The following is a 57671-nucleotide window of genomic DNA, read 5'->3' as shown; positions in this document are numbered from 1 at the left end:
CTATATTCGTTCGGTGCTTCTACTTTTATTGTCCAATTGTTGTCCTTATCAATATTTGTGTTGCCGTTATTGCCGTTATTGCCGTTATTGCCGCCAGATCCGGGTTCAGTTCCAGGCTCAGGGGCCTTATTAACAGCATTCTTGAATTTCGATAGCTCTGTACGAAGCGTCTCAACCGCAAGATTAATGGCTTCCTGGGCAGCGCTGTTATCATTAACAACAATCTTTGCCGCTGCAATCGCTTGTCTCAATGCTGCCATTGCTGCAGCTGGATATTGCCCGGGAAGTAATCCTTCCATTGCAGAATCGTATGCGAGCTGTGCTATTGCTATTTCTTCTATAAGCGCTGTTTTATCCGTTTGAGCTTCATCGCTTACGCGGTTCACCGTTAAGGTATGATATTTGTAATCCCCGTTGCCCGCAGTTACTCTAACCTTAATTTTATTCTCGCCCATAGCAAGAGGAATCGCTTGCGATTCTGCTTTACTTACTACAGCCGATCCATTAACGTCTATGGTCTGCTGAGCAGAGTTGCCTGTTGCCGTAACTGTAATGGATTCTGTATCCTCCGATACATCCATAGAGTAAGTAATTGTGCCCTTCTGATAGTCTATATCTCCTTCACTTGTAGAAAGAGCGGCCAAATTCATATCAGCAGCAGGATCATCCTTCTTATACACACGGAAGTAATCAATGAACCAGTCCTTCGGATATACGCCATTATCTTGGCCTGTCCAATAGCCCGGGCCTCCTGCATACATACTGAAGAAAGTCATCATCCGATAATTAGGAGAGGTGTTGCCCTCAGCTACCAGCTTATTGTCATAATAAAATTTCAAGGATGTTGGAGTCCAATCCATAGCAAAGATATGATACTCGCTGTCGCTGTTAGGAGACATTGCATAAGAGTTGAAATTCACCTTCTGAACATTCGGATCATTCCATTTATGAATGACAGGATACGTTGACGGGTTGGAGCTTGATGCCGTCCAATATGGGATTTCGACGATATCTATCTCGGCATTCTGCTTAGTCGATTCGCCTTTAATATCATTATCAGGAGCATCATCCTGTGCGCCAGTCATCCACCATGCCAGATGTCCGCCTGTGCCAATACTAGGAAGCTTCGTCCGAATCTCATAATAGCCATATTTAGTTGCATAGCCATCGAAGTCAGCAACATCCTGTCTTGGAATAACGTGAGAGCCCCACTTATGCAAGCCATTCTTCTCAAAGGTTTGCATACCTGTCGCCTTGTTCCCATTATCCTCTTTGGACCACTCCACGCTATTCTCATCAATATACATGATGAACTTGCCATCTTTAATCATATATTTGGTCGCGCTCGAATCCATTGTATTCGCCCAGTGGGTCAAATAGCCCTCATACCATACATCTGTATTAAGCTTAGGCTGATCGAACTCATCATGGAAATCAAGAATCCATCCATCCTTCTCAAGCGGATTGGCAGGGAAGTCTTGTACGCCTGCTTTTTTATTAATCGTCACAGTTACAGAAGCGCTCTTCGATGAATCTGAAAGAGAGGTTGCTGTAATTGTGAGCTGATCCGATTGCGCTGTAGAATCAACAGTCAACATACCGCTGTCATCGAAGGTTACGCCCTGCGGCTTGGATGAAATGCTCCATTTCACTTTTTCCTGTGTCATTATATTTCCTGCGCTGCTCTTTACTTCGGAGATGAACTTTCTTCTTACGAAATCAGAAGCCGGTACTTTAACCGTCTGATTGCCCGGAAGAATCTTCACACTGTCTAATAGGTCTGCTTTAACGTTCACATTGGCTTCCACTGTAAGGTCAATGCCGAGCTCATTGTTTACGCCATGAGGAAGAGCTACATCTGCTGCGAACGTATATTTACCAGCAGTGTAAGCATTGTAGGCCGGAGTTGCCTCCTCCTTCCAGGTAATCTGGGCTTCAATCATCTTCCCATTATCAAGGGTTAGCTGAGCAGTCTTCGGAAGCTGGGCAAGCACCTGCGCCAGCGTTGTTCCATTCTCAACTTGCTTATCTCCGAGCGTTGCCACTGAAGCGACATTTGCTGCCGCTGGAACTGTGACTTGAATCGTTTTTTCAGCAGATTCTGCAGTGTTCTGATCCGTTACTTCGATTGTAATATCAATAACCTGCTCTGTTGCAGGAAATGACACATTGCCATTAGCAGCAATAATACTCGTATCAGAGCTGCTTTTAATTGCAATGCTATAGCCATCAGGCACACTTGGCAGCAGCAATTGAGACTGTCCATAGTGGAGGGTCATAGAATTAATGACATCCAAGAGCATCTCTATGCTAAAGCTGACACCATATACTTCTATTTCGGCAATACCGCTGTAGCCTATTGCTTTAGTAGAGGAGAACATCACGTAGCGAGCTGTAGTTGGGGAGAAATTATAGGCTTTATCCTCGCCCTTTACATTGCCGTCCGAAACAACGTTAGTCCATGTCGTACCGTCTACAGAGGTTTTGAACGAATAATCATACGGATATTGTCCTTTGAACGGGTAGTAGTCGATTCGATCAATAATGAAGCTGCCTTGCAGATCGATTTTCACTTGCCATGGAGTATTCTGGCTCAGATTCGGCTGTGCAAAATCACCCTTATTATTATTATTCACATTTCTCAAAGGGTTCCAGAAGCTTGTCAGGCTGGAATTGTCCGCTCTAAGAGCAGTTACATTCTTATTAATTGCGATATTGGCATATTGCTCACCGTTGAACTTGTATTCCTTCCTATGCACATTTATGGTATATACCATTTTGTTCTCTGCATTATTAGGATCTGCTGTAACCACTTGAATAGGGTTCAGCCCCACATTCAGCGGAATTAGCTCCGATACCGTTCCGCTGGCTACTGGCTTACCGTTAACGGAAGCCATGGCAGAGCCTCCAGCAAGAACTGGCGTTAGCGTGATTTCTGTCGTCTCGTTGCCTACATTGACATCAAACGTCGTTTGGTCAGCGTCAAATCCTCCAATGATGTTGGATACGCTGGGAATAATGTTACTCATCATCTGATCGGCTGGAAGCACTCTGCGCTTATGTACCTCCATCTCAAAAATGCTAATAAACGAGGACGAGCCAAATTCGCTATTGACCAGCTTAACATAGCGGGCTGCCGTCAGATTAAACTTATGCTTCTTCAAGCCGCCAGACGTATTGGCTATCGTGGCCACTGTCTGCCAGTCCGTTTTATCAGTAGAAACCTGCAAGGTATAGTTCTTCCCGTAAGCCCCTTCCCAATTAATCGAGATTTCGTTGAAATCATAGGTACCAGCAAGGTCAATCACTACCGTCCCCTTATCTTGGTCATTGGATTTCCAACGTGTATTGGCATTGCCATCCGTAATGTTACCCGCTACTAGCGACGGTTCATTGCCTGACGTACTCGACACTTCAACCGCCTTTCCCAGTGCAAGATTCATATCGTATTCGTTCTGTTCTTCGGCAAAAATAGCAGCAGGCATCATACTTAGAAGCATAGTGATAATGATACTTAGCGAAATAAAGCGCTTTCCTTTTTTCAAAGCAGCAACCCCCTAATAATAATTTCTATACGATGACTAACTGATTACGCTTACATTCCTGTATATAAACAATAAACAAGATGTCTGCATCGTATAGAATTAGAATACGGAAAAATCAGGGGCGTAACAATGTACTATGTATGGATTTTATATGACTTTATTACTGCTGCTGCTTAGGATTATATTATTATTTCCATATTATGGTTGAACTGTTCATTTATCATTGCAAATTTACATTCCTCTATAAGAAGCTAGGCTGCAAATGCAGTATTTGCTCGTTGTTCATCATTCATGACATAGGAAAAGCCCCCATTATGCCAAATGGGGGCTTTGCTCACTAACCTGATAAGGACAGCTTATGCTCTTACTATCAATAGCAATTAATTCCGAATGAGATAATCGAAGGCGCCTAGAGCTGCAGTAGCACCAGATCCCATCGAAATGATGATCTGTTTGTAAGGGCTATTCGTACAGTCTCCCGCAGCGAATACTCCCGGCAGGTTGGTAGCACCATGGCTATTCACAACGATCTCACCCATACGAGTGCGTTCAACTGTGTCGCCTAACCAATCGGTATTTGGGACAAGACCGATCTGTACAAACACACCTTGCAATTCGATATGCTTCGTCTCCTCTGTCTCACGTTCTACATAAGAGATTCCGTTAACCTTGTCCGTTCCCGTAATTTCCTTTGTTTGAACGTTCTTGAGAACCGTAACATTAGGCAGACTGTTAAGACGCTCTTGCAGAACCGCATCGGCTTTGAGCTCTGCCGAGAACTCAAGCACCGTTACATGCTTCACAATACCTGCGAGATCAATTGCTGCCTCAACACCCGAATTGCCACCGCCAACAACCGCGACATCTTTTCCAGCAAATAAAGGACCATCACAATGCGGGCAGTAAGCCACGCCTTTGTTCTTGAACTCGGCTTCACCAGGCACACCCATATTACGCCAGCGTGCGCCAGTCGATACGATTACCGTCTTACTTTTGAGGACGGCACCGTTCTCGAGTTCAATCTCGATAAGATCCTTTTTCTCTAGACGTTTGGCACGCTGCAAATTCATCACATCAATACCATACTCTTTGACTTGCTGTTCAATATTAGCCACGAGCTGAGGACCTTCAATATATTTGACGCTGATAAAGTTCTCAATGCCCAAGGTGTCATTGACCTGACCGCCTAGTCGTTCAGCGAGAATTCCTGTTCGAATCCCTTTGCGTGCCGCATAGATCGCTGCGCTTGCACCTGCAGGGCCTCCGCCAACGACAAGCACATCATAGGGCTCTTTATTGTCAAATTCAGATGGATCTGGAGCATTGCCCAATTTGGCAAGAATCTCTTCCACCGTCATACGACCGCTTCCGAAAAATTCACCGTTCAGATAGACGCTCGGCACAGACATAATGTCCTTGCTTTCCACTTCTTCTTTGAATACGGCACCGTCAATCATCGTATGGGTAATGCCAGGATTGTTGATGCTCATCAAGTTCAAGGCTTGGACAACATCAGGGCAATTATGGCAGCTCAAGCTGATATAAGTCTCGAAATGGTATTCGCCGTGAATGCTCTTGATTTGATCAATAACACTCTGCTCCACCTTCGGAGGTCTTCCGCTTACTTGCAGCAGAGCCAATACTAATGAAGTAAATTCATGCCCCAGTGGAGTTCCGGCAAAGGTTACACCCGTATCCTCACCTACACGATTGACGCTAAAGCTTGGCGTTCTGGGTAATTGCGTTTTTTCTACAGTTATCCGTGCAGACATGCTGACAATCTCATCAACTAGAGCCAGCATCTCTGTAGATGCATCATCAGAGCCTGCACTGACTTTCAGCACTACATCGCCTTCTAATAGCTCGAGGTATTGTGCTAGTTGAGCTTTTATTTCATGATCTAATGTCATTTCGACACCTTAAATCTTGCCTACGAGATCAAGGCTTGGCTTAAGCGTTTTTCCGCCTTCTTGCCATTTTGCTGGGCAAACTTCACCTGGATTGTTGCGTACATACTGTGCAGCCTTGATTTTGTTAACAAGCGCGCTTGCATCACGGCCAATGCCGCCTGCATTAATCTCAACCGTTTGGATAATTCCATCTGGATCAATGATGAATGTACCGCGGTCAGCAAGGCCATCTGCTTCAATTAGTACATCAAAGTTGCGGGAGATCACATGTGAAGGATCACCGATCATAATATATTTAACTTTACCGATAGCTTCAGAGCTTCCGTGCCATGCTTTATGCGTGAAGTGAGTATCTGTTGATACCGAGTACACTTCAACACCAAGACCCTTCAGCGTCTCGTATTGGTTCTGCAGATCTTCGAGCTCTGTTGGACATACGAATGTAAAGTCAGCTGGATAAAAGCAAACGACGCTCCATTTACCTTTAAAATTAGCTTCTGTAACTTCTATAAACTCACCATTTTGAAATGCGGATGCTTTGAAAGGCAATACTTCTGTTCCGATTAATGACATAGTAAAGTCTCCTCTTGGTTGATTTTTATTTTCATAGAGCATGTCCATGTGCTGCTTTGGAACATACTTTATAATCATTATAATTAACTAAATCATGATCTATGTCAAGATTATTTAGAATAATTATAATTAAAGATTTGATGAAGCTGTTGAAATTCTCATAAAAGGCATTAGGCTCCTCATTTAGTATGCTGCTAATTTGATAATATTATGTATTTAATTTTTGAGCTTACTACTCCTGCAAGAAGTTATGACTCCAGAGCGGGCGTCTATTTATGCTTCTATTGCTTTAAGTTTAAACCGCCGTTGCTTAGATCATAATGGAATTATAGAAAAGGGGTTAAGGCTGATGGATAGGAACCAGAGCAGGTGATTAAAACTTGGCAAATAATGATTTCCTACCTTCCCAACTGGAACGTTTTTGTGCAGGGTTTTATCGTATTTTTGATTCCTTATATAATCTCAAAGCTTTATAAATGGATTTATACATCACAAGAAATTGAGAACGATGAAATGGTGGACATCAAAGATGATACAAAAGCCTGATTTCAAAACTCCAAAAAGCAATGAATTAACTTCTCCTGAATCATCCATCAAGTTCACGGGTAGCTTCTCCTTCGATCTTGATCTTCTGAGGAATGAAATCGCTCATAACTCGGATGTGCACTTTAGAGAATTTCAATTAGGAGGCACATCTGTAAGTGCGGCGATCGTTTTTGTAGACAGGCTATCAGATAAAGATCTCATTGATAAACACATTATGAAATCGTTAATGAATAATTTCTCCGATGGATACAATCAAAGCCCTTCTTTTACAGAAGGAACTGTTTCAATAGAGTTTATTAAGAACCAAGTCCTCTCCATTAGCGAAGTAATAGAAACCTATGATTTAAAAGACTTAGTGTCCAACGTATTGACAGGCTCGACTGCGCTCTTTGTTGATGGGTTAACAAGCGTCCTCATTCTTGGTACCACCAGAGAGAACACGCGCAATATTGAAGAGCCGCTATCAGAAGCATTAGTTAGGGGTCCGCGCATAGGGTTCACCGAATCGCTATGTGATAATACGGCCCTTCTGCGCCAGCATGGCGATAATGCCAACTTATCCATTGTTAGCTTTCAGGTCGGACAGCGCACCAAAAAAGAACTGGTCATCGCCTATATCAAAGATCTTGCTGACCCTGATTTGATCACAGAAGTTAAAAAAAGAATCCATACCATAAATATTGATGATGTACCGGAATCAGGCTATGTTGAGCAGCTAATCGAAGATAATTACCTCAGCCCTTTTGCACAAGTACAGAATACAGAACGACCCGACCGCGTTTTCAGTGCCTTGATGGAGGGACGAGTAGCGATCTTGTTAGATGGGACACCCTTCGCTCTGATCGTTCCCATCACGCTCGGTATGCTGCTGCATTCGCCAGAAGATTATTATGAGCGCTGGCTGCCTAGTTTTCTAATCCGGCTATTACGATATTTTGCGGCCACTATTTCACTTTTTGGTCCTTCCTTGTATATTTCGTTTGTCTCGTTTCATCAGGGGCTGATTCCTACCAAACTAGCCTTGTCTATCATGGCTACTAGAGAAGGTGTACCGTTCCCTGCAATCATAGAAGCACTGATCATGGAAGTAACCATCGAGATTTTGCGAGAAGCTGGGCTGCGCTTGCCTAAGCCTATTGGTCCGGCAATGGGCATTGTCGGTGGACTTGTCATTGGGGAAGCTGCGGTACAAGCAGGGATTGTCAGCCCTTTCATGGTGATTGTAGTCGCATTAACTGCCATTTCTTCATTCGCCATCCCTCATTATAGCGCTGGAATTACATTCCGCATTCTTCGATTTGCAGCCATGTTTTCTGCTGCTGTATTCGGTTTATACGGGGTCGTTCTTTTTTCCCTTCTGCTTGGCAGCCACTTGGTGAGGCTGAAGAGCTTTGGCGTACCCTACATCAGTCCGATCATTCCATATCGAGCAAGTGATTGGAAAAACCTTTTGATCCGAATGCCCCTTATGATGAAACGTCGTCCAAAAATAAGGCATGCGACCGCCCGCAAAAGATAGCTACTAGCTTATTGGGAAAGGAACTATAACCGCTATGATCGGTAGTTCAAAAGATAAAATTACGAGCTCGCAAGCAGTTGTAATCCTAGTCAATTATATTCTTGCAGCGGGAATCCTCACTCTGCCCCGGGAATCAGTGGAGAAGGTACATACGCCCGATGTATGGATTAGCGTTATTATAGGCGGACTGGCTGCGATGACCGCAGGGCTGATTATCGTAAAACTAAACCAACAATTCCCTGGCAAAACCTTCTACCAATACAGCCATGAAATCGTAGGGAAATGGTTGGGCGGACTTCTAAGTTTACTTATCATCGCTTATTTTTTTACCATTTCAGCCTACGAAGTTAGAACAATGGCCGAGGTAACAGGTTTTTTTTTACTTGAGGATACGCCCACTTGGGCCATCATCATGCCTTTTATGTGGATTGGCCTCTATTTAATTATAGGCGGATTAAATCCGATCGCCCGCCTCTTTGAAATCATATTTCCTATTACAATCATCATTTTTTTGCTGGTTGCCTTTTTGAGCTTAGGCATATTCGAAATTGACAACCTCCGCCCAGTATTGGGACTAGGGATAATGCCTATGTTGAAAGGAATAAAGACAACGGCTCTCGCCTTTTTGGGCGCTGAAATTATGCTGATCCTTGTAGCATTTATGCAACAGCCGGAAAAGGCTGTAAAAGTTGTTCTAGTTGGAGTAGCTATTCCCTTGATTTTTTACGTCATAACTGTTGTTATGGTCATAGGAGCGTTATCTATCGATGGCGTAGTCACCCGAACATGGCCTACACTCGAGCTTATGCGCAGCTTCGAAATCCCGGGCTTAATCTTTGAACGGTTTGAATCCATGCTGCTTGTCATATGGATTATGCAAATCTTCACTACTTTTACCATCACCTACTATGCAGCTGCGTTAGGGCTAGCTCAACTTTTCAACAAGAACATTCAGCCATTTATATATGGCTTGCTTCCGATTATCTACCTGATTGCCATGCTTCCAAAAAATATTAATGATTTATTTAAATTTGGGGATATGGTCGGCCATGCCGCATTGTTCTTATTTGCTGTATTGCCATTGAGCCTGCTTCTCCTATCTAAATTGAAGGGCAGGATAAAAAGGCATGAGACATAGACATGTACGGCTGCTCTTAAGCTCACTGTTCATACTCCTGCTTCTTACTCTTACTGGATGCTGGAGCAGCAAAGAAATTGAGGATTTAGGCTTAATCGTAGGAACTGCTTTGGATTTAGAAAAAGAGGCGAGTTCCTTGGGTCCATCGTCAGGGCAACAAGGCTCCCCTTCTAATAGAACTCTGCTTACGATAACCAATCAATTTGTTACGTCAGAGACCATCGGTACAGCAACTAAAGAGGATACAGCCCCAAGAAAAGCCTACAAAAATGTTACCGAAACAGGAGATGCCACCCTCCCGACATTACGTAATATGATATTGAAGTTCGACAAACGTGCTTTTGCTGAGCATTCCAAAGTAATTGTCATTGGAGCAGAGCTTGCACGTGTTTTGAATATGCAACAGATATTAGACTTCTATATTAGAGAGCAAGAGATGAGACCAAGCGGTCTGGTTCTAATTGCTAAAGACCGTGCAAGTAAAACATTAGAATCAAAAGGAGCCAATGATATTCCGGCCTTTCAACTCATTGAAATGACAGGAGGCCACGATAGAACCACAAAGATTTTGCCTCCTATGACCCTTGCCAAAATAGAGGGGAAGTTACATTCTGGCTCCAGCTTCCTTTTGCAAAATGTTATCTTAACAAATGGGGAAGTAAAATTTGCAGGAGCTGCCTTAATTAAAGGAAAAACAAACAAGCTTATTGGATTTTTGAACGAGCAGGAAGTAGAGGGCTTAACCTGGATAATCGGAAAAGGAAAAGGCGGTTTGATAAGAAGCTTTGATGAAGAAACAGGTCAGCCAATCGTATACGAAGTTTTTTCAATGAAAAGCAACATTAAACCTCATGTGGACGGGGACAATATCTCATTCAATATAGAAATCGAGTCGGAAGGAAGAATTGCTGAGCATTGGGTGGTTACAGAGGATTCCTTTGAAAATGGATTTATAGAAAGAGCAGAACAAGCTTCTCAAAAAGAGGTCGAGCGTTTGGTCAAGAATGTATTAGATAAAATACAGCATAAATACCAAACAGATGTTGCTGGATTCGGAAACCGCTTGAGAATTGATTATCCTCATGTATGGAACAAGGTCAAAAAAGACTGGGATCACACATTCAGTGAGGCTTCGATCAAGTACGAGGTCAAATTAACTGTAAAAGATTACGGAACTTCAGATCAGTAAAATCTCTTGCTGGTATAGTTGAAGCTTTGAGGAAGGATCTTGTTGTTTCAACCAGATGTAAAAAAACGAAACCGCCATTTCTGGCAGTTTCGTTTTTTTTCTTCAGGGTGGTAGACGAAATTATCTGGCGCGTTCTTCTCCACCAACGTCTCCAAAAAACTTGATCGCATAGATCGCACAAATTCCGACGATGACATAAATAATGCGAGACAGCACGGAGTCCTGTCCTCCAAATAGCGAAGCGACCAAATCAAATTCAAAAAGACCAATCAATAACCAATTGATTCCTCCCACGATTAATAAAGCTAAAGCTATAACATTTAATGTCCTCATTTCATGCCAGCTCCTCGTAGATTATTTACTACTTAGTAACATTTCCATGTTGCGCTGGGATTATGCTTGGTAATGTTACCTTTAGACTAACCCAGCTCAACTTTTTAATTAATACCTATATACCCTTTCCCCACTTCCTTATAACAACGATCCTAATACAAATAAAAAAAGAGGCAGCCCAAATACGCTGCCTCACCTATTCATTCTACGATTCTTAAGTACCTTCTCCAACCGCTTCCTCCGACAACTCACCAATACCGTTCAGCGCAGCAACCCTACCGATTTCTTCCATTATGGATAGGAAGGGCTGAAGCAATTGAACAATTTCCTCCGTCTCCTGATGGACGGCTTGCCACTGCCCTTTCAGCTTCGGATCACTGCTTGACAGGCTCAGCAGCCGTTGCTGCAGCAGTACCTGCTTCATCTGCCGGTATCCAGCAACTGCTTCCTGAAAGCCAGCGTTCCGAAAATTGCCGCGCATCGTGGCCAGCCCCTCCGTTATGCGTTCCAGGTTAGCAGCTATCGTACCCGTTGAAAGCTCCATTTACATGACCGTCCCATCAGTTTTGTATTTGCTCCATGTACATCCCGTTGCGTTATTGTGATTGTTCAGCGATTTCAAAAAAACTTGGTAACGCAAGGTGCCAGTGGCACCCTCCGTATACACTTTGAACGTCTTTGCCCATAACTTAGCGAAAGATGCCGTATTGCAACCAAATACCTTGGTCAAAGTGCTCGTATCGTATGACTTATGATTGCCCATTATAAAAGGTGCCAAATCCGCCTTAATATCCGACCTCCAGACCACAGCCCCCCTATCCGAAGGCCTTACCGGCGTATGGCTGCTATCATGCTCCAACGTTAGCCACAAATCATCCTGAGCATGGCCGAAATACCAGAATCGGCTCACCGGCTTGTTCTTAAATGTACGTATTGTACTCCAGAACTCACTTCCTCCGCCAATCCATTTCAGGGTCCAGCCATATTGTGCAGCCTTTTTCTCCAACTTATCAACATAAGAATGGTAACCGGCTTTTAATAACTCGCTCGTTGAGGATGCCTTGTTTTTGAGATCGTCCGTCCAACGTTTTTCGTAAGCGGGTTTATAGATAAGCCAGACCACTTGTTCATTTGCTTTAGCGGGAAACTGCTTAAAACGGGCAATATTGAGCGGATAATGAACATAATTGGCCCAGCTCTAGTCATGTTCCTCATCTTTGGAATCCTTTAAGCCAGGACCCCCGCTTAGCATAAGAAACGTTCGATTAATCGTCATGGCCACAGCTCCCTCTCATCATCACTGCGGTACAAGCTTGCGAACCGGTTCCCCTTCTCGTTCACCGACCTGCGTCCACTCGTAGTTGCGCACATTTACGGACAACTTAATTGTAGACAGCACCGACTCCGGCAATTCGACGAGGTCCTTATACGCGAACAATGCTTTCATACGCAGCTCAGTCGAGGGTAAGGCTGCGCGCAGGGAGGTTACTTCCTCCTCATGTTGCTTTTGAACCGGCACTAACAGCTCAGCAATACGCTTTACCACTCCATCAGCCTTCACGGTAGCGAGATTGCGTTCCTCCAAAGCCTTCACGATTCGGCCTGCACACTCCAATACGTCGAATGTCTGCACCTGGACAGAGTCATCCAACGGCGCATATATAGCTAATTCTGTTGGCTCTTGAATCAGATTAAATGTCGTTTCCTCCACGATCATTCCGATCAGATCATAGTCCTTCGTGCGGGGAAATGTAAGCTCATTGCTTAGCTTTTTTTCTGGAATGGCTGTCGTGAGGGTGTTGCGGACACGGGAGCTGGTCAGCTTGACGAGATTAAGAGCGCGGTATGAAGCTTCAGAATTCTTGGTATCAGATTCACCTTGCAACACAAATTTCAAGTCAAAATCGACTTTATCAATTTCAACTCGGGGAACGGGAAAGGCACGCATGAGCGCGTCTTGCTCATACAGCACCGCAAGCTCTCGTGAAGCTCGGTCAGACAAGCTTCTTGCCTCTGCTACCGATCCGAGAATGCTCCCAATTACTGTTTTTAAATCCACTATAACTCACTCCCGGTGCCGATCAGTTGCTGCTCGGCGGTGTTGTTTTCTCCGTAATGGAGCTTTCCAAGATTTGCAGAACCTTGGCTAGCCCAGCCGGCATGTCATCTTGTACGGCGCGTACATTCACGTTCATCTGATATTCCTTGTTGAAGCTGGATGTATTGTGGGTGCTATGGTTATAGCTGAAGCTGGCCCGAAACTCGACGCGAACTGGCGACAGCCAGCTCGAATAGGCCGCCTTCGTATCAGCGCTGACGGCTGTAGACGTTTTAACGTCAGTCGTCTCGGTTTCCGTAATTTTGGCGGTAAAATTGATTTCCGTACTTTCAATGCGGATAAACGGAATAGGAACGATGGAGAGTACTGGAACTTCAAGTGATGCATCCTTCAATTGCCCGCTCTCGCTCACCTTGTTGTACTCGAACTTGACGGTCCGAGTCTTGCCCAGCTTGGTCGGATCATTGCTATCAGGGGTAAAGCCAACCCTCTCAATAAATTCAATGGTCGTCTGGGCAGCTTGGGCCTGTGCCTGAACGACAGCCGTAAGCGGTGCTCCGATTAAATGGCGAAACGGAATCGATTGCAGCTCTTGTGTTGCTCTTGACATTAGAATCCCTCCGGTACATAGTTGTCGGAGATAGGACCGGGAAGTCCGGTTTCCAGTAGCGTTACCGCTCCGCCGATTCGCATCTATCGCCTCATAAAGGTTATATCTAAAATTAACATTTATATACAGTGTATCCGGAACTACTCTGCCCGCTTTCCTTTAGTTCCATCGAAGGAGGAAGCTACGAAATTTACTGTCGTAAAATGAGATGTGGTTGCTCACGCTGGCGCAAGCGGAATTACTGCTTTGGCTTAAGCAGGCTTTTGCTATTCCTACCTCTGTGTCTGGAAGCATTAGCATAATTGCAAAGAGGAGACAGCGATGAATTGCCGCTGTCTCCTCTTTATCAGATCTGTTTGTACACTTTTCATTTTTGACGATATTCCCAAATCTTACAGAACCGCGTTCGCAATCAGCAAATCGAACCTGCGAACATCTACACCTTTTTGCAGCTTCACTTTGATATGACCGGCGCGTGTCCACAGCTCAACCTCGGCATTAAAATCAAGAAATCCACCTGCGTTCTCTGTAGACCACATATTAATCGAAGAGTAGGGAAGAGAATAGATCTCTACCTTTTTGCCTGTAAGACCCTGTGAGTCTCTCACTATCAATCTTTTATTTGTAAAAATGGCTATATCCCGAAAGGTTTTATAAGCAGCAACCCCCATTTCTCCAGCCACCAATATTGAACTAACATCTTGCGGTATGGGACATTCCGATACAAATGTCCATTCTAGAATACCTTGAGTCGCTGCCATCTACCTAGCCCCCAATGAAATTATTACGCAATATTCCACTATTCGTCATTTATTTATATAGTCCTCCAATATATTTACTTTAATAATTATTAGATGAATTTGAGTTCCTATTCAAATCCGTTTTAATATAATTATATAACTTATGATCAATGGCACTTTCCATTATCATATTCATATGCACGACAGGAACTACTTTGTTATCCTTACCTAACATGGTGGTTTGTGTTACAGATGCTCGATCTGGGATTGCTCTACCTAAATAATAAAAATCGCCGCCCTCTTCATCATCCTTTTTCACGAAAATATGAATATCAATCTGATTTTCATCAGCCATTATGATTTTCTGTACTTCTTCAGACTTTAAAGTTCTATTACTTCTTGTATACCATTTAAATATTGAGGGTGATAGAAACTCATCGCCGTAATTGATACTTGATTCAACTTCATCATGCTTGTGATAGGTTACAAAAATTGGACAAGTGCTGTACTTGGTTTTATATCCGTACATAGTGGAGCTTTCATCCTTCTCCCAATTCAAAAACTTACAAGCATCTTTACGTGTATATTTCTGATAGGGCATTAATGGGAGCATACCATCAAATTCATTAGCCTTATCATCAGCACACTTTATAATATCTTCAACCATATTTTTAAAGTATGGATTTATTCTCAAACTTCTCCTAATATCCGCGTTTAATTGTATGGTATTAAATTCACTCAACCGACAAATCGCATGATTACCATATTTCTCTTGCTGTGCTTTCACAAAGAATGATAAATCCATTATTTTTAATACTGAAGCAATCGTCTCCTCATCAATACGACAACCCTGTTGGTTAAGAGTAACGATATAATCTTCATACCCCACTTCTTCTTGATAAATCAACAAGTTCAGCAAGATAACTTCATGTTTTCGTTTGCCATCCAAAATCTCAGCCGAAAGCATGACCAATACTTTTTGTTCATATGTCGTCAAGGCAGGCACATCTTCATTAATCCTGATTAAAAATTCATGATAGCTTGAGAATGCTTTCGTAATTACAACAGGATCAATGGAATTGTTGAGCATAAAATCGTACAAATAAGGTCTACGACCAATTCTATTTTTCAGCTCTTGATATGCCTCTTTTAACTTCTTAAGAGCTGTTAAGTGGCTATCATTAATAGACTTATAAATCTGTTCTTTAGCAATCTCCTCGAAATTAATTGTAGATAAGCCGTTAATATAGCTGTTATCCTTCATTTTTCTACGAATATTATCCTTGTTCAAAGACTGATCACCTGAAAGCGCGATTGGAATTAGATAATTATTTTTATAGTTACCGATAAAATCGATTATCGTTACAAATTCTTTATTATCATGCTTGCGCAAGCCACGACCAAGCTGTTGTATAAAGATTATACTTGATTGGGTTTGTCGTAGCATGACTACCTGATTCACACTAGGAATATCAATGCCCTCATTAAATATATCAACGGTAATAATATATTCCAGTGCACCATTTTCCAGATCCTGTATCTGTAATTCCCGGTGCTCCACCGCATCATCACCAGTAAGGGCAATTGTATGATATCCTCTATTATTTAAAACCGAAGAAAGCTGCTGCGCTTCTTCTTTTCGACTACAAAAGATTAGACCCTTTACCTTACTTCCCGAGAATCCGTAATACTCTATTTTATCAATCAGATGGTCTACACGTTCATCTGTAACCAACTTTGATAACATCGTTGTATCATCAATTACTTCGCCATTAAGGATTAAATCCGTGACTCCAAAATAATGAAATGGACATAGCATATCTTCTTCTAGTGCTGCTTGTAGTCTAATCTCATACGCCACATTATAATCAAATAATTGATAAATATTGAAATCATCTGTTCTTTCAGGTGTAGCTGTCATTCCTAACATAAATTCGGGTTTAAAATATTCGATAATCTTGCGATATGAATTTGCACCTGCTTTATGAACTTCATCTATTAAAATATAATCAAATGCTGTGGGATCAAATTGATTCAGCACATCTGTTTTTGAGATCATTTGAATAGTTGAGAATAAATACTTGGCTTCTATCCCTTTTTTCGTACTAGACAGTACTCCGTAATCTTGTTCATTCCCGCCAATCACTTGTAGAAAATCTGATTTCGCCTTAATTAGAATTTGTTCTCGATGCGCTATGAACAATACCCGCTTAGGGTTATAGTTTTTCACATCAAAGGCTGAAAGATAAGTTTTTCCTGTCCCAGTCGCCGAAATGACTAATGCTTTCTGTTGCTGGTCGAATCGTACTCCCTCCAAATTACGTAAAGCCTGTTGTTGCATTCTATTTGGCACAATAGAAGAATTAGTCGAAGTCACCTGGGGGCCTTGCACCAAAACAGCCATTTCTTCTTCAATAATCTTCTTAGCTGTATACTTCACGAAGGTTTTTTCGTAATTTAATATCCACTCATTTGTAAGAGGACTGGCTCCATACCATACCTCTTCGAACTGATCACGTATCTGAAGCAGAAGCTTATCCTGCGGATTCATTAGCAGCTTAACATTCCACTCATAGTTTAATTTCAATGCTTGAGCGGTCAGATTTGAACTACCGATAATTAACGTATGGTTTTCTTCCTTATCGAAAATATAACCCTTAGAATGGAAACCTTTTAGATCAGTAAGGCGTACATCCATATTTTCAATTTTCATAAGCTCGCGGAAGACTTTTGGATGATTAAAATATAAATATGTGGAGGTGAGTAATCTCCCTCTAATTCCTTTACGCTTCAAATCGTGAAAATGAGCTTTTAACGTTGCAAGCCCACTCTCTGTTACAAAAGCCACGATGAACATAAAAGATTGGCATTGTGATAATTGCTCTAAGACCGACGATAAGATATTTTCATTTTTAGAAGGGTTATTAATTAGTAATTGTGGAGAATAATTCATAAGATTCTCATCTAACGAGGATAAAACATTTCTATATGTAGCAGGTTCAACATTAAGAGCTGTACTAGTCATGTAATAACCACTCACTTCAATTTTTAGCTTAATTGTAGTACTAGTGGAATATTATCACAATCAAATATATGGAAAATAAAAAAGAGCAATCCGCACTACTAAGCAGATTACTCAGAAATTAATTTTAAATATTAGAATTCAGTTTATGCTCTATTGATACGTTGACTCATAATCTTATGAATAGCAGGAACGTCAGCCGGAGCCCAGTCTAATGTGTCTAGTTCCGTATATGGCAACCATTGTATCGCAGCATGCTCTGTCAGAGTTGGCGTTCCCTCGATCAATCTACAGTAATAAGTCGTCAAATGTACGATTCCGAAATCGTATTCATACGCGGTATCCTCGATATGATCGCCAATCTCCACCCTACAGCGCATTTCCTCTTGAATCTCACGTTGAAGTGCCTCTTGCGGTGTCTCACCTGCTTCAATTTTGCCTCCAGGGAATTCCCACTTAAGAGCTAATGACTGAGTTGGCCCTCTTTGAGCGCAAAGGATCTTCCCTGCCTTCTCAATTACAGCCCCAACAACATAAATATTTTTCTTCATAACATCCACCTATCCAAATGTTTATTGCTCTTATCATACTTGTGATAAGTAATGGGAGCAAGTTTTGAAAAGGAAATCCATCAAGTTCTATTTCAAGCAATGGTGATTATAAAAGACGGGATATTCATAGCAGCGGCGAACCATGGAAACCCAAACTCACGATTCGCCGCCATTTAGTCCTTACAAATTGAATACGTATCGCATAGAGCAGTCTTTTCCGTGTCTACTTCACTTCTTGACCTTCACTGTAATGATAGGCTCTCATCGCAACAACGAATGCCATCTCTCGGGTAGCGATGCCCTTCGGATTAAATTGATCCGCTGCGTTACCCAACATAATGTTTAATGCGGATAAGTCCGCAACCTGACTCTGTGCCCAAGAAGCAATTTGATCATGATCTTGATAGCCAGAGCTGGATTGAGCAGGCTCCCGCTTCAACGCTCTTGCAATCATAACCGCCATTTCTTCTCTTGTAATCGGCTCATTCGGCAAGAATTGATCCTTGTACCCAGTCACAATTCCAGCTGCATAGGCTGCGTTAACGTATGGATAGAACCATTTGGTCGCATCTATGTCACCAAAAGGATTAGCTGCCTCTCCATTTGCTTGAAGGTTAAAGACCTCCACGATTAACTTGGCAAATTCAGCTCTAGTAATCTTGTCCTTAGGATTCAGTTTACCGTTAAATCCTTGAATAAAACCTTTCTTCGTTGCTTCCAGTACGAGATCAGCAGCCCAGGAGGATACGTTCGCACTATCCGTATAGAAGTCTGCCAGAACCTTCTCTTCCTTCTCAGGCTCGGTCGTGCCTGGATTACCCGTACCCGGTTTCTCTTCTCCTCCCGGAACACGGCCGCCCACATCTTCACCAAAGTTGGTCGTGTAGCGCCACTCTACTTTATCTCCCTGCTTCAGAATATATTGACTCGCACCATAATTCGGGAAAACACCATTAACGCTATACATCCATCCACTTCCAGCACCGTGGTCAAATTCCCCATCGCCTTCAATAGCCTCAATATAGACGCTGTTGTATTTATTCGAGAAGGAGTATTTATAAGCAATACCGCGCTTGTCCAACTCTCTTTTCAACACATCCCAGACGGATTCGCCTGTCATAAATTCAACAGTTGCTGGTGATATGACATAACCCTTATTAATGGTTAGCTTGTCAATCGATAATTGGATTGTTGCTTTTACAGGTGCTGTACCGCCACCGCCAACGGTTTTATCCTTGACCGAGTAAACGACAAAATCTGTAAAGTGATCCGTTTTAACAACGAGATCATTTCCAACTTCATAGGCATACTCATGCTTTCCACTAGCCAAGCCTTCCAAATCGCTAGCGAATGTTTGAATCGAGGAAATCTGGCCATTTTGAATAAATGCAGCTTTTTTCCCCTTCATCCCTTCAAAGGTAAGCTTTACAAACCCATTCGCAAATTGGATCGAACGGTCTCCACCGATCGTAAAGAATTGTTGAACGGTATCTAATTGTTGATTCGAATCCATTAAACCGATCAAACTCGCCTTAAGCGAAGCATCATTTTTATTATTATACGTGATTAGTTCAAGTGTTTGATTGAGCCCGCCAGCCATTGTAATTCCTTGAGGGAATTCGGCTGCTACGCCGCCTCTTGAGATAGACAAGTTGGGCAACGCCACATTGGCAGGCAAATGGATGAATGTTTTGGATTGCGCAGAATCAGGCAGCTCAATAGACACCTGCTTCTGACGATCCGATTCTTTCACGTTTATCGTATAGTCCTTGCTATCATTAGGAATAACGATAGACTGGCCGTCCTCTGGAAGGTCAATCATGCCATTAGGTTCTGTGACATCAATAACAACATCTGTCATATCATACAGACTGGTCTCTCCGTCTAGATAACGGGCATAGGCAACAAGGGCATAAATGCCTTGGTCCGTTGCCATTCCATCCGCAGCTCCACCTTTTGGATGAGCAAATCCACCAGTTGGCACCGCATAAGTCAGCAGATTATCGATTGCGGAATGACCGTTCTTTTTGAATCTCTCATCCGTATGCGGATCAATGCCTAGACTGGTTAAAGCTACAATGACTTGAGCGACGCTTTGAACATTTTCTTCGCCCCCGCTTGAGTAACCGCCAGCCTCATTTTGAACAGAAGACAGCCATAGGAGTCCACGATTTACAGCCGCTTTAACTTCTTCATTCTCCTCGTAATAAGGGGCCAAAGCCTGTAGAGCCATTGCGGTTATGTCCGGATCTGCCGCTCCAGACAAGGACCAGCCTCCACCGATAACTTCTTTATTTATGATATAGTTAATCAGCTTTTCACGCGTTGTTGGATTAGCTGCCCCATTCTGAACAGGGATATCATATTGATGGCTGTCGAGCGCAATCAATGCAAAGATTGGCCCGTTAGTTCCCTGTTTGGTAACATAACTAAAGTCGGCTAACGCCGCGCTAATATCATAACCAGCCACATTATAAATGTCTTTTCCGATTGCAGTAAGGCCTAAGATCAGTCTGGAATGCTCCGTGCCCTTAGAGGCATGCAGCTTTCCTCCAGACATTAAGCTCTCAACTGTACGAACAACATTATTGTAATAAGCAGTGTAATAACCTTCAGGAACCTCGTATTTCGCGCGAGCAAGGGCTAGAATGCTCCATTCCCCATCACTCGTGCCGAAGCCGGGGTTGCTTACCGTGTTAACCAAATATGCTAAGTGCTTATTCAGCTGTTCGTTTACGTTTATCGCTTCTTTTTTCAAACCCAATTGTTTGGCAGTGTTGAACGCATCATGCGCTTGGTCCAACGCTAGTACTTTAGCATCGACTTTATCTTGAGTCGCATTTTCATCAGCTATTAAAGCTTGGGCAGACTCAATAAGCTGTGCATATTGACTACGCACTTCTTCCGTCACCCAGTAGTCGCTCTGAAGAACATCGCTTCCGTCTGTACTTACGGATACTGATCCCAATTGTTGCTTAGCATCATCAATAGCAAGCTGTAGAGAAGCTTTATCGGCTTCCTTAACAATTACAATTTTCGGGAAAATACTATAGTAACCTTCTCTTGCCAACGCTGTGAAATTAGGGTTAGCTCCTACTAGCGGATTAATATTACGATGATCGCCAATAGGGCTTCCGTAAAAACCTAATTTGAGATGTCCATCCTTAAGGCTATAACCGCCTTCCAGATTCTGCGGCACCTTGAATTCGACACTATTGCCCTGCGTAGTAATGTTGTACTGCTTGGAAAGGCCTGTAATTAGCGTTCGATTGGACCCTGCGAAAAAGTTAAGCTGTGCATTAAAATTATAAATGGCCGCTAGCTTATTGGCCGGGAAGGATAACCCTTCGAATATAACCTTAACTTGATCTCCCGGACCAACTTCTTCATTTGGATTGGTTACATTTTGAATAGTGACAGTAAGCGGCTTTGCCGACATGACCTGATATTCGGCTAGTCCCGCTTTCTCTACCTTCACAATGTTGCGGCCTTCTGTCAGCAGTACACTGAACGATCCATCAGAATGTTTAGTCACGTTCTCTTCTGAGAATGCACCGTCTCCATAAGATACGCTTCCCGCCGCATGATTGATTTCAGGGCGAAGAACGCTGACTTCACTTCCTGTAGACGGGGTAAACGTATAGGTAGCTCCCGGCTCTGAATCCAAGAAGTACACACTGTCGATATCCGCATCGAAGGCACCGTTTTGAAGGTTCATCACTTGGTTGCCGGTCTTGCCCTCATTCGCTTTCTGATTAAGCGCTTTGTTGCTCTCAATTCCGGTTATAATACCTGTCTCGCCTTGTCCTACTGTAACAACGAACAAGCCTACATTCTCCGGCCAAATTGCGCTAAAAGCATCGTTAGCATCTTTAATATACGTCGATCCGTTTACCTTAAGAGCATCATAAGTCACTTTAACAATCGCTGTTCCGTTTTCTTTGGCACGGATCGTAGAATAGCTGCCCGGCTCGCCCTCTATAATATCAATAACCTCTTCGCCAGAAATAACCTCATAATGAAAATCAGGCTCAAAGAAATAATTATTGATACCTTCAATTAGCGCCTGCCAGCTCCGCAAAGTCAGCAACTGGAATTCGGCGCCAGGCGCTGCCAGCTTCAAATGATTTTGCTCATTAATATTGAGATAAATATTCCCTTCCAGATACGTTCCCCGGTTTAGAATCGAATTCGGCGGAAGAATATCCAATTGCTGCTCCGTTACAGCCATCGCTGCATTCGCCGCATTCGCTTTGAACGTCCCTGTATTGGTCAGCTTGCCTGCTTGGCTTACCCGGTAGTTATAATCCTGGTTATCCACCAGCTTGTAGCGAGAAACTTGCTTACCGTCTTGAATCATCGATTCCGTAGGCTCTACCTTTTCAAACGAAACAAAATGCTTGATTTTCCGACCTACGAATAATGTAGCTTCCTCTGGCACTGTAAAAGTAATGATTCGCGATAAAGGAATTGCTCCACTAATAGCCTGTGCTGAAGTGGATAATGTAACCGTCACACTGTTGCTAAGTGTAGTATAGCCTTCCGTTTCACGTGCCTCGCTTGGTACAAAAGAATAAAAATAGCTGTTGCCCGTAAGAACAAGTACGGGATATTGGCCTGCAGCAGTCTTCGTTCCCACAGTTAGAGACGTGTCGCCCTGACTGTTCTGACCGATTCTCACCGTATAATCTATCCCAGCGTTCCATCCAAAATTGCTGGCTTTAAGGTTTAATTGACGGAATGCAAAGGCTTGATCCGGCTCCGTCGTTACCGTTAGCTTACCCCCGCCAATGCTGTTGCCACTAGCATCAATTCCTTTGTAGCGATAATCGCCGGCAGGCACAGAAGCATTGTATACTTTATAAGTGCCTTCTTCGCCTTGACCGATATCAACGAGCTGATCCTTGGCATTGTAGAGCTCTATCTTAGTAGCTTTAGGTGCCACCGTGAATGAAATATTATATTTAGGTTGAGCTTCTTCTGATAAGCCTTGTTTTTTGACCTGATCAAAGGCTGCTTGAGCTTGATCGAGCGCTAATACCTTAGCGTCCACATCTTCTTGTGAGGCATTGGAATCAGCGATTAACTCCTGAGCCGATACAATAACCTGAACCAATGCATCAAGCTCTGCTTCAAGAACCCAATATTCCGCCCCGATTACATCATATCCATCTATACTTACCTTAACAGAAGCTTTGTTTAGCTCTGCCGCTTGTATGGAGGCTACCAATTCAGCCTTATTCACTTCGACGTTCTCACCCAATGCTTCTGCCAACTCTTCGAGTGCAGTGTCAACGACAGATTGACTGCTTTCCATATTCGTAAGCGCGTCATAAGCATGATCATACGCAGCTCGAATAGCAGCATCGTCAAGAATTTCTGTTTTATCAGTACTGCTATTAATCTCTGCTACCTTTTCCGTTAATGCATCTTTGTTCGCAGTATTAATTAGCTGACCATGACTCCCTAAGTCTTGTCCTTGCCCATAGACAGTATATTGCCAACGAACGACATCACCGTTCTCAACAATCGTGTCTGAAGATCCAACATTCGGAAAGGAATGGTTAACAGCGAACATCCATCCCGATTGGGAAAAGTAATCGAATTCGCTTAACCAGTTTGCATCCGTCCGATCACCGATATTCCCTGCTCCTCCAACGGCCTGCAAGATATAAGAGGGAATATGGGCTTCTCCGGCGCCCGAATCGTATACGCTGGATAAATAAAAACTATTCTCTATACTGCCGCCATGCAAGTAGCGGCTTTCTCCCAAAAGCTCTGATATAACTGCTGCTTGATTGTCCCCTTCATGAAAAGGAACACGGACCGGCTCAAGGATATAGCCTTGTCCCAAGGTGAATTTCTCAACAGATACCGTCACATACCCTTTGATATCCTCGACGTGTGAGCTGCCGCCTGAGGCGATTGCAGCTGTTGGGCTGAGCAATGAAAACACCATCAATAAGCTTAAAAATAATGCCATGTATCTTCTAGCTGTTTTTTGTACCAACATGAGTCATCTCCTAGAATTTAATTGATTTTTGCACAACAAAAAAACACCTTCACTAGTCAATGTGAAAGGTGTTTGACAACCGGACATAAGGGCATTGTGATCCCCTAATAAATGTACAGCTAAACATCTCTCCTTTCATCCTCGTGAAATCGTAGAAAAAATAAATGGCATGTATCCTGGCTTTGCTTCATCGTATGACTAACTCCTTCCCGTATACAATACAGTGGAAACACGTTAGCATACTCAGCGTTACAGTGGCGGGACCGCGTCAGATTTTCACTGATCTTCCATTTTAAGCTGTGTATACACAGCACCATTTATCTAAGCATATTAAGTTGTAGTTAAATACTGCCGACTTCGGAAACCGGCGAAAACCTATTGATAATGGATGCTGTACTAATCTACTCCTCATTATAAATGCATAGTTTTTCTAGATTATTACAAGTTTATAATTAATTATGTAGAGATATTAATCTGTTGCTCATTGAAGAATACTTCATTTAAGAATGGAGTGCAATCATTAGTTATTGAGGAAAAAGCAAGCAGATTTTTGGGTTCATTGATCACTACGAGAAGAAAAGATTATTCACAGCACAGACTCCCCAAACTTCCATGTACCTGCATATCGTAGATATTCTAGTTCTGTTTGAATGTAAAAATGGCTATAGCCCCCGATCTCATGCGAACGGGGGTTTATGATTGAAGCGAATCGCAGCCCAACAAAACCACGCTTCACCGCAATTCAAACAGCCTTGCATTCTGTTTCATTAGCCTTACTTTCAATATCGACTCAATTTCGCAAGCAAAAGGGGTACATGTATCGTATCATGCTTTTGAATTACAATTCGTTTCCTTTTGAGATATATAAATACTTTTTCTGAATTATTCTTAACTTCAATAATATCGGTATATTTAAACTCATAACGCTTGCCCCAGTAATTGATATAAGTAAAGGTATGCTCCCACATAATAAGCTTCCAGTTTCTTCTGAATACGAACAGTACACATCGAATTAATACCAAGAGAAGAAAGAGCGGAATGATAGCAGCTTTAAAAACGAATACTGATGCAATCAAAATATAAATGGGAGCACTAAAACAATAGCTGAACCAACCGATATGTACCTTTTTTACAACTTGATCAGATGATATTTTTGCTTTTCTCAGACTGCGAGGCGGAGCTATCTTTTGAGTTGCTAATGTGTATGTATCCACAAAGCTAGCGGGATACTCATCATCTTGCCTATTGATTTTATCAGATAGCCCTGTGTAAGATTCGATGACTACCCAAATAGAATCACTCAACCCCCTGTATTGCTTCGAGAGCAAGTGCAGCATACGATCATCTATTATCGGTTTTGAATCAATAGCCCATAACACATCGTCGCCGAGCAGCGTCTGCCAAGCCTCCGGATCATTTCTTTGCTCTTGGTCGTTAAGGAGCTGCTCCAAACGTGCCATAAAATCATTTTCTGCTTGCGCCTTATCCTGAGCTTGCTCTTGCTCTTGATCCGCAAAAAAATTGTACTTTGCGGTTAGGAGCTCCCCGCTCTCCTGTCCTTCCTCTTGCTCGGAGTCATCTTCTTGGTAGTCAATCCTTTCGGTCCTGGGCAGTCGACGATAGCTTCGATTGTCCACGTCCTCAGGAGCTTCCGCTGTACTCGCAGCAACTTCTGTATCTGCTTCAGCCTGTGTATTTTCTTGAGCCTCTGCTCTCTCCATATCTAGCTTGGCTAGATGTTTCGCCGCATTCATCGCCGCGGTATATGCTGTTCGAACCCTCTGATAGCCTGCAGGATCATCTTCAGGATGATGGGCGAGCAGCTGCTGCTTGTATGCTTTTCTGATTACTGCTGTATCCGCTGTTCGATTAATTCCTAGTACTGACCAGCAATCCATTCTTCGCCCACCCTTATCTTGGCCATTTAATAACCGCGTGACTGTTCAAAGTCATCCAGGAATTCTTTGAACTCCTTCGAAGCCCGCACAATTTGCCGCGGGTCTTGCTCTGACAGAATGCCATCAAACTTCGACAAATGATCGCCAATGATTCTTCGCTTCATGCCGATTGATTCCTCGTACAGCCGCTCCCCTCTCGCAAGAAGCAAACGGTTTTCCGACCGATCGCGAGGGTGAATTTTAATATCCTTTAATGCACTAAGCCTTGCGGCTAACAGCTCCGGAGTCATCTTTTCCGCATTTTTTTCAATGACGAGTGTTTTGGTTTCACCTGATAACACAGAGGTGACCTCTACCTCCAGAATGCCATTAATATCATAGGTGAATCGCACATCAATAGAAGCCTCCTCTTTCGGCATGCTCGGGATCGCAATTTCCATTTTCCCTAATAACAGGTTGTTGGCGACACGCATGCTCTCTCCCTGATAGATTTCTAGACGAATCCTATCCTGATAATCGTCTATAGTGACGTACCGTTGGACTCTGCTGATTGGTATCGGGTTATTTCGTTCAATAATGGGAGAGAAGTACCCCGATTCATAACGCTCCGACGCTCCAATTCTTTTCGTAGTGTCGATACCCAGCGTATAGGGGCAGACATCCGTTAAAATCATTTCGCTTAGCGCCTGGTCTCGATTTTTCAATGCTGCTTGAACTGCCGCACCAAGCGCAACAGCTTCGTCAGGATTAATGTTGGAGAATGGAAAGCGCCCGAACATTTTACCTACCACTGACTTGATAAGCTGCATTCGGGTAGCTCCGCCGATTAGAATAACCGTATCCAAATCTTTGGGTGTCAGGGAAGCATCGCTAAGTGCCCGTTCTATCGGATTTCTTAATCGCATGATTAAGGAATTGGCGATTTTCTCAAACACCGGGTAGCTGATAGCAACTTCATACGTTTGCTCAAGTGTCTCGTAACGCATCTTGCCCGTCGTACCTATACCAAGCTCCTTCTTGCAAAGTTCGGCCTGATTAAAAATAATCGACTTGGCCTTACTGTTCAGACTGTCAAATACGAGTCCGCTTTTCTCGACAAAGTAGCTGGCAAGCAGTTCGGTGAAATCCTCGCCGCCCAGAAAGTTATCCCCTGCAACCGATTTGACTTCCATAATGCCTTCGAAATATTCAAGAATCGATACGTCAAAGGTTCCTCCGCCAAGGTCGAATATTAAAAACTGCGTGTTATCCTGCCTTTCATGCAATCCGTAAGAGAGGGCTGCCGCCGTAGGCTCGCTAATGATCCTCTCCACTTTGAAACCCGCGATCTCGGCAGCGTATTTCGTCGCCTTGCGCTGCGTGTCGTTGAAATAAGCGGGGACGCTTATGACGGCTTCGGTCACTTCCTCTCCAAGAAACGCTTCCGCATCCGCCTTCAGCGAGCGCAAGACAAACGACGAAAGCTCCGTAGGCGAGAAAACATAGTTCTTAAGCTGATACTGCTTCTCCGTCCCCATGAATCTTTTGAATGCCGCCGCCGTCACATGCGGATGCGTTATGAGCCGCTCTTTGGCAATTTGCCCCACAATGATCTCACCATTATCGTCTAAGCTAACGACGGATGGGGTCAACGTGCTGCCCAGCGCATTCGGAATGAGCTTCGCACCATCCTCGGTCCAATAAGCGATCAAACTATTCGAAGTGCCCAGATCAATACCGACTAGTGCCACAAAATTACCTCTCTCTACTAAGTACTTAGAACGATTTATATAGGTAAATAAAACCATCTTTCTATTACTATAAACAGATTGGTAATATTGATCAATAATGTTGGAAAATAAAAGGCCAGCTCTACTTTTATTACCATCTCCAAAATTGAAAAATGGGTGTTGTCACTTACACTTGTGTCCTCTTGCCAGAATAAGATTGTTTAGAAAAGAACCTTCATGTGACGCATTGCTATAAAGGAGATGTGGTTCAATGGCGCAGCGTATAAGTTCAACGAGATATTCCACAAATTTGCGTAGATTCTCCAGTCATGCCCACCGTTTCATTAAAAAACTAGGCTGCATGCAGAACGAGCAGCTGCATTTCATTTTGGTCCATGATGTTAAAAACAAAATCCAGAAATACAGCTCCTCTAATCATCCAGCAATGCTGCTGCATAAATCTCTAAGGCTGCTTGAAAGGCGTACTCCTCAAATCACCCTCTATTCCAACAAAAACAAACTCATTAATGTACTCCGTCAAAACAAAAGAGGTTATGCCGTATTTATGGAGATCAATTATCGAGAAACAAGGTCTAATGACTTCAAAACAATTAGAGCACAATTCATAGATGTAGATCTAAACAAGATTTCCATATCTTTGGATACAAAACAACAAGTTCTACAGATGATGAAGGACCTTCAATCCGACCCAGCAGAGCAGCTTGAATCCATTTCCTATCATAAAAACAAACAAGGTCGATACCAGCTTTTGGCTGTACGAACAAAACAAAGAGTAGCAAAATTGAAACATACATTTATAAAAAAATTTGGCACTCAAATTAAGGATGCCATGATTGTGGAAACAAAAAATGGATATCACATCTATTGGGTTATTCGAGGGGGATCCGTAAGCAAATTCGTTCCTATTCAAAAAGCTTTAGCCAAAAAATTCAACTCCGATCCCTTGATAACCAATCTATCAAGAGTGATGCGCATACCAGGCTTTTATCATATGAAAAACCCTGAGAACCCCTTTATGGTAAGGATCAAACAATTGGGCAGAGAAAAGCCTTTTTCGCAGGAGGAAATTATTCGCTCACTGGCATTAAAGCCCCTTTAGTTAACTTGAATAATCCAAGTTCAGCCTAGTCAAGAAGCCCCGACCTCATGAGGTCGGGGCTTACATCGTGGAGGAGAACCGCGGTATGTCGTTACGCAACATAAAATAAACACTGCCGCTTGAAGCCGATTCTTTTTCATTTCAATTGAGAGCGATTATCATTTATAATAATAAAAAAAGTGTTCATCAAGCTTAGGAGACAAGCGGCATGCATATAAAGGAACATATTCGAATCTGGAACAGCATTTATCCTAACATCATAGACATTCGATACAAGGCCATGGATAAGGGAGAGCAGCTCACCTCCTACCAGCTTCCGACAAGCACCTTTGTCTATACTGTCCGCGGCAGCGCCTTAGTGTGGCTTGACGAGCAGCTGCATACGGCAAAACGTTTTCATCTTTTCCATGGCGGCAAAGGAATGCGTTTGTCTATTTTGGCGCAGGAAGAGCTTGAATATTTTATGATTTTGTACAAGCCTATGCTTTCACTTCCACAAGCGCAAGCTCTAGTCAAACAAATGGAGAGGGACAATCCCTTTCACTATCAATATGCATTTGCTCCCCACCATCCGCTCGCCTTATTCGAGAAAGTGAATCGTTTGTATGAGGAGTGGATCACTTCGACAGAGCTTTCCAAGCTGCAGGTGAAGGCGGTTTTTTATCAGTTTATCCATGAATTACTGTGGCAGTGGCATCAGCAGGAAATTGAGCCCGTGTCCCCTGACATAACGGATATGGCCGTTCGTTATATGCATGAACATTATGCCGAGCCGCTTACACTTGCCATTATCGCCGATACGTTGCTATGCAGCGAAGGGCATCTGTCGAGACAGTTCAAAAACAATAAAGGGATCGGTCCCATGCATTATGTTAGCCAGGTGCGAATCTCCCAAGCGGCCAAACTGCTGCTGCGCTCAGATGCGACATTGCAGGAAATTGCCGAAAACGTCGGATATCCTGACGCCCATTCCTTGAGCCGCAGCTTCAAAAAGCTCGTTGGGAGATCCCCCGCACGATACAGAGAAAGCTATGGCGCGAATCATGAAGATCACAAATTGCCCTTATCCATGCAAGGATTTGCCGTTCAATCACAACAGAGCTCACCTTATAATGATATTGATAATCATTTTCATTATAAGATGAGGAGAGAATTGTTCATGCAAAGAAGAACCAAATCAGCGGCTATGGTACTCGTTATATGCTTTACGCTAATTGTTAGCGCATGTGGAGGTCCAACAAATACCGGTGTTAGCCCTTCGACGACTCCAACTGGCACAGCAGTAAATTCGGAAGCAGCCCCGAACACTCAGCAAGCGGATGTACAGACGGAGACACGTGTTGTATCTACTCCCAAAGGCGATGTCGAAATACCGGCTAACCCCCAGCGAGTCGCTGCCGATCAATATATGGGCCATCTATTGAAGCTCGGCATTGTTCCCGTAGGAGTTAGGAGCTATATGCTGAATGAAGCTTGGATTAGCAAATCAGGGATTTCTCAACAACTGCTAGACAGCATTGAGGATCTTGGCGATTTTCCGATGAATCTTGAGAAGCTGACCTATTTGGAACCCGATCTTATTATTGGCTCGATTGATGAAAATATTGAAAAGTACGAGAAGGTTGGAACAACCGTATTTCTGCCTTATTGGGATGAGTTGAAGACGGCTGGACCGCTGGATAAATTCCGCCAAGTGAGCGCAATTTTCGGTAAGGAACAGGAAGCCGAGAAGTGGATTGCCGAATTTGAGGTGATGGTTAAACAAGCCAAAGCGGAAATAGCTGGCATAGTTAAACCAGGAGAAACCGTCTCAATCGTTCAAATTGGATACAACGGCTTGTATGTTTTGGCCGCCGAAGGCGGAAATTATGGCGGCTCAGTCATCTATGAGATGCTGGAGCTGCCGCCGACGCAACAGGCGAAGGAAATCAAGGAGGGCTTTGCAAACATCTCGTTGGAGCTGCTGCCGGAATATATGGGCGATCATATCTTCATATACGGTGCAGATGACGAAGGCAGCGAAGAAGTACTAAATAGCGGATTGTGGAAGAACCTTCCTGCCGTTAAAAAAGGACAGGTCTATGCCTACGGATCGTCTGCCGACAAAGACGACGAGTTCGTCATGGATGACCCTTATTCTATTGAGCTTCAACTACAGAAAGTTGTAAGTGTCATGACGGGCAATAAAAAATAACCCGTTAAAAACCTCGAAAAGCAAATTCATTTAGAACGAAAGCCTCTATAATAAAATTCCACAGCCTTAATGGCTGTGGAATTTTTAGAGTGAAGCTAACCAAAAACAAATTTTGTTTATATAAACTCCTCATCCGAAGGAAATAGAGAAGAACGAACAAACTGTCCCGTATCTGAACGAGAATATGCAATTCGTTCTTTGACTGGTTCTCCTCCGATTAAATGTTCTTGGACGATTGTCTTTACACTGTCCATGGTAACACCCTGATACCATATGCCTTCAGGATAAATAACCATACTTCCGGCATCTGCACAACGACTAAAGCATTTTACTTCGGTCAACTTCACCTTTTCTGCGAGTCCATTCTTTTTTAATTCATCTCTAAACTCGGTTATAATTTCTAGAGCATTACCTTTCTTGATACAACAGACCCCTTCGCAGATAAATATATGCTGCTCAAGGGAATCCATTAGCCGATTAGCAAGCTTCCTTTTGCGCAATCTTTCTTCTGTAGACATAGGCTTGTAGCTGTCCTGTTCCTGATTCATGAAACTTCCCCCTTCCTAGCAATTATTAAGGTTTCTCTCCGTGCATTTTTGATAGACCGATAGGCTCGACCATAATATGACCATCATATCCAGCATTCAGTTCTACTTTGACGCCGAACACTTCATCTAGCATGAACTCCGTAATGACTTCGGCAGGTTTGCCAGTAGAATGTATGCTACCGTTGTTAACGACAATGATCTCGTCAGAATATTTGGAAGCATGATTAATATCATGAAGAATCATAACGACCGTGACTCCATGATATTCACGCAATCGCTTCACCAACTCCAAAATTTCAAGCTGATGATTAATATCTAAGAAGGTCGTTGGTTCATCAAGCAGGAGCAGATTGGAGCTTTGTGCAAGCGCCATTGCAATCCACGCACGTTGGCCTTCACCGCCAGATAGATCCTGCAGCTTCTTGTGCTGCATAGAACAAAGATTCGTTTGCTCGATAGCCCATTCCACCTTCTGCCGATCTTGTGCAGCGTCTGAGCGCCAGAAGCTTCGGTGAGGAAATCGACCATGCTCAACCAGCTCTCTAATGGTTAAATCAGCAGGTGCTTGTGGCTTTTGCTGGAGTAGCGAGATTGATTTCGCGACTTCGACTGCCTTCATGGAGAAAATATTCTCCCCTCTAAGCAAAATCGTGCCGCTATTGGGTTTTAAATTTCTAGACAAGACCTTTAGCAAAGTGCTTTTACCCGAACCGTTCGGGCCCAGGATCGTATAAATCTTTCCCTGTTCGATCGAGAGAGTAATATTATTAATGATCGGCCTGCTTCCGTAATTCACGCAGATATCAGTGACTTGTAACGCCAACATTGTCAATTCCCCCTCCTAAGCAAGTATAGGAAGAATGGAGCACCTACTGCGGCCATAACAATTCCCACAGGAAGCTCGACGGGAGCAAACAGCGTTCTAGCAAACATATCACTCAATGTAACGACTCCCGCTCCCAGCAGAGCAGATGCAGGGATCAGCAAGCGATAGTTCGTACCAATCATAAGCCTTGCGGCATGAGGAACCACTAATCCAACGAAGCCCAGCAATCCGACCACGCTGACTGCACTTGCTGCAAGCAGGGCTGCCACAGCAGTCAGAATCAATCGGTTTACTTCAACATTGAGTCCGAGTGATCGTGCATTCTCGTCACCAAGGAGTAGAATATTTAGGCGATTTGAGCCCATCATAGCTAATATAATTCCAATAATTGTGTACGGGGCGATGTTCTCCAACTGCGGCCAACTGCTTGTGCCTAGTCCACCTACAATAAAGAGCATTGCACCATGTACCCTGTCCGAATAGAACACCAGCAGCCCGGATACACCTGCGCCAAGAAACGATGCAACGGCAACTCCAGCAAGAATAATACGAGTAGAGTGAAATCCGTTTTTCCATGATAGTAAATACACCATGACTGCAGCCATCAACGCTCCTAAGAATGCCCCTGGTGCTAACAGCCAATGAGCTTGAGGAAAAAGAATCAATATCGTAATGGCTACAAATCCTGCCCCCGCATTCACTCCGATAATTTGAGGATCCGCTAATGGATTTTTCATTATTCCCTGCAGGATAGCTCCAGCAAGTGCCAGGTTTATACCTACAGCCGCGCCTACAAGCGCTCTAGGAAATCGAATATTCATTATAATCCCATAGTGCTCAGTCAATTCTCCAGAAAATAAGATCTTCCACACTTCAGACAGCGGGACTGCCACAGCCCCTCTAGATATACCTATGGAAAGACTAATGAATAGAAACAGTGCAAAGGCTAGCAAAATGAGAAATTTGGATAATTTCATTCCAAGAAAGCGCTTACGAACATCTTCGTTCAAAGGGAAATTATTCAACATAGCCAAACACTTCCGGGTACACAGCTTTTCCTATATATTCAACTGCATCAGCATACTGCACACCAGGGTTAGTCAAGAAGTAGCTTTGAGGAAGGAACACCAGCTTGCCTTCTTTCACCGCACGAAGTGTACCCCATGCTGGATTATTCTCCATATCCTGCTTCATACGTGATGCAATGTCCTCTTTGCTTCCCATAGTGGAGATTAAGATCAAATCAGGATCAAATTTTACAATGGTTTCAAGGCTGAATGGCGTTTTATCGGGACGACCTTGTATAGCCTCTAACGTGGCACCCAGATTGTCGACATGCAACAGCCTTGCGGCTCCTCCAGCTATAGAGTTGTCACGCTCAAGAGTTACCTCTCTCATCGTTACTTGGATGATGACGACCTTCGGGCTCTGCGCCGGCACTTTACTTTGAAGCTCTTTAATCTTTTGATCGATTTGTTGTTTGATACCCTCGCCCTTGCTCGCATCGTCAGATATTTTGCTAAAAAAATCTATTTTCGCTGTCACATCATCATAGGTTGTCATCTTGAAGATAACTACTGGAATGTTGTTTGCCTCAAGCTGATCGACCATCGAATCATGAAGTCTAATTCCGCCAATAACCAAATCAGGCTTCAGACTCACAAGCTTTTCCAAATTAACTTGCGTATTCAATCCAATATCAGTAACACTCTTGGCAGCTTCGGGAATTTCACCTAAGAATGATTGATAAGAAACTCGACCAATTGCATGCCCTCCTGTTTCATAAAGCATGGAAGTGAATGTAGGCGTCAAGGTAACGATTCGTTCTGGCTTGTTTTGCAAAATCACTTCTCTGCCTAGATCGTCTGTTAGTTTAAGATAGGGCGATGAAGTATTCTCGCTTGCGATCGCCGCATCCGAGCCGTTGTCCCGTGGAGTTGGGGATTTATTGTTCGTGCATGCAGAAACAACTGCTAACAGAACCATGACCATCAGTGCAGTAATTGCAATTTTTCTCATTAGTCTTACCTCCTAATTAGAATGTAAAATTATTCTAACTTACAGGTTACATAAGCACATGACTCATTAGAGCTATGAAAAGACGGCATATAAGAATAATTAATGAAAACAATAATCCATTAAAAGGAGAATAAGCAGGGGCACTCATGAGAAAATAGCATTCATGCATCGACTATTTTTCCACAGAAGTCGCTACTATTGTTATAATCACAAATTCAAAAAATCAAAAAAATCCACTGCCTTTTATGACAGTGGATTTGCATGGCGGAAGCGAACCGAGGCTGTACAAAGCCATAGTCTGCCCGCATTGCGATATCATTGAGGAAGATCGCTCCTTATAACAGGAGCAGCCGTCTCCTATATCCTTGATTATTCGTACTTCACTGCATGAGAAACATCCCTGTTCAGTTCTGAATAATGAAAGCCGAGTTCATAAGCGTACTGCAGCAGCTTCTCTATTTGGTGCTGATCGCTGGCGATCGTGTTATACATGATCTCTACTTTGGAATTGGCTATCCCTGCATAATTAGCTATGCCGACATTGAGATGATGGGCAATCATCTTATCATAGTTCCTTTTCTCAAAATCCTCTAATGAAGCCGCTGCGAGTCCAAGCCACAATACCTGCTCATGATGAAGCTTCCCGGCTCCGTATGCCAAACCGTTGTTCCAGACGCGGTCGATATACCCTTTTAGCATAGCCGGGAAGCTGTACCACCAAATAGGGAAAATATAGGCCAGTGCATCGTACTGCTTCATTCGATTGAATTCCGCCTCCACTACAGCAGAATATTTCTTAGAGCTATCTGTCCAGTCCGGCTCGTCTGCTTCCCGCAATACGGGGTCAAATTCGCTGCGATGCAAATCGAGCACCTCGGCTTCGTGTCCAGCAGCTTGAAGGCCTTGTACAAAACGCTCTGTGACCGCAAATGTTAACGAATTGGTTCTCGGATGGCTTACAACAATTAATACTTTCATCTTCTTATCCCTGCTTCCGTAGTTTAATTAGAGCTAAGCGCTCAAGATTGGTCAAAAATCCGTACACCAAATTGCTCAAAACGTGCGATAGCCGTCTCCACTGGCACCAGCGTTTCTGGACCATGTATCCCTCCCGATACAGCGGGATAGCCGTTCCAACTAAGAACACGCTCAATGGAGACCAGTACGCCGAGAGCCGTAAGGTGTGCTTGGCCTTTCGGATCGGATACGACCGTACGACGCTTGGCCTTCTGGCCTGATTTCAGAATGCCTTCAATCTCGATGTAAAGATCTTGGGAGGCCAAGTCTCCATTACGAGTCCCGATGGATTCGCCCTGTATGAAATCAAACCGTACATTTGGCGCACCAGTGGCGGCAGCTAAGCTGGGTACATCAAGCAGCCCCATGGGAAGTCCCTCCAACGCGCTTCCATCAGTAAGCTTAACCAGTCTCGGATGCTGACTCGCTTCGATCCAAGCCCATTTGCCGCCTTCTCGAATAAGTGCACGGCCAATGAAGCTCTCCGAATCGCCCACCGTCATAGCTCCCATCTGTTCACGATCATCGTAGAGTCCTGCCAACTCAATCGAGTCGATCTGCTTAAAGTCTTCAGCGGACTTCAAGGCTACGAGGGTCATAACCCCAGATTGTGAATGACCTAGCGGAACAATGGGGCGCTTCGGAGGAGTCGCCAGTGCAGCAAAGGTTAAGGGAGCCAATTCGTCGGCAAGTTTAGTTATTCCGATATGTGCGATTCCTTGGCGTATCGCAAGCTCGATTAAGCTATCTGCAGTATCCTGCAAGGAAGAGACGATAAGGTCGACTTTTCCCAGATTGTCGAAGCCATGGACATCCTCCACGTCCAAGTATGCCGTTGTGGCGTTTCCAAGATCTTTCGCAAGCGCGATTCCTCGCTCCGGGTTACGTCCTGCAAGAATGATTTCTACATCTTTGTTGATTTGACGAACATGCCGGGCAATGGTGCTTCCGACAATACCGTAACCTCCAGCGATTAATAGGCGTTGTGTCATTTTGCCCCCCCACTATATAAGTTTGAATACTGGTATATGAAGATTATGTTCCATATAATAACATTAGGGAAGAACGCACTTTATTGTGCCATAAGAACCTAATGGTTCTATAGGTACCGAAAGGTGCCTGAATTTTTGATGAGATTTTGGCCATCACAAGAGGAGGTGAATTTATGAAAATACAACCTAAAAATACATACAATATCCCGTCAGAAGCTACGCTCGATGTACTCGGAGGAAAGTGGAAAACCCTGATTTTATGCCATTTGTCTTCTGGACCAAAAAGGACCAATGAGCTTAAAAAAGCCATGCCCGACATTACACAAAAAATGTTAACGCAGCAGCTTAGAGAATTAGAGAACGACGGCATTATCTTTAGGACTGTCTACAATCAAGTACCGCCGAAGGTCGTCTATGAAATGACAGAAATAGGAGAGTCGCTTACAGAGATCTTGAATCAACTCTGTGCGTGGGGAGAAAAATTTATTCAGGGGCAATTTCATCGGAGCAAGACTTAAGCGAAGAAAAATTAAACGGTGAAAACTTAAACAAAGAAGGCTTAAAGCACTATATCACCTAGAGGTGCTTTCGCCGTAACTCTACTCTATCAGGAGTAGCAATCTATCCTTGAGAAAGCAAAAACCCTGACCGTATTTCAGTCAGGGTTTAAATAGTGGAGGCGAACTGGGGCAATGAGAGCCACAAATCGCCGGAGTATGTTGATTACTGTTGTGTATTGAAATAGCTTACTCGCCGATCAGATGATTGATAGCGCTAAACAACGCTTTGACAGAGGACACCATGATGTCCGCATCGATGCCGCAGCCCCAATATGACGTTCCATTCGCCGCTTTAATGCCTATATAGGATACTGCTTGGGATTTCGAACCAATCTCAAGCGCATGCTCTGTATACAACAGGTCTGAATAATCGAAGCCCAGTTCAGCTTGCAGCGCATTGCTTATAGCATCAAGCCTGCCGTTACCGCTGCCTATAATTTCTTTTGTCTCGCCGCCGGTACGAATGGTCACAATGGTTTCGAACTCATTCTCATCATCCTTGGAACGATACTTCACGAACTCTACAGGTGTACGCAGGTTAACGTATTCGTTCTTGAAAATTTCATGAATGTCTTCCGGCATCAGCTCTTTTTGCTGATGATCAGAGACGTTCTTCACAACATATCCGAAATGCTCGCGCATTTTGGCCGGGAGGTCAAGGCCGTATTTCTGGTGCAGCACGTAACCAATACCGCCTTTGCCCGATTGGCTGTTAATGCGGATAATATCGCCTTCATACTGCCTTCCGATATCTTTGGGATCAATCAGCAAATAAGGAACAGACCAGTGCTGACGTTCTTGCTCCTCACGCCATTTCATCCCTTTAGCAATCGCATCCTGATGAGAACCCGAGAAAGCGGTGAAGACAAGCTCGCCGCCATACGGATGGCGCTCGCTTACACGCATCTTGGTCAGCCGCTCGTAAACAGCCAGAATTTCCGGAAGGTTATGGAAATTGAGCTTTGGATCAACCCCATGCGAATACATGTTCAGAGCAAGCGTAACGACGTCAACATTACCCGTACGCTCGCCGTTGCCGAACAGTGTGCCTTCTACGCGTTGCGCACCAGCCAGCATGCCCAGCTCGGCATCGGCTACGCCTGTGCCCCGGTCGTTATGCGGATGCACCGACAGAATGACGTTGTCACGATAGCTCATGTTCTCGCTCATATATTCAATTTGGCTGGCGTACACATGCGGCATCGACATGGATACAGTGGCCGGCAGGTTAATAATAACCTTATTCTCGGCTGACGGCTGCCATACATCCAGCACCTTGTTGCAAATCTCCAGCGCAAATTCGATTTCCGTACCCGTGAAGCTTTCCGGCGAATACTCGAATTGGAAGTTGCCTTCCGTTTCCTCCGCACATTGCTTTACCAATTGCGCACCGGTTACGGCGATCTCGATAATTTCCTCTTTGGACCTGCGGAACACCTGCTCCCGCTGCGCCAACGAAGTCGAATTGTACAGATGAACAACCGCTTTGCGAGCGCCCTTCAAGGATTCAAACGTCTTGCGAATAATATGCTCTCGTGATTGGGTCAGGACTTGGATCGTTACGTCTTCCGGAATCAAATTCTGCTCAATCAGCGTACGCAGGAAGGTAAACTCCGTCTCTGACGCCGCCGGAAATCCTACTTCAATCTCTTTGAAGCCGATATCGACGAGAACTTTGAAGTATTCCAGCTTCTCCTCCAGATTCATCGGCACAATCAGCGCCTGATTGCCATCGCGAAGGTCCACGCTGCACCAGATCGGCGCTTCGGTAGCGTATTCCTTTTGCGTCCATTTCAGGCTGGTTTGCGGCGGCATGTAATATCCTCTGGCGTATTTCTCCACATTTTTCATAGCTATGATCTTCCCTTCCTTGTGATCGTAATTGTCGCAAATTCCGTCAAATTTAAGAAATAAAATAAATAAAAAAAGCCCTTTGTCTCTTTAACAGAGACGAAAGACTTAAATATCTTACGCGGTACCACTCCGACATTCATGCTTGTTACGGCATGCACTCTACAGTTTGAAATTCGCAGACTGCAAGCAGCGGCAAATCTCATACCCCCTGATGATAACGGTCAGGAACCCGGCTCCACCTACTAACTTGTTCAGCGAGCAACTCCAAGGCGAGTTCAAGCTTCTTCCGCGACTGTTTCGCAACGACCAACAGCTCTCTGGACGCATGGAAAGCTTTACTATTCCTCTTCTTAATTATTGCAAATATGTTATTACATCTATGCTATACTACAACGGCTTTCTTAGCAAGCCCTGTAATGGGGGAAACAAATATTTATTTTCGAGGCCTTGTTAACAGCATCCTTGATATTCAGGAGGTTTTCAGGGCAAGAAGGCTAATAACCCCAGATTGTGAAAAAACAAAGCGAGTTGGATCGTATTATAAATTAGTGCTTGAAATTCATGTTACTTTTTGACTGTAATAATTGTGGACCAGACTCTTGAAAGCAAAAGCACCGTCAAAGGCATCATTAAGACGCAATTAACGGTACTTTTATAAACAATATACCTATGTCGCTTTAGAATAGGGGAAATTGTCTAAATCCCAGAACTTAACATCAATTTTCTATCCCCTAATTACACTGAAATAAAGATAATACAGGCTATTTTCAGTTCTAATACAAAGTATCTCCGATCAAATAATGCAGAACACCTTGACTATCATAGAAAAATTCTCTTGCTTCGCTTAAAGAATGTGTTCCAATCTTCATGTAAGTCATCGTGTCATACAAGCCCTTCTTACCCACCGCCGTGCTGCCGTCGGGGCTGATCGCATAAATTGGCTCTTCGAAGCTTCCCTTAAGCTTTAAATCCGCCGTACTAAGCACGTTATTTTTGACAATTAATACTCCCTTATCCTCCAACAAGAATATCGGTGTATCCAAGGGATCCCTGCGCATATTCGGATACCCAAGTGATGATTGGCCTGTCTGATTCAATGAAGCATTATCACTTACGGAAAAGGCATATACCTCAGAGCTTGCAAAGCCGGCAGTCCAACCGTATTGGAACCAATAATAAAGTTTACTGTTATCGCTAGAGAAAACCATATCCCCTACAGAATTAACCACTGGACCATAATTGATATTAGCAAATGTATTAGCATTAAAAACTAGCAGCGTCGGTGCCCAATCACCAATCACCACATACAAATAATCAGATTTGTTGTAAATATGCCTATCTGAATAATCCCCATAATCTCTCGCTGCCTTATATGACAAATGCCGGGTTATATTCATATGACTAAGGCTGATCTCTGTTACCAGATAATTCTCATCACGGTTGACGATAAATATTTTTGTTCCATCCTCAGACACGGTGATTGCAGACGGGTGATAAGGCAATTGTATGATTTGATCGACATTTTGAGTCGTAAGGTCTATCACTAACAATTTTTTAAACGCCTTATCGACCGCGTATGCCTTATTATTAGCGGAATCATATGCCACATCGGCGATCGTCCCGCCCAGGCGGATACCCGAGTTGCTCACTGGAGGATCTACAATTTCCAGAGTGCTTTTGTCGATGAGCTCAACGATCGTTTTACCCTTAAGTACGGATAAAGAGATGATTTGATCCTTACCATTAAATACTTCAATACCATTGCCGTCCATATGATACAATCCAGTTTGCACAAAATTATCATAGTCATACACTCGAACGGTAGAATCGTTTATGATAAAAAACTGGTTATTCTCCAAATCGAAAGCAATGTCGTTGAAGCTGCTATTCAGACGATATACATAGTTCATGTCGTCATAACGGCTGTTAGTTGCTTCAAAAACTGTTCCCGCACCATTAAAAATATATTGCCCGTCAGGAGAGAGCTCGAATTTGGTGCTCATTGCATAATCCCCATGGTATGGAGAATCGTACCCGCCAGGATAAGATGCCTCTACAAATTGTCCACTAGAGAGGTTATATGCACTCAGATCCCTTGGGGAACTATCTGTATTGATAGCGTAGAGCTTGTTTAATGTAGGGTGCATTTGGATATAGCTTCGTTGCCTGATTCCGCTAGTATCAACTAGCATCAACGACGACGTTCCTCTTAAATAAGAGTTTATTTCAGTCCATTGATTCGATCCAGAAGAAATATAGATATAACCATCGCGGTCCACTGCTATATCATAAGGATCTATATCGATATCGAATATATGTTTAACGGCTAGGGTCTTCGTATCTATAATAGCAATCGCGCCGCTCTCCGTCTCCGCATTAGAGCTGTGCTCCATCTTCAATAATGAGACATACAGTTCACCGTTGGCATAAGTCATGCTTTCAGGGGGCAAGTTGAATGACACCGAAGACAACTCTTTCGTCTCGTAATTAAAGGCGTGAACTTTCTTCCCTTCTTTATCCGAAATATAAATAATCGGTTCTGACGGATGCTGTACAGTATCTGTTACCGCAATATTCATATTTACATGTTCGTTATAATACGTTGTGGCACTAGCAGGCAAACTAAAAGACGATTCCAAATGGTACGCATCTATTCCCGTTGTTACTTTATAATACTTTGTCGTGTTTGGAGAAAGACCGTCCACAATATAACTACTTCCCGATACTTTAAGCTTTTCGTTCGAATCATCTAACAAAGGCGCATAGCTTCCATCCAGCGTGTCGCTGGAATATACATAGTAATAATCTGCATCACCATTCGCTTCCCATTCCAGGCGGATTGCCGTATTACTCAGCGGCTCCGCAGCTACAAGAGTCGGCGCGGATAACCTGACCGTATTGTCTACTATCCATTTAGCCTCGGTTTCGTCCCAAACTACTTCCATAAATACAAGGTTCTTAATGATTACCATCATCCGATCGCCATCTGACAACGGAATAGTACTTTCATTTAGTTGATTCGCAAGATCTGTTATCGTAACACCATGAATTTGATAACTAATTTGTTCTGCACCTTTATAATAAATATAAGCATATGTCGAATCATTAGTTGTGACGGTAGCGATCATCGGGATATCATATAATCTTTTCATATGCTTGTTAAATAAGGTGGCTTTATAACTGGAAGGCGGAATGAATCCTTCCTCTATGCTGAACTCCCCAAGATGACCTTCAGTCTTTGCATAATTCGCCCCATATACGGAATCAGTAACCGAATCCGTTAGTAAAAATCCTAGATTGGAATAATCATCTGATTTATCGAAATAAGAATAGACTTTGTCTCCAATAATTACCGATGCGTTAACATCGGGCAACCAACCACCACCCGGTGTTGGTGTTGGTGTTGGTGTTGGTGTTGGTGTTGGTGTTGGTGTTGGTGTCGGTGTTGGTGTCGGTGTCGGTGTTGGAATCACTTCAGAAGGTACCCCGGGCCCTAGAATCGTACCTGCGGTTACTTTGATTCCATTAATAATGACATATACAATGTCCTTTCCTAAATCGTATTGCAATACCTTCGCCTCAATCGACGTTTCGGCTGCTAGTACAGTGACCATGCTGATCGTACCATGGCCTGTTATAGTCACCGCTGCATTCAATAAGACTTTGACCAAGGTAGAGCCCTGTTGAAGATTAACAGTAGTTCCTTGCGCTTTCACGCCAATATCCAAATTGCCCAACTGTGAATTAGCGAATATATCTAAAATGACCTTTGCCATCACGCTGACTTGATCAAATTGGCCTTGTAATTGTACGCTTATTTCGGCATTCACAATCTCTACATCTATAAATCCTTTAGCATTATTGTCCGTTTGGAGCTTAACCGAAGATTTTACAATCGTTTTAGATACTAATGTATTCCCTTTGGCGAATAGCCTAACTGCCCCTTTGGCTTTGTCCACGATTACCTCATTCAGCACAGTATCTTTCAATATGATACTGTTTTCTCCGCCGCCGGCTACCAAGGTTCTTCCTTTAACAGTCACATGATCGAGATACACTTCTCCATCACCGATTCCCGCGGTAAGATACAAATCGCCCTCGATAACCGTATTTTTCAAGGTTGACCCCGCCGTATTAATGGTAAGGTTACCATTTACAATTCTCTCCTGATCTCCTCCTACAGTCCCCGAGGATTTGATGAGAGTGCCTAACGCTTTATCCAACAAAACGACTGCTTCCGCACGCGTAATTGTTTGCGAGGGCCTTAATGTCTCATCAGGGTAACCACTCATATAGCCAGCCGCGATTACCGTGTTTAAATAAGGCCTGCTCCAATTTGGAATTTGTCCCGCGTCTTTAAATCTATTTACTGAGCTTATGTCACTCTTTTCATTCAGCTTCATTAGTTCATAGATCATTTTCGCTGCCTCTTGCCGACTTACATCGGCTTCAGGCCTGAAGGATCCATCCTCGAAGCCAGTTATGTATCCCGCGAACTTCGCTTTTGCGATTTCGGAATAATACCATTTATGATTGGATACATCTTTATAATTCTGTTGGTCTTGCTCAACGAACCCAAACGCCCGATTGACGATGGCTACGAATTCAGCTCTCGTAATTCTACTACCAGGCTTGAATGTCTTGTCCTTATATCCTGTAATCAATTCTTGATCTAACCAACGAGTGATAACTTCTTCTGCCCAGTTGCCCTTAAGATCGGTAGCCTGTACGGTGTTTTCTGCATCGTCTGTGCTCTGGCCGTATGCGAGTCCTGCATTTGAAACCAATAAAGTCAAAATAATTACTAGTTTCATTAAAACCTTCCTGTTATTTATGAACAAATCCATTAACCTCCTGTTTATTCTCTTACAAATGAAAAGACATCACTCCACAGCTGATATCAACAAAACTCATATCTATTCATTGACTTGTAGTTTTCATTTGTAAAAGTAACAATGTAAAATCATAACCCCAAATATACCATATACTAGTATGTTAAACAATAAAGTAATGGAGATATTTGAAAAATACGCTACCCTATAATTGTCTAAAGACAGCAAAAACCCCGACCTCATGCGGTCGGGGTTTACATGGTGGAGGCGAGGGGATTTGAACCCCTGTCCGAAGATCACGCCACACAGGCTTCTACGGGTGTAGTCACAGATTTGATGTCACCCAGGCCGACGCCCCGTAACCGGCTTCGATCTAGGTCAGCCTGATTATCTTCTTCAGCTCACCCCAGGCGGAGATGAGACAGCGTATTCCACTACTTGTTAGCCCCTAATCCAGTCACATGGACGATGCTGGGTAGAAGCACGCACACAGTTTCTTAGGCTGCGAAAGCGTAGTTTGTTTGTTGTTTGCCGTTTAATAGGCTTTAGCGTTGATGAAGCAGACGACTCCCTGCTACCCGCAACCCGCGCTCGTACAATCCCCGTCGAATCCATAAACGCCCCCAATTTGGCATAAGCGGCCTCTTCCTCGCAAATAGCTATAGAAGGGTCCGATTAGCTCAGGAACGCCTGGAATGGGTGATAGCGCCGTTACACGCTAACCATTACAAGCACTTGATTGTATATCCTTAGTATACGTACAACTCGTGTATACTATTTACTGCCTATACCTCATATATCTTGTGTTTCCTTGGTACCTCATTAGTATAGCACGTATCCCATTACAAATGCTGTGCTTCTTGCTGGAAGCGATGGTGCAACTAGCCTTGGCTTCCTTGGGCTATCTTGCCACCTTCTGCTTCTCGCGCATCGCACGCTGGATATCTCGCTGTGCATCACGCTTAGCAGCCGTGTCGCGCTTATCGTACTGCTTCTTACCTTTACCTAAGCCAATGAGCAGCTTAGCGTAGCCGTTACGTACGTAAATCTTGAGCGGCACGATCGAGTAGCCCTCTTGCTTCGATAGACCGAGCAGCTTATGAATCTGCTGCTTATGCATCAGAAGCTTACGCGTCCTGGTCGGATCGGTTGGGTTATGGCGATTGCCTTGCTCGAAGGGGCTAATGTGCATGTTATGGATGAAAATCTCGCCATTGCGTATAGTAGCAAATGCATCACCGATATTCGCTCTGCCATTACGCAGCGACTTAATCTCCGTGCCCATTAGCACAATGCCAGTCTCATAGGTCTCCTCAATGAAATAATCATGGGAAGCTTTTTTATTCTGGGCTAACTGCTTGCCGTCATTTTTTTTACTACCCACTTCAATCACCTCTTTGGAGAAACGCTATTAGGAATACATTGTAACAATTCTGGAAGCGGAAAGCAAGGCAAGCAAGCTCAAAGCCCTCATCCCAGTGCCTACACAAAAACCGCCCATAACCAGAAGGTTAGGGCGGTTCCGTTCGCAGTTAAAAAGCTACTACAGCTTAACTACGTTTTCTGCTTGTGGTCCACGGTTGCCTTGAACTACGTTGAACTCAACGCGTTGGCCTTCTTCAAGAGTCTTGAAGCCTTCGCCAGTGATAGCGCTGAAATGTACGAATACATCGTTGCCGCCTTCAACTTCGATGAAACCGAAACCTTTTTCTGCGTTAAACCATTTAACTGTACCTTGTTGCATTTGTAAAAACCTCCACAAAATAAAATTAATATGCGCCTGTTTCGTATTTAAACAAAAAATTCACACATTGGAAAAGGTCCCATGACTGTAATGACACCCTTTTCAATATGTGAATTCAGGTTCATATCATCAATTGCTTTGAGTTTACTATACCCATATTCAAAAAGCAAGCGACAAGCTTAAATATATTTTGCCAGCTTATCCTGAATTGGGCGCCGTTAGCGAACAAACCGCATAGCGGCGCCGTTTTTTAGGTAAATAGTAAAGCTCTGGTATTTATTTTCGTTTTTTGCGAACAAACGCTGCGGTCGAGTTGCCACCGCCGCCGTCCTCTTTTTTCTTCTTTTTCTTAGTCTTACCCTCTGCAGTGGAATTATTCACACCAGCAGCAGATTCTTTATTTTTTCCCTTGTTTTTGTCCCACGGCTTGTTCCCTCTCCGGCTGCCGCCGCCACTCGAACGGTTATTATCCGGATCAGTTCCATCGTCGCCATTACGGCGATAACCGCCGCTTACAGGAAGGCCCCACATATCCGTACGCGGAACAGCCTTGCCGCCGGTTACCTGCTTGCCCTTCTCGATCGGGTCCGTCTGCTTCTGCCACGGCGAGCCTGTCGCTGCCGCGCTGCCGTCAGCCGGCTTCGCCGAGCGCCGCTCATCCCGCTTGCCGCGTCCGCCGCCTTGCTGGCCTGCTCCGCCTCCGCGCCGATCGCCGCGCCCTTGCGCCGCGCCTGCACCCGGCGCATCACTGCGCTTGCCGCTTCGCTTACCGCCGCCTTGACCGCCGCCGCTTCCAGCGCTCGGCCGGCCTCCAGCCGCGCTTGCTCCGCCGCCGCTATCCAGGCGTCCGCCTGCGTCGCCGCGACGGCCAAACCCGCCGCGCTTGCGGCCTCCACGGCCAGCGCCGAAGCCTGCGTCTGCGACGCCCTTGAAGCCGCTTCGAGGCTTCATATCGACCATTTCGAAGTCGATCGTATGGTCGTCCATATTGACGCGAGCAACGCGGATTTTCACCTCGTCGCCGATCCGATAGACCTTCGATGTCCGCTCGCCTATCAGCACCATATGAAGCTCGTGGAAGTGATAATAATCGTCTGTCAGATCGCTCAGACGAATCAAGCCTTCCACCGTATTGCTCAGCTCTACGAACATGCCGAAGCTCGTCACGCTGCCGATAATGCCATCGAACTCTTCGCCGACTTTATCCAGCATGTATTCACATTTCTTTAGCTTATCGGTATCCCGTTCCGCATCTACAGCCACGCGCTCGCGCTCCGATGAATGCTGGGCAATATCCGGCATCCGCGCTGTCAGCGCCTCATGGCGCTTCTCCGTCAATGCGCCGCCGCCTTCAAGCACCTCACGCATAATGCGGTGAATGACTAAATCGGGGTAACGACGGATTGGCGAGGTAAAGTGGGAATAGAACTCAGCAGCCAAGCCAAAATGTCCAAGACTCTCCGCATCATATTTGGCCTGCTTCATGGAACGCAGCATGACGGTAGAGATCACAGTCTCTTCCTTCGAGCCATGAATCTCCTCCAGCAGCGTTTGGAGCGCTCTCGGATGAACCGAGTTGCCTTTTCCCTTCACCACATAACCGAAGTTCGATGCGAACTGCAGGAAGCGCAACAGCTTCTCCTGATCTGGGTCTTCATGTGTACGGTAGAGGAATGGCACGCGCAGCCAGTGGAAATGCTCCGCTACCGTCTCATTCGCCGAAAGCATAAATTCCTCAATGATTTGCTCCGCAATGGAGCGCTCGCGCTTCACAATATCAACCGCTTTGCCTTCTTCGTTGACGATGACCTTCGACTCCTGGAAGTCGAAATCAATAGCTCCACGCTTCATCCGCTTCTTCCGCAGCTTCATTGCCAGCTCTTCCATCAGCGTGAACATATCGAGCAGATCCGCATAACGCTCTTTGAGCTCCGTCTCCGGCTCTTCTTCTGTCGCTGTGAGCAGCTTGCGCACATTCGTATAAGTCATGCGCTCTGTCGTCTTAATGACGGAGGTAAAGACATCATGCCTTACCCGCTTCAACGTCTTCGCATCGAATTCCATCTCGCAGGACAAAGTTAGCCTGTCGACTTGCGGATTCAAGGAACAGATTCCATTCGACAAACGATGCGGCAGCATCGGAATAACACGGTCAACTAAATAGACGCTGCAGCCGCGACGGAAGGCTTCTTGGTCCAGCTCTGAATTCTCGCGCACGTAATAGCCTACATCGGCAATGTGAACGCCTAACAGGTAATTCCCATTGTCAAGAAGCTTAACATGGACCGCATCATCCAGATCCTTCGCATCCTCGCCATCAATCGTGACAATAACCTCGCCACGAAGATCTCGGCGGCCCTGCTTAACGATCTCTTCCTCTGTGATGGAATCCGAAGCGGCTTCGGCTTCTGCCAGCACTTCATCCGGGAAGCCCTCAGGCAGCTGATGCTTGCGAATAATTGACAAGATGTCGATTCCTGGATCATTCTTATGACCTAATATTTCGACAATTTCGCCTTGTGCTGCAGAACGGCCTTCCGGATAAGACACAATTCGCACAACGACTTTTTGCCCAGAGACTGCTCCCTGGTATTCGCCCTTTGCGATAAAAATATCCCGATTGATCCGCTTATCATCCGGAATAACGAAGGCATAGGCCTCGTGGTTCTCGAACGTGCCTACCACCTGTGTAATAGCGCGCTGCACGATACGCACCACTTCACCCTCCATCCTGCCGCCGCTCTCGCTTTGCGACGTAATGCGGACAAGGACGATATCGCCGTTCATGGCGCTCTTCTGGTCATTGGCATGTATATAGACATCCGCGTGGCCCTTCTCATCAGGCAGCAGAAAAGCAAATCCTTTGGCATGCGACTGCACTTTCCCTCTCAGCAGATTCATCCGCTCCGGAACGCCATATCGCTCATTGCGCGTCATAATGACTTTTCCTTCTTCCTCCAACTGATTAAGCAGCTTCAAAAAATGCTTGAAGTCTGCCGCCTCGGTTATACCGAAATGCTGCTCCAGCTCCTGATAAGTCATTGGCTTATACGCCGTTTCACGCATGAAATCAAGCAGTTCCTGCTCTTGCATCATAATAATTCCCTTCACCTCATACACCGGTCTCCTCTATCATGAATGCCGACCGGTTGATAGATTAACATATACCATTTAGTATACACGAAATGTGCAATCCACATCCGCATTCCCCGAAAAAACAAAAAAAACGAAGGTTTCCCTTCGTTTCTCCGGATTAAACTTTGTAAAAGTAAGCTACGACCAAGGATAAGATAAAGAATCCAACTGCAAGTCCAACTGTTAGACGTTGCAGGAACAAATCCAGACCGCGCGCTTTTTGTTTCCCAAAAAGATGTTCTGCACCACCGCTAATAGCTCCAGACAATCCAGCGCTTTTGCCTTTTTGGAGCAAAACAACCAAGATCAATCCGACTGAAAAAATGATAAGCAATATTTTCAAAAAGATATCCATTCATTCCACCTCCAGCACAGGAGCTCCGTTAAAACACATAAACCGATTGTAGCATAGGCAAGCCGTGAATTCAATACTTCTCAAAAAAGAGCACCCTGTTCACAGGGTGCTCTTCCTTTTTTAGTCTGAAAAAATCCTATTTGAAGTTTTTCAGATTGTAAAATGCGGATTTGCCCGCGTATTGTGCTGTCGAACCCAATTGGTCTTCGATACGAAGCAATTGGTTGTATTTCGCTACGCGGTCCGTACGGGACGGTGCGCCTGTTTTGATTTGACCAGCGTTTGTTGCAACTGCGATGTCAGCAATTGTGCTGTCTTCGCTCTCGCCGGAACGGTGAGAGATAACGGCTGTGTAACCAGCGCGTTTTGCCATTTCGATTGCATCGAAAGTTTCAGTAAGGGAACCGATTTGGTTAACTTTAACCAGGATCGAGTTGCCCACGCCTTTTTCGATACCATCGGACAGACGCTCTGTGTTCGTTACGAACAGGTCATCGCCAACGAGTTGAACTTTGCCGCCCAATTTCTCAGTGAGCAATTTCCAACCATCCCAATCGTCTTCGGAGCAACCGTCTTCGATTGTAATGATTGGATATTTGTCAGCCCATGATGCAAGCAGGTCAACGAACTCAGCAGGCGTGAACGATTTGCCTTCGCCTTCGAGGTGGTATTTGCCGTCTTTGAAGAACTCTGTGGAAGCAACGTCCATACCGAGGAATACGTCAACGCCCGGCTTGTAGCCAGCGAGCTCGATTGCGGAAATGATCGTTGTGATTGCTTCTTCATTGGAACCAAGGTTAGGAGCGAAGCCGCCTTCGTCACCAACAGCTGTGTTCAAGCCTTTTTCTTTCAGAACGGACTTGAGGCTGTGGAAGATCTCAGCGCCAATGCGAAGCGCTTCTTTGAAGTCAGCAGCGCCAACTGGCAATACCATGAACTCTTGAACGTCAATGTTGTTGTCAGCATGCTCGCCGCCATTGATGATGTTCATCATTGGTACTGGCAATGTTTTTGCATTGAATCCGCCGAGGTAAGTGTACAAAGGTACATTCAGAGCGTCGGATGCAGCGCGAGCTACAGCCATCGATACAGCAAGAATTGCGTTTGCACCCAATTTTGCTTTGTTAGGCGTACCGTCAAGCTCAATCATTTTGCGGTCGATTGCTACTTGATCAAGTGCATCCAGGCCAATGATTTCAGGAGCGATGATGGAGTTAACATTGTCAACGGCTTTCAGAACGCCTTTGCCAAGGTAACGGGATTTGTCGCCGTCACGAAGCTCTACAGCTTCATAAGCGCCAGTGGACGCGCCGGATGGAACGATAGCGCGGCCTTGGCCGCCGGATTCTAGGGATACTTCTACTTCAACAGTTGGATTGCCGCGGGAGTCAAGCACTTCGCGTGCATATACGTCAACGATAATAGACATGAATGTAACACTCCTTATAATTTGATTGTGTAATTGTTAAGTAGCTGACTACTCTTGAATAAGCGACGTTCCGGTCATTTCTGCCGGTTTGGCAAGCTGCAGCAGATCAAGTACTGTAGGTGCCAAATCAGCCAGAATACCACCTTCGCGAAGCTGTGCACCAGCGCGTGTTACGATGCATGGAACCGGATTGGTTGTATGCGCCGTAAACGGACGGTCATTCTCATCGAATACCATATCTGCATTGCCGTGATCGGCTGTTATGATCGCTACGCCGCCCTTGGCGAGCACAGCTTCCACGACTAGCCCTAGGCATTCGTCCGTTGCCTCAACCGCTTTGATCGTCGGCTCCAGCATGCCGGAGTGACCTACCATATCAGGATTGGCAAAGTTAAGAATGATCGCATCATGCTTATCGGCTTCAATTTCTTTCACCGCTGCTGCTGCTACTTCATAAGCGCTCATCTCCGGCTGCAGATCATATGTCGCAACCTTCGGTGAGTTAATCAATATGCGAGTCTCGCCCGGAAGCTCAACATCGCGCCCACCGCTGAAGAAGAACGTTACGTGAGGATACTTTTCAGTCTCCGCAATGCGCAGCTGCTTCATATTGTTCTGCACCAGAACTTCGCCAAGCGTATTGTCCAAGTTCTTAGGTGAATACGCAACGAAGCCGCCAATCGTTTCGCTGAACATAGTCAGGCAGACGAAGTACAAGTTTTTCGGCACGTTCTCTCCACGGTCGAAGCCGCGGAAATCTTCGTTCGTAAATACTTGTCCCAATTGAATGGCGCGGTCAGGACGGAAGTTGAAGAATATGACTGCATCCTCAGACTCCACAAGGCCTACCGGCTTGCCATTCTCGCCTATGATCACGGTTGGCATAACGAATTCATCATAAACCGATTTTTCATAGGATTCAACTACCGCTTTGATCGGATCGTAATATTGCGGACCTTCACCGTAGACCATCGCACGGTAAGACTTTTCCGTACGCTCCCAACGTTTGTCACGGTCCATCGCATAGTAACGACCTTGCACCGTAGCGATCTGTCCTACGCCAACCTCTTCGATCTTCGCTTGCAGACGCTCTAGGTAGCCCTTCGCACTGTCAGGCGATACGTCGCGACCATCGAGGAACGCATGAATGTACACTTCTGTAAGCTCTTCCTTCTTCGCCAGGTCAAGCAAAGCGAACAAGTGCTCAATGTGGCTATGTACACCGCCATCAGAGAGAAGGCCGTACAAGTGAAGCTTCTTGCCGTTCGCTTTGACGTGGCGAACCGCATTAAGAATCGTCTCATTGTCATAGAACTCGCCATCGCGAATCGACTTGCTGATCCGGGTCAAATCTTGATAGACAATACGGCCAGCGCCAATATTAAGATGACCAACCTCGGAATTGCCCATCTGCCCTTCCGGCAAACCAACTGCTTCCCCGCAAGCCGTCAATGTCGTATGCGGGTAAGTCGCTCTGTAGCGGTCATAGTTCGGCTTGTTCGCTTGTGCAACAGCATTGCCTGTTACGTCGTCGCGAAGGCCGAAGCCATCAAGAATAATTAGTGCAACTGGTTTCGGAGCGGCCATCTTACTTGGCCCCCTCAACAAGTGCAATATAAGAAGCCGGCTCCAAGCTAGCGCCGCCTACAAGCGCACCGTCGATATCGGCTTGACCGAGGTATTCTGCTACGTTGTTAGGCTTCACGCTGCCGCCGTATTGGATACGAACTGCATCAGCAGTTGCCGCATCGTACAGGTCAGCTACTACGCTGCGAATATAGCCAATAACATCTTGTGCATCTTCAGAAGTGGAGGATTTGCCTGTTCCGATCGCCCAGATCGGCTCATATGCGATAACCACTTCAGCCGCTTGAGCTGCGGACAGCCCTTGGAAAGCACCTTCTGTTTGCACTTTGCAAACGTCTTTTGTTTGGTTCGCTTCACGCTCTTCGAGCTTTTCGCCTACACAAACGATTGGTGTCAGACCGTGCTTAAATGCTGCATGCGTCTTTTTGTTGACGATCTCATCGGATTCAGCGAAGTATGCACGACGCTCGGAGTGTCCGATAATGACGTATTTCACGCCAAGATCCTTCAGCATAACGCCGCTGATTTCACCTGTGAAAGCGCCATTGTCCTCGAAGTGAATGTTTTGTGCGCCAATCGCAATGCTTGTGCCTTTTGCTGCTTCTACCAATGCCGGAAGCGTTGTGTAAGGAGCGCAGATTACGCTCTCCACGCCGTCTACCTCTGCTTTGCCTTTCACTTCAGAGAAGAACGATACCGCTTCGGATACGGTTTTGAACATTTTCCAGTTGCCTGCAATGATCGGTTTTCTGCTCATCTGTTGTAACCTCCTTATATGGTCTTGCTCTTATTTATCGTTTAGTGCAACAACGCCTGGAAGCGTTTTGCCTTCCATGAACTCCAGGGAAGCGCCGCCGCCTGTAGAGATATGATCCATTTTGTCAGCCAGGTGGAACTTCTCAGCTGCTGCTGCAGAGTCGCCGCCGCCAATTACAGTGTAAGCCGAAGTTTCTGCGCAAGCTTTTGCTACTGCTTGTGTACCATGGGAGAAAGGCTCGATTTCGAATACGCCCATTGGTCCATTCCATACAACAAGCTTGGAGTTTTTGATAACATCCGCATAGATTTCACGTGTTTTTGGACCGATATCAATACCTTCCCAGTCAGCAGGAATGCCGTCGATGCCAACGATTTGCGTGTTCGCATCTTTGCTGAATTCATCCGTTATTACGATATCAACTGGAATCAGGAAGTTTTTGCCCAGCTTCTTAGCTTTCTCGATGAACTCAAGCGCCAGATCCAGCTTGGAGTTGTCTACGAGCGATTGGCCGATTTCATGGCCTTGTGCTTTGAAGAATGTGTAGGACAAGCCGCCACCGATGATAATGTTGTCAGCAATTTCGATCATTTTGTTGATTACATCAATTTTGTCCTTAACTTTGGAACCGCCAACGATCGCTGTGAACGGACGCTCTGGGTTGTTCAATGCTTTGCCAAGCACGTCCAGCTCTTTCTCCATCAAGAGGCCGGATACAGCTGGCAGATGATGTGCAATGCCCTCAGTCGAAGCATGCGCACGGTGAGCAGCGCCGAATGCGTCATTGACGAACAAGTCAGCCAGCTCTGCAAAAGCTTTTGCCAATTCCGGATCATTTTTCTCTTCGCCTTCATGGAAACGAACGTTTTCAAGCAATAGCACCTCACCAGCTTGAAGGGCGTTTACTTGCGCTTTAACGGCTTCGCCGATTGAATCATCAGCCTTAATCACCGACTTACCCAGAAGCTCAGAGAGACGCGTTGCAGAAGCTGTATGACGAAGTTCTTCCACTACTTGTCCGTTCGGACGGCCCAAATGGCTCGCCAGAATTACTTTTGCGCCTTTTTCAATCAAGTAATTGATCGTAGGAAGTGTCTCACGAATTCGTTTGTCATCCGTAATCTTGCCATCTTCCAGCGGCACATTGAAATCGACGCGCACAAATACTCGCTTGCCTGCTACTTCTACGTCACGAACACTTTGTTTATTCATTAGTGTGGCCTCCCTGATTCCCATTTATAAGGTGTATGAAAAGTTCTGCGTACCTATAAAAAAAGCGTTCCTTCTTCTTCAAGAAGGAACGCTCCGCCCTGGCCCATCCAAATGGAGCCGCAGACTAAGCGTGTCCCGGATCAGCGGTTAGCCAATCCGGGACGAAAGCGTTCCGTGCTGTTGTGTGGACAAGCTTGGTAATCTTACAGGCCTTTGCTTGCGATGTAAGCTGCAAGGTCAACTACGCGGTTCGAGTAGCCCCACTCGTTGTCATACCAAGAAATAACTTTAACCATGTTGCCTTCAACTACCATTGTGGACAAGCCATCAATTGTGGAAGAAGCAGGGTCAGTATTGTAGTCGCTCGATACAAGCGGCAATTCATTGTAGTTCATGATACCCTTCAAAGGACCTTCAGCAGCTTCTTTGAATGCAGCATTGATTTCTTCAACAGTTACGTTCACTTTCAGTTCAGCAACAAGATCTGTTACCGATACGTTAGGTGTAGGAACGCGCATAGCCATACCGTTCAGCTTGCCTTTAAGCTCAGGCAGAACGAGGGAAACTGCTTTTGCAGCGCCAGTCGAAGATGGAATGATGTTTTCTGCAGCAGCACGAGCACGGCGCAGATCTTTATGAGGAACGTCAAGTACGGATTGATCGTTAGTGTACGAGTGAATAGTAGTCATCATACCTTTAACGATACCGAATTTGTCATTCAATACTTTAGCAAAAGGAGCCAAGCAGTTAGTTGTACAAGAAGCGTTCGAAATTACAGTATGAGCAGCTGCATCATATTTGTCTTCGTTAACGCCGATTACGATTGTGATGTCTTCGTTAGTTGCAGGTGCGGAGATAATAACTTTCTTCGCGCCGCCTTTCAAGTGAAGCTCAGCTTTTTCTTTAGCTGTGAAGATACCAGTGGATTCAACAACGATTTCAGCACCTACGGAGCCCCATGCAAGGTTCTCAGGATTGCGTTCTGCGAAAACTTTGATTTCGCGGCCGTTATAGATGATCGCACCCTCTTTAGCTTCAACAGTTCCTTCAAGAACACCATGAGTAGTGTCATATTTAAGAAGATGTGCAAGTGTGTTTGTATCCGTAAGATCGTTTACCGCTACTACTTCCACTTCAGGATTGCTAAGCGATGCGCGGAATACATTACGTCCAATACGACCAAATCCGTTAATACCAATTTTAACCATTGTTAATTCCTCCTAAGCGTTTTTAAGTTCACATTTATATTTCAAAACGTTTCGCGACAATTAGTCGCAAAGCGTCATGATACCTAATTTATTGCGATGGCTAATCACGATTCCTGTTCGATAATAGAAAGAATCTCAAGTGCTGCCGCCTCATCAGTTACAAGCACATCATTGTGTCCGAACCGCATAACTGCAGCTATTGCTTCGCCTTTGCCCTTGCCTCCAGCGACACCAATAACAACTTCAGTCTTCACAATATCCTCAAGCCGCAATCCTACCGTCTGCATTTTGTGGACAACCTCACCATTACGGTCGAAATAAAATCCGAAAGCTTCAGCCAATGCGCCTTCTACTTCCATCTCTTTGACGATCGCAGGGTCAAGCCTTCTGCGTCTTGCCATAACAAGTGCATCTCCGATTCCATGTACCACAACTCTGGCGCTGCGAATCACTTCCACGATCTCGCGAATATTCGGTTCCTGCATAATAGAAGCATAAGCTTCTTCCCCGAGGTGATCAGGGACATGCAACAAGCGATAATTGGCTCCTGTACGCTTGGCCATGTTCGATGCGATCGTGTTGGCTTGATAATCCAAGCTTTCCCCGAGCCCGCCTCGTGCCGGTACGAACCAATTGGTCTTGAGCGGTGTATTTGCTGTCAGATGGTTAGCCACCTGAGCAATCGTCGTCCCGCCAGTTACCGCGATAACATCATCTTTACCCATTACTTTACGTAGAATCTGACAGGCTACCCGTCCAAGCTCGCGCTTGGTCTGTATCGAGCCCTCTGAATCGCCGGCTACGACAACCACTTCCGATAGTCCATATCGGCTACGTATTTTCTCTTCAATCTCAGAGAGGCCGAACATCGTTTGATAATAGGGTTCTAATTGCTCCAGTAGCCGTCTGCCCGAATCGCTGATTCTCATGCCTGAAGGATGAATCTCAAGCAATCCTTGCGATTTGAGAAAATCGGTCTCCGCACGCAATACTCGTTCGGTCATTGCCAATGATGTGGCTAACGTCCGACGTCCAATCAAGTCGGAGAGCATTACCTGGTGCAAAATCAAATACCGCTTTCTCATGATGTCGAGCAAATCTGGAAGAAGTTGCTGCTGCAGTTCAATAATCTGACGCATCTTCTTATTATTCACTCCACCCGGCTATGTGCATGAACCCTCGAATAGTACTGGACGCATTACGTCCCGCATATTCATTTTAAGTCCCACCTCTATTTTATCTAAAATAATTCGACATAGCAAGCGAACATTTGACCGTGAAAACGATTACCACGCATATTTTTGTAATATTTTTTTTATTTGCTCGCCTTGCATTATTGCTGTGAATAGCATATACTGAGCTTCGTTGCTGTTTTTTATGTGCGCCCGTGGTCCAATGGATATGACGTAGGCCTCCGGAGCCTGAGATCTAGGTTCGATTCCTAGCGGGCGCGCCAATAAATGAATTTAACTACCGCCTGTTGCAGGGCGGTTTTTTTTGTTTTTCCCTAAGCTTTGACCTGCGTCTGACTATCTTTGACTTTTGGATTATGATCCGCTATTATATTAGACAGCAATACCATACCTGTATAATTTTCTAGGAGGGGACTGAAGTTGGACATGAATTTTGTTCCTATGGTTATCGAGCAAAGCAATCGCGGAGAACGTTCCTATGATATTTACTCCCGCCTTTTGAAGGACCGCATTATTTTCTTAGGTACAGGCGTGAATGACGTAGTCGCTAACTCCATCATCGCTCAACTGCTGTTCTTGGCAGCAGATGATCCCGAGAAAGATATTTCCCTTTACATTAATAGCCCCGGCGGCTCTATTACCGCAGGGATGGCCATCTACGATACGATGCAGTACATTAAGCCGGATGTTTCCACAATCTGTGTAGGTATGGCAGCTTCAATGGGCGCTTTTCTGCTCACAGCAGGTGCCAAGGGCAAGCGTTACGCACTGCCTAACAGTGAAGTGATGATTCACCAGCCGCTCGGCGGAGCCGAAGGTCAGGCGAGTGACATTGAGATCCGTGCTAGACGCATCCTGAAGATGCGCGACAAGCTCAACAACATTCTCGCTGACCGTTCTGGTCAGCCTCTCGAGAGAATCGAGAAGGACACAGACCGTGATTACTTCATGAGTGCTGAAGAAGCTAGAGAATATGGCCTGGTAGACAAAGTCATCGAGAAAGTATAAGGCTTCCGACCCGAATAAATAAGTTGTCCCAAGTGAATTATCTGACTTGGCGAGACAGCTAGCCAATGAAAACAAAGAAATGGCGATGCTAGGGAGCTATCCCTGCATCGCCATTCTTGTTTTTTGGTCGATCGTCGCCTTCTTGAGTAGACGCTGAGCAAGCGAGCGCCAACCGACCACCAGACTCACCTGCGGCAGATTCAAAGCACAGCAAACGCCAAAATCCCCGATTCTTCTACATGTGACCAAATACACCCTCTGGTCCAATTATTTTTCGAGCCGATCGCGCGTATCCTTCTTTGTTCCTAAGTTTATCATGAACCTACTGCCTCTACCGCGGGTATTTCATTCCCCTCTAATTTCACGATTTCCTTTATTATTTCAGTATTTCAGCATTTCAGCATTTCAGCATTTCAGCATTTCAGCATTTCTTTCAATATGACCTGATTTCCTTTATTCTTCGTACAAGCTGCTTTAAGCGGACAACCCCCACAGCCTTCTTCTGATTGAAGGAAGGAGCATACTTCGCTAATTAATGATGATCATTACATAACTACACTATAAGTACCGATACACAAAAGAAATAATGAAGCTAGCTTCACTAGTGGGAAACCAATGTATTTCTGTCAAGAAAGTGGACACATTTATTAGGAAACTTGAAGCTGTTCATAATACCTTTTTTCACACTGAAACGGGGTCATATACTGGATAGACCCATGGATTCGG

At 44.7% G+C, this 57671-nt stretch carries 40 protein-coding genes, 1 tRNA gene, 1 other RNA gene, 1 riboswitch and 1 other annotated feature (1 of these 44 running past the window's edge); of the genes, 8 read left to right on the top strand and 34 right to left on the bottom strand.

Annotated elements, in window-relative coordinates; all coding sequences use genetic code 11:
- The 3 genes from AC50YO_RS21215 to ahpC form a co-directional block, all read right to left on the bottom strand.
- Window positions 1–3545 carry the 5' portion of an S-layer homology domain-containing protein gene (locus tag AC50YO_RS21215; RefSeq protein WP_494850178.1) on the bottom strand. Its footprint begins 1009 nt before the window's first position, so 3545 of the gene's 4554 nt are visible here — the first part of the coding sequence; the start codon lies at window positions 3543–3545; the stop codon falls past the left edge of the window.
- Between the two features lie 380 nt (window positions 3546–3925).
- Window positions 3926–5455 (bottom strand): alkyl hydroperoxide reductase subunit F, encoded by a 1530-nt coding sequence (gene ahpF, locus AC50YO_RS21210; RefSeq protein ID WP_494850177.1) that lies wholly within the window; start codon window positions 5453–5455, stop codon window positions 3926–3928.
- Window positions 5456–5464: 9 nt separating this feature from the next.
- Window positions 5465–6028 carry an alkyl hydroperoxide reductase subunit C gene (ahpC, locus tag AC50YO_RS21205; protein ID WP_494850176.1) on the bottom strand — a complete coding sequence of 188 codons (564 nt, stop codon included), beginning with the start codon at window positions 6026–6028 and terminating at the stop codon, window positions 5465–5467.
- A 508-nt stretch (window positions 6029–6536) separates the two neighbouring features.
- On the opposite strand from ahpC, the gene AC50YO_RS21200 reads away from it, so the two are divergent.
- Genes AC50YO_RS21200 through AC50YO_RS21190 form a run of 3 tightly spaced genes read left to right on the top strand, consistent with a single transcriptional unit; the run spans window position 6537 to window position 10420 of the window.
- Window positions 6537–8093, top strand: coding sequence for a spore germination protein (locus AC50YO_RS21200; RefSeq protein WP_494850175.1), 1557 nt, complete (start codon window positions 6537–6539; stop codon window positions 8091–8093).
- Between the two features lie 34 nt (window positions 8094–8127).
- A complete protein-coding gene (locus tag AC50YO_RS21195; RefSeq protein ID WP_494850174.1) occupies window positions 8128–9231 on the top strand; it encodes a spore germination protein in 1104 nt (367 codons plus the stop codon).
- Complete coding sequence (locus tag AC50YO_RS21190; protein WP_494850173.1) at window positions 9221–10420, top strand: Ger(x)C family spore germination protein; 1200 nt, start codon at window positions 9221–9223, stop codon at window positions 10418–10420. The genes AC50YO_RS21195 and AC50YO_RS21190 overlap by 11 nt, the downstream gene beginning before the upstream one ends.
- Before the next feature lie 120 nt (window positions 10421–10540).
- Here the strand turns inward: AC50YO_RS21190 and AC50YO_RS21185 are convergent, their stop codons facing one another.
- The 11 genes from AC50YO_RS21185 to AC50YO_RS21135 form a co-directional block, all read right to left on the bottom strand.
- A complete protein-coding gene (locus tag AC50YO_RS21185) occupies window positions 10541–10753 on the bottom strand; it encodes a DUF378 domain-containing protein (protein ID WP_494850172.1) in 213 nt (70 codons plus the stop codon).
- A 214-nt stretch (window positions 10754–10967) separates the two neighbouring features.
- On the bottom strand, window positions 10968–11297 hold the full coding sequence (locus AC50YO_RS21180) for a hypothetical protein (protein ID WP_494850171.1): 330 nt from the start codon (window positions 11295–11297) through the stop codon (window positions 10968–10970).
- Window positions 11298–11876 carry a hypothetical protein gene (locus AC50YO_RS21175; RefSeq protein WP_494850170.1) on the bottom strand — a complete coding sequence of 193 codons (579 nt, stop codon included), beginning with the start codon at window positions 11874–11876 and terminating at the stop codon, window positions 11298–11300.
- Window positions 11877–12050: 174 nt separating this feature from the next.
- Window positions 12051–12812, bottom strand: a complete 762-nt coding sequence (locus tag AC50YO_RS21170; RefSeq protein ID WP_494850169.1) for a hypothetical protein — start codon at window positions 12810–12812, stop codon at window positions 12051–12053.
- A gap of 22 nt (window positions 12813–12834) precedes the next feature.
- Entirely contained in the window at window positions 12835–13422 is a 588-nt protein-coding gene (locus AC50YO_RS21165; protein ID WP_494850168.1) for a DUF2589 domain-containing protein, read from the bottom strand.
- Window positions 13423–13814: 392 nt separating this feature from the next.
- The gene (locus tag AC50YO_RS21160) at window positions 13815–14183 is read right to left on the bottom strand and encodes a PH domain-containing protein (RefSeq protein ID WP_494850167.1); all 369 of its coding nucleotides are present in this window, start codon (window positions 14181–14183) and stop codon (window positions 13815–13817) included.
- A 79-nt stretch (window positions 14184–14262) separates the two neighbouring features.
- Window positions 14263–17187, bottom strand: a complete 2925-nt coding sequence (locus AC50YO_RS21155) for a DEAD/DEAH box helicase (RefSeq protein ID WP_494850166.1) — start codon at window positions 17185–17187, stop codon at window positions 14263–14265.
- Between the two features lie 143 nt (window positions 17188–17330).
- Window positions 17331–17735, bottom strand: a complete 405-nt coding sequence (locus AC50YO_RS21150) for a (deoxy)nucleoside triphosphate pyrophosphohydrolase (RefSeq protein WP_494850165.1) — start codon at window positions 17733–17735, stop codon at window positions 17331–17333.
- A gap of 223 nt (window positions 17736–17958) precedes the next feature.
- Window positions 17959–23748 carry an S-layer homology domain-containing protein gene (locus AC50YO_RS21145; protein WP_494850164.1) on the bottom strand — a complete coding sequence of 1930 codons (5790 nt, stop codon included), beginning with the start codon at window positions 23746–23748 and terminating at the stop codon, window positions 17959–17961.
- A gap of 149 nt (window positions 23749–23897) precedes the next feature.
- Window positions 23898–24081: riboswitch (cobalamin riboswitch) on the bottom strand.
- 446 nt (window positions 24082–24527) lie between these two features.
- Window positions 24528–25646: a hypothetical protein gene (locus AC50YO_RS21140; protein WP_494850163.1), complete on the bottom strand. Its 1119-nt coding sequence runs from the start codon at window positions 25644–25646 to the stop codon at window positions 24528–24530.
- Between the two features lie 26 nt (window positions 25647–25672).
- On the bottom strand, window positions 25673–27376 hold the full coding sequence (locus tag AC50YO_RS21135) for a molecular chaperone HscC (protein WP_494850162.1): 1704 nt from the start codon (window positions 27374–27376) through the stop codon (window positions 25673–25675).
- Window positions 27377–27626: 250 nt separating this feature from the next.
- Here AC50YO_RS21135 and AC50YO_RS21130 point away from each other — a divergent pair, with 250 nt between their 5' ends.
- Together AC50YO_RS21130 and AC50YO_RS21125 are read left to right on the top strand one after the other, a co-directional pair.
- Entirely contained in the window at window positions 27627–28475 is an 849-nt protein-coding gene (locus AC50YO_RS21130) for a DNA-primase RepB domain-containing protein (RefSeq protein ID WP_494850161.1), read from the top strand.
- A gap of 208 nt (window positions 28476–28683) precedes the next feature.
- Window positions 28684–30669, top strand: coding sequence for an AraC family transcriptional regulator (locus AC50YO_RS21125; protein WP_494850160.1), 1986 nt, complete (start codon window positions 28684–28686; stop codon window positions 30667–30669).
- A 116-nt stretch (window positions 30670–30785) separates the two neighbouring features.
- On the opposite strand, the gene AC50YO_RS21120 is transcribed toward AC50YO_RS21125, so the two are convergent.
- The 6 genes from AC50YO_RS21120 to AC50YO_RS21095 form a co-directional block, all read right to left on the bottom strand.
- A complete protein-coding gene (locus AC50YO_RS21120) occupies window positions 30786–31217 on the bottom strand; it encodes a (2Fe-2S) ferredoxin domain-containing protein (RefSeq protein WP_494850159.1) in 432 nt (143 codons plus the stop codon).
- A gap of 25 nt (window positions 31218–31242) precedes the next feature.
- A complete protein-coding gene (locus AC50YO_RS21115) occupies window positions 31243–32043 on the bottom strand; it encodes an ABC transporter ATP-binding protein (protein ID WP_494850158.1) in 801 nt (266 codons plus the stop codon).
- Between the two features lie 2 nt (window positions 32044–32045).
- The gene (locus tag AC50YO_RS21110) at window positions 32046–33020 is read right to left on the bottom strand and encodes a FecCD family ABC transporter permease (RefSeq protein ID WP_494850157.1); all 975 of its coding nucleotides are present in this window, start codon (window positions 33018–33020) and stop codon (window positions 32046–32048) included.
- Window positions 33021–33060: 40 nt separating this feature from the next.
- Window positions 33061–34062, bottom strand: a complete 1002-nt coding sequence (locus tag AC50YO_RS21105) for an ABC transporter substrate-binding protein (RefSeq protein WP_494850156.1) — start codon at window positions 34060–34062, stop codon at window positions 33061–33063.
- A 369-nt stretch (window positions 34063–34431) separates the two neighbouring features.
- Window positions 34432–35040 carry an NAD(P)H oxidoreductase gene (locus AC50YO_RS21100; protein WP_494850155.1) on the bottom strand — a complete coding sequence of 203 codons (609 nt, stop codon included), beginning with the start codon at window positions 35038–35040 and terminating at the stop codon, window positions 34432–34434.
- Window positions 35041–35081: 41 nt separating this feature from the next.
- Window positions 35082–36071, bottom strand: a complete 990-nt coding sequence (locus AC50YO_RS21095; protein WP_494850154.1) for a saccharopine dehydrogenase family protein — start codon at window positions 36069–36071, stop codon at window positions 35082–35084.
- Between the two features lie 173 nt (window positions 36072–36244).
- Here AC50YO_RS21095 and AC50YO_RS21090 point away from each other — a divergent pair, with 173 nt between their 5' ends.
- Entirely contained in the window at window positions 36245–36589 is a 345-nt protein-coding gene (locus AC50YO_RS21090) for a winged helix-turn-helix transcriptional regulator (protein WP_494850153.1), read from the top strand.
- Window positions 36590–36817: 228 nt separating this feature from the next.
- Here the strand turns inward: AC50YO_RS21090 and leuA are convergent, their stop codons facing one another.
- The 13 genes from leuA to AC50YO_RS21025 all read right to left on the bottom strand — a co-directional run bounded on the left by leuA (window position 36818) and on the right by AC50YO_RS21025 (window position 55883).
- Entirely contained in the window at window positions 36818–38482 is a 1665-nt protein-coding gene (gene leuA / locus AC50YO_RS21085; protein ID WP_494850152.1) for a 2-isopropylmalate synthase, read from the bottom strand.
- Window positions 38483–38574: 92 nt separating this feature from the next.
- Window positions 38575–38846: a binding site (T-box leader), on the bottom strand.
- Between the two features lie 412 nt (window positions 38847–39258).
- Window positions 39259–43299 carry an S-layer homology domain-containing protein gene (locus tag AC50YO_RS21080; protein ID WP_494850151.1) on the bottom strand — a complete coding sequence of 1347 codons (4041 nt, stop codon included), beginning with the start codon at window positions 43297–43299 and terminating at the stop codon, window positions 39259–39261.
- Window positions 43300–43576: 277 nt separating this feature from the next.
- Window positions 43577–43942: a transfer-messenger RNA gene (gene ssrA, locus AC50YO_RS21075) on the bottom strand.
- 276 nt (window positions 43943–44218) lie between these two features.
- Window positions 44219–44701: an SsrA-binding protein SmpB gene (smpB, locus tag AC50YO_RS21070; protein ID WP_494850150.1), complete on the bottom strand. Its 483-nt coding sequence runs from the start codon at window positions 44699–44701 to the stop codon at window positions 44219–44221.
- A gap of 159 nt (window positions 44702–44860) precedes the next feature.
- On the bottom strand, window positions 44861–45061 hold the full coding sequence (locus tag AC50YO_RS21065) for a cold-shock protein (protein WP_028609190.1): 201 nt from the start codon (window positions 45059–45061) through the stop codon (window positions 44861–44863).
- A 276-nt stretch (window positions 45062–45337) separates the two neighbouring features.
- Window positions 45338–48157 (bottom strand): ribonuclease R, encoded by a 2820-nt coding sequence (gene rnr, locus AC50YO_RS21060; RefSeq protein ID WP_494850233.1) that lies wholly within the window; start codon window positions 48155–48157, stop codon window positions 45338–45340.
- A gap of 157 nt (window positions 48158–48314) precedes the next feature.
- On the bottom strand, window positions 48315–48551 hold the full coding sequence (secG, locus tag AC50YO_RS21055; RefSeq protein WP_494850149.1) for a preprotein translocase subunit SecG: 237 nt from the start codon (window positions 48549–48551) through the stop codon (window positions 48315–48317).
- A gap of 136 nt (window positions 48552–48687) precedes the next feature.
- Window positions 48688–49980, bottom strand: coding sequence for a phosphopyruvate hydratase (gene eno, locus AC50YO_RS21050; RefSeq protein ID WP_494850148.1), 1293 nt, complete (start codon window positions 49978–49980; stop codon window positions 48688–48690).
- Window positions 49981–50028: 48 nt separating this feature from the next.
- Window positions 50029–51567: a 2,3-bisphosphoglycerate-independent phosphoglycerate mutase gene (gene gpmI, locus AC50YO_RS21045; RefSeq protein ID WP_494850147.1), complete on the bottom strand. Its 1539-nt coding sequence runs from the start codon at window positions 51565–51567 to the stop codon at window positions 50029–50031.
- 1 nt (window position 51568) lies between these two features.
- A complete protein-coding gene (gene tpiA / locus AC50YO_RS21040; protein WP_494850146.1) occupies window positions 51569–52324 on the bottom strand; it encodes a triose-phosphate isomerase in 756 nt (251 codons plus the stop codon).
- Window positions 52325–52354: 30 nt separating this feature from the next.
- Complete coding sequence (locus AC50YO_RS21035) at window positions 52355–53536, bottom strand: phosphoglycerate kinase (protein ID WP_494850145.1); 1182 nt, start codon at window positions 53534–53536, stop codon at window positions 52355–52357.
- A 203-nt stretch (window positions 53537–53739) separates the two neighbouring features.
- Window positions 53740–54744, bottom strand: coding sequence for a type I glyceraldehyde-3-phosphate dehydrogenase (gene gap / locus AC50YO_RS21030; protein ID WP_494850144.1), 1005 nt, complete (start codon window positions 54742–54744; stop codon window positions 53740–53742).
- Between the two features lie 104 nt (window positions 54745–54848).
- The gene (locus AC50YO_RS21025; RefSeq protein ID WP_494850143.1) at window positions 54849–55883 is read right to left on the bottom strand and encodes a sugar-binding transcriptional regulator; all 1035 of its coding nucleotides are present in this window, start codon (window positions 55881–55883) and stop codon (window positions 54849–54851) included.
- A gap of 242 nt (window positions 55884–56125) precedes the next feature.
- Here AC50YO_RS21025 and AC50YO_RS21020 point away from each other — a divergent pair.
- Window positions 56126–56200, top strand: a tRNA-Arg gene (locus AC50YO_RS21020).
- Window positions 56201–56363: 163 nt separating this feature from the next.
- Window positions 56364–56945 (top strand): ATP-dependent Clp endopeptidase proteolytic subunit ClpP, encoded by a 582-nt coding sequence (gene clpP, locus AC50YO_RS21015; protein WP_494850232.1) that lies wholly within the window; start codon window positions 56364–56366, stop codon window positions 56943–56945.
- Window positions 56946–57041: 96 nt separating this feature from the next.
- Here the strand turns inward: clpP and AC50YO_RS21010 are convergent, their stop codons facing one another.
- Window positions 57042–57212, bottom strand: a complete 171-nt coding sequence (locus AC50YO_RS21010; protein WP_494850142.1) for a hypothetical protein — start codon at window positions 57210–57212, stop codon at window positions 57042–57044.
- Window positions 57213–57671 lie beyond the last annotated feature (459 nt).

It is taken from the genome of Paenibacillus sp. J22P59, assembly GCF_059383895.1.
This window is presented reverse-complemented; position numbering and strand designations above follow the sequence as displayed.

Bases quoted from the DNA above. Each gene is read 5' to 3' on its own strand.
- ahpF (WP_494850177.1), bottom strand. From the start codon at position 5,455: ATGACATTAGATCATGAAATAAAAGCTCAACTAGCACAATACCTCGAG.
- ahpC (WP_494850176.1), bottom strand. From the start codon at position 6,028: ATGTCATTAATCGGAACAGAAGTATTGCCTTTCAAAGCATCCGCATTT.
- AC50YO_RS21200 (WP_494850175.1), top strand. From the start codon at position 6,537: ATGAAATGGTGGACATCAAAGATGATACAAAAGCCTGATTTCAAAACT.
- AC50YO_RS21195 (WP_494850174.1), top strand. From the start codon at position 8,128: ATGATCGGTAGTTCAAAAGATAAAATTACGAGCTCGCAAGCAGTTGTA.
- AC50YO_RS21190 (WP_494850173.1), top strand. From the start codon at position 9,221: ATGAGACATAGACATGTACGGCTGCTCTTAAGCTCACTGTTCATACTC.
- AC50YO_RS21185 (WP_494850172.1), bottom strand. From the start codon at position 10,753: ATGAGGACATTAAATGTTATAGCTTTAGCTTTATTAATCGTGGGAGGA.
- AC50YO_RS21180 (WP_494850171.1), bottom strand. From the start codon at position 11,297: ATGGAGCTTTCAACGGGTACGATAGCTGCTAACCTGGAACGCATAACG.
- AC50YO_RS21165 (WP_494850168.1), bottom strand. From the start codon at position 13,422: ATGTCAAGAGCAACACAAGAGCTGCAATCGATTCCGTTTCGCCATTTA.
- AC50YO_RS21160 (WP_494850167.1), bottom strand. From the start codon at position 14,183: ATGGCAGCGACTCAAGGTATTCTAGAATGGACATTTGTATCGGAATGT.
- AC50YO_RS21155 (WP_494850166.1), bottom strand. From the start codon at position 17,187: ATGACTAGTACAGCTCTTAATGTTGAACCTGCTACATATAGAAATGTT.
- AC50YO_RS21150 (WP_494850165.1), bottom strand. From the start codon at position 17,735: ATGAAGAAAAATATTTATGTTGTTGGGGCTGTAATTGAGAAGGCAGGG.
- AC50YO_RS21145 (WP_494850164.1), bottom strand. From the start codon at position 23,748: ATGTTGGTACAAAAAACAGCTAGAAGATACATGGCATTATTTTTAAGC.
- AC50YO_RS21140 (WP_494850163.1), bottom strand. From the start codon at position 25,646: ATGGATTGCTGGTCAGTACTAGGAATTAATCGAACAGCGGATACAGCA.
- AC50YO_RS21130 (WP_494850161.1), top strand. From the start codon at position 27,627: ATGGCGCAGCGTATAAGTTCAACGAGATATTCCACAAATTTGCGTAGA.
- AC50YO_RS21125 (WP_494850160.1), top strand. From the start codon at position 28,684: ATGCATATAAAGGAACATATTCGAATCTGGAACAGCATTTATCCTAAC.
- AC50YO_RS21120 (WP_494850159.1), bottom strand. From the start codon at position 31,217: ATGAATCAGGAACAGGACAGCTACAAGCCTATGTCTACAGAAGAAAGA.
- AC50YO_RS21115 (WP_494850158.1), bottom strand. From the start codon at position 32,043: ATGTTGGCGTTACAAGTCACTGATATCTGCGTGAATTACGGAAGCAGG.
- AC50YO_RS21110 (WP_494850157.1), bottom strand. From the start codon at position 33,020: ATGAAATTATCCAAATTTCTCATTTTGCTAGCCTTTGCACTGTTTCTA.
- AC50YO_RS21105 (WP_494850156.1), bottom strand. From the start codon at position 34,062: ATGAGAAAAATTGCAATTACTGCACTGATGGTCATGGTTCTGTTAGCA.
- AC50YO_RS21100 (WP_494850155.1), bottom strand. From the start codon at position 35,040: ATGAAAGTATTAATTGTTGTAAGCCATCCGAGAACCAATTCGTTAACA.
- AC50YO_RS21095 (WP_494850154.1), bottom strand. From the start codon at position 36,071: ATGACACAACGCCTATTAATCGCTGGAGGTTACGGTATTGTCGGAAGC.
- AC50YO_RS21090 (WP_494850153.1), top strand. From the start codon at position 36,245: ATGAAAATACAACCTAAAAATACATACAATATCCCGTCAGAAGCTACG.
- leuA (WP_494850152.1), bottom strand. From the start codon at position 38,482: ATGAAAAATGTGGAGAAATACGCCAGAGGATATTACATGCCGCCGCAA.
- AC50YO_RS21080 (WP_494850151.1), bottom strand. From the start codon at position 43,299: ATGAAACTAGTAATTATTTTGACTTTATTGGTTTCAAATGCAGGACTC.
- AC50YO_RS21065 (WP_028609190.1), bottom strand. From the start codon at position 45,061: ATGCAACAAGGTACAGTTAAATGGTTTAACGCAGAAAAAGGTTTCGGT.
- rnr (WP_494850233.1), bottom strand. From the start codon at position 48,157: ATGATGCAAGAGCAGGAACTGCTTGATTTCATGCGTGAAACGGCGTAT.
- secG (WP_494850149.1), bottom strand. From the start codon at position 48,551: ATGGATATCTTTTTGAAAATATTGCTTATCATTTTTTCAGTCGGATTG.
- eno (WP_494850148.1), bottom strand. From the start codon at position 49,980: ATGTCTATTATCGTTGACGTATATGCACGCGAAGTGCTTGACTCCCGC.
- gpmI (WP_494850147.1), bottom strand. From the start codon at position 51,567: ATGGCCGCTCCGAAACCAGTTGCACTAATTATTCTTGATGGCTTCGGC.
- tpiA (WP_494850146.1), bottom strand. From the start codon at position 52,324: ATGAGCAGAAAACCGATCATTGCAGGCAACTGGAAAATGTTCAAAACC.
- AC50YO_RS21035 (WP_494850145.1), bottom strand. From the start codon at position 53,536: ATGAATAAACAAAGTGTTCGTGACGTAGAAGTAGCAGGCAAGCGAGTA.
- gap (WP_494850144.1), bottom strand. From the start codon at position 54,744: ATGGTTAAAATTGGTATTAACGGATTTGGTCGTATTGGACGTAATGTA.
- AC50YO_RS21025 (WP_494850143.1), bottom strand. From the start codon at position 55,883: ATGCGTCAGATTATTGAACTGCAGCAGCAACTTCTTCCAGATTTGCTC.
- clpP (WP_494850232.1), top strand. From the start codon at position 56,364: ATGAATTTTGTTCCTATGGTTATCGAGCAAAGCAATCGCGGAGAACGT.